Below are 56,964 nucleotides of genomic sequence, written 5' to 3' on the forward strand. Positions count from 1 at the left end.
CCTCAACCCGTCGGACCTGACCGAAAGCGTCGGCCTGTACGCGCAAGGCGATGCCCACGACACGCAGCGCGCCATCGCCGCCGCCACGGCGGCCCAGCCGTTGTGGCAAGCAGCGGGTAGCCAGCGCCGCGCCGATGCGCTGGACCTGATCGGCAGCGAAATCCTTGCTCGCCGCGAAGAGCTCGGCCGCTTGCTGGCTCGTGAGGAAGGCAAGGTGCTGGCCGAAGCCACTGGCGAAGTGGTGCGCGCCGGGCAGATTTTCAAGTTCTTCGCCGGTGAAGCCTTGCGCGTCAGCGGCGAGCATCTGGATTCGGTACGGCCCGGCATCGAAGTCGATGTGCTGCGCCAGCCGGTGGGCGTGGTCGGCATCATCACGCCGTGGAACTTCCCCATCGCCATTCCGGCCTGGAAGATCGCCCCGGCGCTGGCCTATGGCAACGCGGTGGTGTTCAAGCCGGCCGATCTGGTGCCGGGCAGTGGCTGGGCGCTGGCCGAGATCATCAGCCGCGCCGGCCTGCCGCCGGGCACTTTCAATCTGGTGATGGGCCGTGGCAGCGTGATCGGTCAGGCACTGGCCGAGTCACCGGCGGTGCGCGCCATCAGTTTTACCGGCTCGACTGCCACCGGGCAGCGCCTGATGCAAACGGCCGGTTCGCGCTTTGCCCGGCTGCAACTGGAAATGGGCGGCAAGAACCCGCTGGTGGTGCTCGCCGATGCCGACCTGGAGCAGGCTGTGGAATGTGCGGTGCAAGGCGCGTATTTCTCCACCGGCCAGCGCTGCACGGCGTCGTCGCGTTTTATCGTCGAGAAGGCCATTCACGGACGCTTTGTCGAGGCGGTCATCGAACGCCTGAAAAACCTGCGCGTCGGTCATGCCCTGCACCCTGACAGCCAGATCGGCCCGGTGGCGGACATGGCGCAATTCAGCCAGAACCTCGATTACATTGACATCGGCCGCAACGAAGGCGCATCACTGGCCTGGGGCGGCGAGGCGCTCAAGCGCGACACCGAGGGCTATTACATGAGCCCGGCGCTACTGGTCGACGCGCAGTCATCGATGCGCATCGCCCAGGAAGAAATCTTCGGCCCGGTGGCTTGCACGCTGGTCGCCGACAACTACGAACACGCGCTGCACATCGCCAACGACACGCCGTTCGGTCTGTCGGCCGGCCTCTGCACCAGCTCGCTCAAGCACGCCACGCACTTCAAGCGGCATGTGCAGAGCGGCATGGTGATGGTCAACACCGCCACCGCCGGCGTCGATTACCACGTGCCGTTCGGCGGTACCAAGGCTTCCAGTCACGGACCACGGGAACAGGGCCGGCACGCCATCGACTTCTTCACCACGCTGAAAACCGCCTACACCCAGGCCTGAAAACAACAAGAGAGAACATTATGGATTACGACCTGATCATCGTCGGCCTGGGCCCGGTGGGCGTTACCGCCGCCAACCTCGCCGGCACCTGGGGCCTGCGCACGCTGGTGCTGGACAAGAGCGACAGCGTCTACCAGAACCCTCGGGCCATGGGCATGGACCACGAGGCCATGCGCACCTTCGACAACATTGGCCTGGCCGACAGCATCGCCGAGCACGTAATGCCTTATCGCGCCTCGCATTACCTCAATGGCGCGGCGCAGTTGATCAAGCACATCGACGCCGCCAAGCCGCCGTTTCAGCTCGGCTGGGCGCCGAATTATGTGTTCTCGCAGCCGCCGCTGGAGCGCGCCTTGCGCAGCAACCTGCAGCACTGGCCGCACGTCGAGGTGCGCCTCGGTCGCGAGGTGCTCGGTTTTCAGCAGCGCGAAGGCCAGGTCAGCGTCAGTTTCAGCAACCCCGATGGCTCACAAGATACAGCCAGCGCCGCTTACCTGCTGGCCTGCGACGGCGGCACCAGCCCGATCCGCATGCACCTGCAACTGAACATGGAAGACCTGGCGTTCGACGAGCCGTGGCTGGTGGTCGATGTGATGCTCAAGGAAGGGGCCGGCGACAGCTTGCCGGTGACCAACGTGCAGTACTGCGAAACCGGACGGCCGAGCACCTTCGTGGTGGGGCCGGGCCGGCATCGGCGCTGGGAGTTCATGATCAACGACGATGAGTCGCCCACTGAAATCATGCAGCCTGAGTCCATCCAGAAACTGATCGCGCGCTGGCTGCCAGCGGGTGACTACGACATCTGGCGTGCATCGAGCTACCGCTTCCACGCGCTGATTCTGGAACAGTGGAGGATCGACAACCTGTTCTTCCTCGGCGATGCCGCGCACATGACCCCGCCGTTTCTGGCGCAAGGCATGTGCCAGGGCATTCGTGACGCGATGAACCTGATCTGGAAACTGGCGCTGGTCCGCCGTGGCGTGGCGGCGCCCTCGTTGCTCGACACGTATCAGGTCGAACGTGCGCCTCACGTCAAACGCACCACCGAGGTGGCCAAGGAGTTTGGCCAGACCATCTGCGAGCGCGACCCGCTGCGCGCCGCCGAGCGTGACCGGGTACTGCTGGTCAGCCTGGAAAGCACACCTAGCGGCACAATTCGCCAGTCGCTGATTCCGGGACTCAAGGGCGGCTTTATCGACGGCCAGGCGCCGGCAGGCGAGCTGTTCCCGCAGCCACGGGTGACCGACCACAAGGGCCGCGAAGACCTGCTGGACCGTTTTACCGGGCAAAGCCTGCGGCTGGTGATCAGCGAAGGGTTTGCCGCCACCGAGGTGCTGTTGAGTGCATTGCAAGACAGCCTGGCCGGGCAGGACATTCCGGTGAGTGTGGTGCAACTGAGTGCACAGCCATCGAATGCCAATCAGTACCGCGAGCACGATGGCGTGCTGGGTAGCTGGATGGCACGACAGGGTTGTGAGGTACTGCTGGTACGACCGGACCATTACGTGTACGGCGGCGCCAACGACCTTGAACAGGCCGTGCAATTGATTCGCCAGGCATTGGGCCGCTTGCGCGGTTGATCCACCTCAACTCGTAGGAGCGGCTTCAGCCGCGAAGGGCACGACACCGTGTTGCGCCTTTCCCGACTAAAGCGGATCGCCGCCCGGTCGGTCCTACGGGTTCGGCGTGCTGTCCCTTATTGCAACGTCGAATGCTGTTGGCGCAGCACGTCGGTGACGTTTTTCAGGGTGCCGCCGATGTGGTTGCCCAGCATCTGCGTCGAGGCTTCGATGTCGCGGGCCAGTACCGCGTCCATCAACACCTTGTGCTCGTCGCCCTTGTGCCGCTCGACCTTGCGGTGCAAGGCCGAGAAGCGCCGGTAGCGTTCGGCCTGGTCGAACAGCGAGTCGATCAGGCGCAGCAGCATGACCGACGGGCAGGCGGAGAACAGGGCGAAGTGGAAGGCCTTGTGACGCACCGACCAGTCATCGTCCAGCGCCACCGAAATACTGCCCAGGCGTTTTTCGACCACGCCGAGGCGATGGTAGGCGCCCAGCACATCGGCCTCCCAGGCATCGTCGCCATGGCGGATCGCGTCGGCCAGTGCTTCGCATTCGAGCAGGCGACGCAACTGGGTGATCTGCTGGAAGTCCTCGACCGACAGTTTCGCGACGCGAAAACCCTTGTTCTCGACGGCCTCGACGATGCCTTCCTGGGCCAGGCGATTGAGCGCTTCGCGAATCGGTGAGCTGCTCAGGCCGTAGTTCTGCGAGAGCTCGGCCACTTTGAGTTTTTCGCCGGGGGCCAGGTCGCAGCAGATGATCGACTTTTTCATCTGCTGCAAGGCCACCTCGATGAGAGAGCCGCTGTGTGGAGTAAGCATGTCAGTGGGTATCCATGGATGTTGCACGCTTGTCGATTTTATGCACAAAGGAAGATTTGTGCAATTTTTTGACATCATTTAAGCCGGAAATATCCCAACGCCTCACGCAGTTGCCCGGCCAGTTGTTCCAGCTCATGGCTGGCCTGACGCACGCGCACGCTGCGGCCCTGGCCCTGCACCGCCGCTTCCCGCACACAGAGCATGCTGCGGCTGACCTCACCGGCCATGCGGTTCTGTGCATCGGTGGCGCTGGCGATCTGCAGATTCATCTGATGAATGGTCGCGACATCGCTGCTGACGCCACTCAACGCCTGACTCGCCCGTGCCGAATGCTCGCGGGCGCGCAGCGATTCTTCGCCGGCGCGCTCGACCCGGTTCAGCACCGCCTTGCTGTCGTGCTGCAAGGACTGGATCATCCCGGCGATTTCTGCCGCCGACATCTGCGTGCGATTGGCCAGGCTGCGCACCTCGTCGGCGACCACCGAGAACCCCCGGCCCATCTCGCCGGCGCGGGCCGCCTCAATGGCGGCATTGAGGGCCAGCAGGTTGGTCTGCTCGACCAGGCCCTGAATCACTTCCAGCACCCGGCCGATGCTCATGCTGCGCGCATCCAGCGAGCGCATGCCTTGTCCGGCTTCACGCACCTGATCGTCAAGGCCGGTAATCTGTGCCACGGTCGCGCCGACATCGGCACTGCCGGCCTGGCTGCCCTGGCTGGCGGAACCGGCGGCCGCGCAGGCCTGTTCGGTACGGCCGAGCACATCGACCAGGGTGGCCTTCATGCTGTGCATGGCGTCCACCGCCCGCTCGGTTTCATCCACCTGACTTTGTGCGCCCAGGGTCATGTCTTCGGTGACCCGTGCCAGTTCGCTGGACGCTGCGCTCAAGCCCACCGCGCCCTGTTCGATACGGCTGACGATGCCGTGCAAATTCGTGCACATGCGTTTCATGGCCTGCTGCACCAGCCCCAGTTCATCGCGGCGCTCGCCGTCAATGTGCAGGTCCAGGCGCCCGGCGGCGACCTGCTCGACCAAGGCGGCGGTGTCGCGCAACGAGTGAATGATCCGTGAGCGGATGAACCAGGCCGCGACGGCGCCGATCAGCACCACCAGCACGGTCATCACCAGCAGCCAGGCATAGGCATCGCTTTTGAGCTGCAACTGGTGCGCGGCAATCTGTTCGCGCAACTGGCTGGACACGCCAAGCATCTGTTCGGCGATACGGTCCATTTCGCGCTCTGTCTCACGGCTGGCCGCGCCGCTGGCGTGATAGTCCTCGAACGCTGTGCGATAGCGCTCCAGCGACTCCAGCGCCGCATCCAGCAAGGCGCGTTGCTGCGTCTGGGCGCCGCCGGCCAGGGCCTGGGTCGATGAGCGCAGGTCGCTCAGTTGCAGCACCCACTGGTCGTAATGCGCCGGTTGCAGGGTCAGGCTGTAGGCCCATTCGATGTTGCGCAGCGCCAGCAGCTTGCGCATCAGCAGCGTGGCGCTTTCGGTCTGTGCCATGGCCGCCAGCGGGTCAGTGTCTGGCTGCATCAACGATTCGATCACATCCTGCTCGACGCTCTCGAAGCTGAGCCGTACCCGCTCGGCCTCCACGCCCATGCTCTGCTGGGTTTCCAGCACTCGCCCACGCGCCTGGGCCAGGCGCTGGAACTGGGCGCGGTAATCCTGGCTGGCAGCCAGCAGCGCCGCTTGCGCTTCACCCAGGCCGTGCAGTGGCTCGACCATGCTTTGCAGCAGGCGCTGCACCTCCTCCTGATCAGCCTGACGACCGTCCAGGCGATAACTCTTTTCGGCGATACGGGTGGCGAGAATCGCCTCGTGCACGCTGACAATTCTGTGCAGCCGGCCCTGACCTTCGAACACCGCTTGCAGATTGCCGGCAATCGCCGCCGCCAGCAGCACGCTCAGCCCGCACAACAGGCTGAAACCCAAGGCCAGCAAGGTGCCGATGGACAGCGATTGAAACGGTGCAGACATAGATTTCATCTTTTTATTTTTCCTATGGCATTCCAGTGATGGCGCCTTTGGCGGCAAGTCTCGGTTTTTTGCTTGACTTCCCTTCCTCAGGCATCCTATTTTTGTGCACAAAGCATCACAATAAGCAAAAAGAAAATAATAATGCACAAAAATAAAAGCATCATCTGAAGCCACCGTGCTCACAGATGGAACCCCCTGTAACAACAATAAAAATGCAGACGAGGTATCCATGAACATCCAGCAACGCCACCGCGTCACACCGGTTTTCACCCGGCGTACGGTCAACACCCTGAGCGCTGCCATTGCCCTGTGCTCGGCCAACGCCATGGCTTTCACCTTCGATACCGGCATCGACGGGCTCACCACCCGCTGGGACAACACCGTCAAATACAGCAACGCCTGGCGCCTCAACGAGCGCGCCGACAACGTGATGTCTTCGGCGTCCAACCCCAACGTCGACGACGGTGACCGCAACTTCAGCACCGGCCTGATTTCCAACCGCTTCGACCTGCTCTCGGAGCTGGACATCAAGTACAAGGATGTCGGCGCACGCATCAGCGGCGCGGCCTGGTACGACACCGTGTACAACGAGAGCAACGACAACAATTCGCCGGGCACGGCCAACCCGGTGAGCGTTCGCTACAACGAATTCACTCGCAAGACCCGCAACCTGCACGGCCGCGACGGCGAGTTGCTCGACGCCTTTGTCTACGGCGCCACCGATATCGGCTCCACTCGCCTGTCGGCACGCCTGGGTCAGTTCAACCAGATCTACGGCGAGAGCCTGTTCTTCGGCGCCAACGGCATCGCCAACGCGCAAAGCACCGTCGACCTGGTCAAGCTGCAATCGGTGCCCGGCTCGCAGTTCAAGGAAATCCTGCTGCCCACCGAGCAGTTCTCGTTCAACTGGCAACTGACCGACACCGTCAGCGTCGGCGCCTACTACCAGTTCGAATGGAACAAGACCCGCCTGCCCGGCTCCGGCAGCTATTTCAACGTGGGCGACTTTGTGGGTGATGGTGCCGAGAGCGTGTACTTCGCCGGCGGCCGCTTGCTGCGCGGCAGCGACATCAAGGCCCGCGACTCGGGCCAGTTCGGCGGGCAGATCCGCTTTGCACTGGAGGACTGGGAGTTCGGCCTGTACGCGGCGCGTTACCACGACAAGACCCCGGTCTGGTATTTCCGGCCGGGCTTTCTCGGCGGCGACGACAGCTTCATCAACGTCTACCCCGAAGACATCAAGACCTACGGCGCCAGCTTCAGCACCCTGGTGGGTGAGGCCAATATCGCCGGTGAAATCTCGATGCGCGTCGACACGCCGCTGGCCGCCAACGGCGGTGTGGTGGTCACCGGCGACATGACCGCCAACAACAGCAGCCGCGCGCTGTACCCGATCGGCGACTCGCTGCATGCGCAACTGTCGATGGTCAACGTCTACGGCGGCAACGCGCTGTGGGACGGTGCATCGCTGGTCGGTGAAGTGGCGTTCAACCGGCGCCTGAGCGTCAAGCGCAACGCCGAACGCCTGGACCCCAACAGCACCCGCGATGCCTATTCGGTGCGCGCCACTTTTGAGCCGCAGTATTTCCAGGTCTTCCCCGGCGTCGACGTGCAGTTGCCGATCACCGTGGGCTACACCCCTTACGGCCGCTCTTCGGTCACCCCGCAGGCGTTCGCGCCCGAGCACGGCGGCGACTTCACCCTGGCGCTCAAGGCCGATTACCAGAAGCAGTGGTACGCCTCGCTCAGCTACACCAATTTCTTCGGCGACGGCGGCCCCATCGTCGGCCAGGACAACAACTACACCTTCGAGCAAACCCTGAAGGACCGAGACTTCATCGCCTTTTCGATCCAGCGCACTTTCTGATCCACGGAGAACAATAAGATGAAAAGACAAGTTCTGCTGCTCACGGCCCTCGCTGCCAGCCTGATCGCCAGCACCGCCATGGCGGCGGTCTCGCCCGAAGAAGCCGCCAGACTCAAGACCACCCTCACCCCGCTGGGCGCCGAGCGTGCCGGCAACGCCGACGGCAGCATTCCGGCCTGGACCGGCGGGCTGACCAAAGACATCGCCGGCCCCAAGTTCGGCGATGTACCGGCTGACCCTTTCCCCGGTGAAAAACCGCTGGTGCGCATCACCGCCGCCAACGCCAGCCAGTACGCCGGCAAACTCAGCGAAGGCACGCAGGCGCTGTTGCAGAAATACCCCAACAGCTTCTTCATCGACGTTTACCCCACCCACCGCACGGCGGCCGCGCCGCAATGGGTGTATGACAACACCGCCGGCAACGCCAGCAAGTGCCAGCTCACTGAAGCAGGGTTATCGGTGCAGGGCTGCTACGGTGGCATTCCGTTCCCGATTCCGAAAAACGGCAACGAACTGATCTGGAACTCGCTGCTGCGCGTCGAAGCCGAGTCGATCGAAATGGGCTATCGCAACACCATCGGCAACGCCGACGGCTCGCGGACCATGGCCAGCCGGGGCGTCGAGAACTGGCAATACCCGTACTACTACAAAGACGGTAGCGCCGAGAAATGGCCAGGCCAGTACGTGCTGCTGCGCTTTATCACCAACGAGCCGCCGTTCAAGGCCGGCGAATCGCTGGTGACCCACGACAGTATCAACGCCGCCAGCCCCCGTGATGCCTGGCAATACCTGGTCGGCCAGCGCCGCGTACGTCGTGCCCCGACCGTGGGTTACGACACCCCCGACTTTGTCGCCTCCGGCGCCAACTACTTCGATGAAGTGCACGGTTTCATTGGCCACCCGGACCGCTACGAGTGGAAGCTGATCGGCAAGAAAGAAATGTACGTGCCCTACAACACCAACAACTTTCATGCGCAAAAGCCTGAGGATGTGAACACCAAAGACGTGCTCAACCCGGAGAAGATGCGTTGGGAGTTGCACCGTGTCTGGGAAGTCGAGGCCACCGTTGCCCCCGGCAAACGCCATGCCGTGCCCAAGCGGCGCTTCTACATCGACGAAGACAGCTGGACCGTGGCCATGGTCGACGGCTACGACGCGCAGGGCAAACTGTGGCGGGTCAATCAGGTGCTGCCGTTCGTAGTGCCGTCGATCCCGGCCGTGGTGGTCAAGCCGGTGGTCATCTACAACCTGCAAGCCGGCACCTACAGCGTGGTGCAGGGCCTCAATGGCGAGCGCTACTCGGTCGTGCCGCGCAAGCCGGAGAACTTCTTCACCGGCAACGCGGTGGCGTCGGACTCCGCACGCTGACCCAGCCTCAAGGGCGGGCCTGCGCGCCCGCCCCTCGTTCGAGGATTCAACGATGCAACGATTTCCAGTCAGCCTGCTGACGGCATGCCTGTGCCTGCACGCCATGACCGGCAGCGCCAAAGAGGCCCCCGTGCTCACCGAGCCGCTGCAACAACCGGCATTGATCAGTGCCTTGGCGCAACGCTCGCTGATGCTTGATGTAACCCGCGCCGGCAACGCCCTGGTGGCGGTGGGCGAGCGCGGTTTTATCGTGCGCTCCGACGACAACGGCAGTACCTGGCAGCAAGTCGCCGCGCCGGTCAGCGTGACCCTGACCCGGGTGACATTCGCCAGCGCCGAGCAAGGCTGGGCCATCGGTCACGCCGGGGTGATTCTGCACAGCAATGACGGCGGGCGCAGTTGGCAATTGCAACTGGACGGCCGTGAAGCGGCGCGTTTGCTGGTTCAGGCCGCCGAACAAAACCTGACGACCGAACCCGGCGCGGCGGCCGAACGGCGCTTGAACGATGCACGCAATCAGCTCGCCGACGGCCCGGACAAACCGTTTCTGGCCGTGCACTTTTTCGACACGCAACGCGGCCTCGTCGTCGGCGCTTATGGCCTGGCCTTTGCCACACAAGATGGCGGCGCGCACTGGCAGCCGGTCGACCGGCAACTGGACAACCCCGGCGCGCTGCACCTGTACGCCATCCAGGCGCTAGGTGACGCCGTGTTCATTGCCGGCGAGCAAGGCCTGCTGTTGCGCTCAACCGATGGCGGCGCCAGCTTTCAGGCCCTGGATTCACCGGCCAGCGGCACCCTGTTCGGGCTGGTCGCGGCAGGGCCAAAGCGCCTGCTGGCGTTCGGGCTGCGCGGCAAGATTTTTCTGTCCGACGATGCCGGCGACAGCTGGCAAGGCATCGCCAACCCGCAACCGATCACCCTCACCGCCGGCACTCGCCTGAGCGATGGCCGTGTGGTGCTGGTCGACGAGTCCGGCAGGCTGCTGGGCAGTACTGACCCGCTGCAAGGTTTTACCGCCACGCCGCTGGCTGAGCCGGCCTACCTCACCGGCCTCACCGAATTGGCCAACGGCCAGGTGCTGGTCAGCAGCGCGCGCGGCTTGTCGCGGCTGAGCCTTGATTCACAGAGTCCTGATGCCTTGAAGCGGAGCACGCCACGTGAACAGTAACGTCAAACACCCGCCGTCTGGCAGCGACTCCACGATCAGCCTGTTCGACCCGCGTTCCGGCGGCCTGCCCGAGCGGGTGCTGTTTCGCTTTCGCTGGCTGATTGTGCTGCTGTGCCTGCTGGCCAGTGCGCTGCTCGGCTGGCAGGCGCAGCACCTGCGCCTGAGCGCGGCTTTCGAGAGCATGATCCCGGTGGATCATCCGTACATCGAGAACTACTTCAAGTACCGCAGCCAGCTTGGCGAGGGCGGCAATACCTTGCGCATCGCCGTGCGCAGCAACGGCGCCAGCATCTATGACGCGCAGTATCTGGAAACCCTCAAGCAGCTCAACGACGAGTTGTTTCTGCTCGGCGGCGTCGACCGCCCGTACATGAAATCGCTGTGGACGCCGGCCACCCGCTGGATCGGCGTAACCGAAGAAGGCTTCGACGGTGGCCCGGTAATTCCCGAGGATTACAACGGCTCGCCGGCCAGCATCGAACAGGTGCGGCAGAACGTCGAACGCTCCGGCGAGATCGGCCGGCTGGTGGCGCCGAACCTGCGTTCCAGCGTGATCATCGTGCCGTTGCAAGACACCGCCAACGGCCAGGCGCTGGACTATCAGGCGCTGTCGCTGCAACTCGAAGCACTGCGCAGCAAGTACAGCAACGCGCAGGTCGACATTGCGATTACCGGCTTTGCCAAGGTGGTCGGCGACTTGATGGACGGCCTGGCGCTGATGCAGTTGTTTTTCGCCGGCACCCTGCTGATTTGCGCGCTGGTGTTGTACTGGTACACCCGTTGCGTGCGCAGCACCTTGCTGGTGCTGCTGTGTTCGGTGGTCGCGGTGGTCTGGTTGATGGGCCTGCTCGCCGCGCTGGGCTATAGCCTGGACCCGTACTCGATTCTGGTGCCGTTTCTGATCTTCGCCATCGGCCTGTCGCATGGCGCGCAGAAGATGAACGGCATCATGCAGGACATCGGTCGCGGCGCCGACAAACTGACCGCCGCGCGCCTGACCTTCCGCCGCCTGTTCCTCACCGGCGCCATGGCGCTGCTGGCCGATGCGGTGGGCTTTGCGGTGCTGATGATCATCAACATTCCGGTGATCCAGGACCTGGCCGTCACCGCCACCCTCGGCGTGCTGGTGCTGGTGTTGACCAACCTTGTGCTGCTGCCGGTGCTGCTGTCGTACACCGGCGTCAGCAAACAGGCCGCGCAACGCGAGGCCGACGCCGAACAGCGCGCCACCAGCGACGTGCTGAACGAGCGCAATGCGCTGTGGGCGTTTCTCGATCTGTTCACCCGTCCCGGCCGCTGGAGCAACGGCGCCTTGTTGATCGCGGCGGCGCTGGCGGTGGCCGGCTTTGCGGTCAGCTTGCACCTGAAGGTCGGCGACCTCGACCCCGGGGCGCCAGAGCTGCGCCCCGAGTCGCGCTACAACCTGGACAACGCCTTCATGGTCAGCAATTACGCGGCCAGCAGCGACAAGTACGTGGTGATGGTCAAGACCCCGCAGTACTACTGCGCCAACTACGAAACCCTGGTCAAGGTCGATGCCCTGGAAGCACGCTTGCAACAGTTGCCCGGCGTGGTCTCGACCACCTCGTTGGCGGCGCTGAGCAAACAGGCCGCCGCCGGCATGAACGAAGGCAGCCTGACCTGGTACGAGATTCCGCGTAACCAGGGCCTGCTCAACGCGATCATCACCCGCGCACCACGTGAGCTGTTCAACCAGAACTGCGACTTGCTGACCCTCAACGTGTTTCTTGCCGACCATAAGGCCGACACCTTGACGCGTGTGGCCAATACCGTCGAGGCGTTTGCCGCCGCCAACAACAGCGAGACCCTGCAATTCATGTCGGCAGCCGGCAACGCCGGGATCGAGGCGGCGACCAATATTGTGGTCAAGAAATCCAACGTGCAGATGCTGCTGATGGTCTACGCGGCGGTGACGCTGCTGTGCTACATCACCTTCCGCTCGTGGCGCGCGGTGGTGTGCACAGTGCTGCCGCTGATGCTCACTTCGATTCTGTGCGAGGCGTTGATGGTCGGGCTGGGCATTGGCCTGAAGGTCGCCACCTTGCCGGTGATCGCCCTGGGCGTCGGTATTGGCGTGGACTACTCGCTGTACATTCTCAGCGTGACGCTGGCCAACCTGCGCCAGGGCATCGCGCTGTCGCGGGCCTACTACCTGGCGCTGCTGTCGACCGGCAAAGTGGTGGTGCTGACCGGCGTGACCCTGGGCATCGCCGTGGCGACCTGGGCCTTGTCGCCGATCAAGTTCCAGGCCGACATGGGCATTCTGCTGGCCTTCATGTTTATCTGGAACATGCTCGGCGCGCTGATCCTGACACCGGCGCTGGCGCGCTTGCTGCTGACCCGTGAAGAGGGCAACCTGCACCCACGCTAACGAAGCAAGAGGCAACCATGCGTGGTTATTCGATAGAGGCACGCTCACTCAACATTCTCGGGGTTGCCGGGCACAACTATTGGGTACTGCGCGATGAGCACGGCCATGCTCTGGCGCAGTTGCACGGCCTGGCCACCGAGCGACGGACCGGTCAGGCCGTTCCGATCGGTACCAACCAGGCCAGGCATTCACTGCGTGCCTGGCATTACCCGCACGATGCAGCCTATGCCAAGTCAATCGGCGCCCCGGTCAACAGGACCAGTTTCATCCGTGATAATCAGCCGTCATGCACCGTCATCATCGGCGACAAAGATGAAATTCTCGCGCGCTGGAACACTGCCGTAAACGCAGTGTCAGCATTCAATGCGCAAGACCTGAACTACCCCAACTACGGCTTCAACCTCTTGCGTGACACCGTCAACAGTAACTCGGCGTACCGCACCTTTGGCGAGCTGATGAATGTCTCGGTGCCGGGATTTCCCGGCAGATTTGAGCCGGGTATCGGCAACCGCATACTGTCGCCAGAGCGTACTGAAGCACTGCGTTACTGCGCACCCGCCACGCCGCCTCAAACGCCGCGCTCACGCCCACCGTCACGCAGCCGCCTGGGGATAATCACGTTCGTGGCACTATTGCTGGCCCTGCTGTTATTTAAAGGAATAAAGCTCGATGCGTAAATTTTTTGCCCTGGCGCTACTGGTGACCCCTCTGTTCGCGTCGGCTGACTGCACAGAGCATTTGCAGACCTGGGCCAAGACCCTGCAGCCCGGCCTCAAGCTCGACAGCGAACACGCCGTGTGCAAGATCAACCCGGGCAACGCCAGCCAGACCCTGGCCGCCCTGCCCTTTGCCGAGAACGTCGACGCCGATGGCCAGGGCGACTATGGCCTGGGCGTGATCGTTGCCGACACCGCCACCGGCAAGATCATTGCCCGGCACTACCAGCCCGGCGCGATCGTGTCAGACGCCATCTTTTTTGAAAGCCTGGCGCTGGACACGGCACGCTATCAACTCACGCCCACACTGCGCGCGTTTGGCGTGCGCATCAGCCATACGGGGTCCTCTCGGGTCAACCCTTACAGCGGTACGCTGCTGAACCTCTATGTACTCGACGGCCAGACCGTGCGCCCGGTCATGGACAAGCTGGAAGTGAGGGCCAGCAGCGCCGACTGGGACGGCGCGTGCAACGGTGATTTCACCGAGACAGAGCGCACGATTTCGATCGCCGGCAAGAGCAAGAACGGCTTGGCCAGCCTACTGGTCGAGGAAAAGACCGTGCATACCAAAGACGTGGCGAAGGGCGACGATTGCGAAACCGTCGAACGCACGCCTGTCGTCTCCCGCGCCACGCTGGAATACGACGGCCAGCGCTACCCGGTGCCAGCGCAGTTGGCCCGCGCCTGGTAATCACACCGTCAACAACCACAGACTCAGCCCCGGAAACGCGACCAGCAAGACGATGCGCAGCAAGTCCGAGCACAGAAACGGCACGATGCCCTTGGCCGTTTCGCCGTACGGCACGTCCCTGGCGGTGCGGTGCACGATAAACAGGTTCATGCCCAGCGGTGGATGGATCAAGCCGATTTCAACCACCATCAGGGCGAGGATGCCGAACCAGATGGATTTGTCCGACTCGCTCAGGCCGAAGAAATCCAGGCCCATGATCATCGGGTAGAAAATCGGGATGGTCAGCAGGATCATCGCCAGAGAATCCATCACGCAGCCCAGAATCAAATACAGCCCCAGGATGATGATCAGCACCAGCAACGGTGCCAGCCCGCTGGCGATCACCCAGGCAGCCAGTTCGCCGGGCATCTGCGTCAGCGCCAGGCCTGAGTTGAGCAGATCGGCGCCCAGCAGCACGAGAAAGATCATCGCCGAAGTTTCTGCCGTGCCCAGCAGGCTGGCGCGAATGCCGATCCAGCGCATGCCACCTTGCCACACCGCCAGAATCCCGCAGGCCGCCGCACCAATGGACGCCGCTTCCGTGGGGTTGGCCCAGCCGCCATAAATACCGACGATGACCACCAGAAACACGCCGATCACCGGCGAGACGTTAATCAGCGCCTTGACCCGCTCGGCGCCTGAAGCCTTGGGCGACAGGGTGGCCTGGCTCTCACGAGCGACCATGATGCGCAGCACCAGCATGTAGCCAAGAATGGCAATCACTCCAGGCACGATAGCGGCGATGAACAGCTTGGCGATCGATTCCTGGGTCAACACCGCATAAATGATCAACGGCACTGACGGCGGAATCAGAATGCCCAGCGTACCGCCCGCCGCCACCGTCGCCGTGGCCAGCCGCCCGGAATAGTTATGCCGGCGCAGCTCGGGCAACGCTACGTGGCTCATGGTCGCGGCGGTGGCCAGTGACGAACCGCAGATCGCGCCAAAACCTGCGCACGCGCCAATCGCCGACAGGCCCATGCCACCCTTCCAGTGCCCGATGAAGGCCGAGGCACAACGAAAGATCGACCGCGACAGGCCGCCGTGGGTGGCGAACTGACCCATCATCACGAACAGCGGAATCACCGCCAGGTCGTAGTTGGACAGCCGCGAGTACGCCAGGTCGTTGAGGGTGAACAGCAAGCTGGACAGGTCGCCATCGTTGACCGCCCAGAAACATGCCGCACCACCGATCAGCATGGTGATGCCGATGTGCACGCGCAGCAGCAACAGCGCCATGGTGATACCCAGCGCGACCAGCCCCAATCCCAGACCGCTCATGATCCTGCTCCCGACGTGGTCCTGGCTTTGAACCAGACATCCTGAACCCGCGCCAGCGCGCAGATCCCCAACAGCACCAGGCTGGGCACGATACACAGTAGCGCCACCCACAACGGAAACGACAACAGCGTGGTGGTGTCACCGTTTTCATGGTTGTCGAGCATTTGCAGCCCGGTGCGCCACGCCAGAATCCAGGCCACCACACAGCACAGCAGATGCGCCACGCCATCCAGAAACGCGCGCACCCCGGCAGGCAGCCACGAGGTCAGCGCATCGACCTTGATGTGCGTGCCGCGCAGTTCGCACAGCGGCAGAAAGGCGGCAATCGCAATCGAGGCGCCCACCTCGACCAGTTCCATGTCGCCGCGCACCGGCACGGAAAACAGCTTGCGGCCGATGATCGACACCAGCGACATGCCGATCAGCGCCATCAGCAACAGGCCGCCGCCCAGGGCAAACGCCTGGGTGACGTGCCTGAGCAAGCGGCGCAGCGGCCCGTGGTGCGGTTCAACCGCGAATTCGATACTCAGAGATTCCTGCATGGCGATTACTGCGCCACGCCAGACAGGCTACGCACCTGCTGCACCAGTGCCTTGCCATCCAGGCCCTTGGCATCGGCTTCGCTGACCCACTGCTCGACCGCGCTGGCCGAGGCTTTGCGCATGTCGCTGTAGGCAGCGGCCTCGATGCTCACCAGCCCTTGGGCCGGGGTGGCATCGTGGGCGGCATCGGTAGCTTTGTCCCAGGCGGTGGCGAAACGCTCGGACAACACCTTGCCGCTGTTGCGTTCGATGATTGCCTGCACATCGGCCGGCAGGCTGTCGAATTTTTTCTGGTTCATGAGCATGGCCAGCACGGTGTAACCGAACGCCGGCTGCCCGGCCGGGGTGACGCTGTGGAACTGGGTCACTTCATCGAGCTTGGTCGCCGGCACCACCTCCCAGGCGGCCAGCGCGCCATCGACCACGCCCTTGGAAATGGCTTCGGTCATCTGTGCCGGCGGCATGCTCACCGCTGTGGCGCCGAGGCTTTCGACGGTCTTGGCCGCAGTGCGGCTGGAAGCGCGCAGCTTCAGGCCCTTGAGGTCAGCCAGGGTCTGCACCGCCTTGCCACGGGTGTGCAGATTCATACCGCCGTCGCCATGTACAACCAGCACCTTGTAGCCCTTGAAATCGTCCTTGCCGTACTGCTCGTAGAAATTCCAGATGATGTCGTTACCGGCCTTGCCGCCATACGGCAGCACGAACGGCAGCTCCAGCGCTTCGACGCGGGGGAACTTGCCTGGCGAATAAGCCGGCGCGGTCCAGACGATATCGGCTACACCATTGCGCGCCATGTCAGCCAGCTTGGCCGGCGTGCCACCCAGTTGCATCGAGGGGTACAGCTGGCACTTGATGCGGTCGGCAGATTCCTGGCGCAACTGCTCGCACCACGGCTCGATGATGTTGACCTGGGCATTGGAGGTCGAGGGCAGGAAGTGAGCGACCTTGAGGGTGATGGTGTCGGCCTGTGCCGACGCAGTCCCTGCCATGGCCAGGCACAGGGCGGCAATCGTGATGGATTTCATGCGGGTAGCTCCGTTTTGTTTTTGTAGCCATGCGAGCGCAATGGCGGCTGGAAGCGCAATTCATTAACAAATTAAATTTTTATAAAAAATTGTCAACATCCAAGGCACATTACCATTGTTAATAAATTAACCATATGGCTTGATAAGCGCTCATCACGTACCTCCTGGAGATAAAAACAATGATCAGGAATCGACACCCGCTGCCCACACTCGCCTGTCTTTTGGGTACAGCCTGCAGCTTCAGCGGCGCTGTACAGGCCGACTTTTTTGCCGACAGCAAGGCCAGCCTCGAAGCCCGCAACATGTACATGAACCGTGATTTCCGCCAGGGCGGCGCCGCGCAGGCCAAGGCCGAGGAGTGGGCGCAGGGATTCACCGCCCGCCTGGAATCGGGATTCACCGAAGGCACTGTGGGGTTTGGTGTGGATGCCATCGGCCAGTTGGGCCTCAAGCTCGACTCCAGCCGTGACCGTCGCGGGACCGGGCTGTTGCCGTTTGGCGCCAGCAGTCTGGAGCCGGTAGACGACTACAGCGAGCTGGGCCTGACCGCCAAGGTCAGGCTGTCCAAAAGTGTGCTCAAGCTGGGCACACTGCAACCGGCGCTGCCGGTCGCGGCCTACAACGATGTGCGCCTGTTGTCGTCGACCTATTCGGGCGGCCTGCTGACCTCAAAGGAAATCGATGGCCTTACCCTGAACCTCGGGCGTCTGGAGAAGATCAACCTGCGTGATTCGTCGAGCAACGACGAGATGAATTACGCCGGCGTGCAAAGCGCGCATCTGGACCTGTTTGGCGGCAGCTACGCGCTGAACCCGAACCTGACGCTGAGCTACTACTACGCGCAGATGGACAGTATTTATCGCCAGCATTTTGCGGGCCTGACGCACAACGCCAAACTGGCCGAAGACATAACCCTGAAAACCGACCTGCGCTTTTTCGACACCGGCGAAGACGGCGAGCACCGCTATCGCAGCGCCGCCCGGGTTGACGGCGGGCGCATCGACAACCGCTTTTTCAACGGCATGCTGACCCTGGGTGTCGGTGCGCACAAGTTCGGCGTCGGCTACCAGAACCTGTCGGGCGACGGCGATTTCGCCTACCCGGGCCTGGACCCTTACTCGGTGAACCTGGTGACGGTCAACGTCTTCACCAAGGCCGAAACCGACGCCTGGCAAGCGCGCTACGATTACGATTTTGCCGCACTGGGCATTCCCGGCCTGAGCTTCATGAGCCGCTATGTAAACGGCAAAAACATCGAAACGGCGCGGGTCAGCGGCGGCAAGGAATGGGAGCGTGACACCGACCTGGTCTACACCTTCCAGGACGGCACGCTCAAAGGCCTGAACATCCGCCTGCGCAACGCCACCTTCCGCTCCAGCGGCGGCCTGACCACTGATATCGATGAGAATAGGGTGATCGTGGGGTACACGCTGCCGCTGTTCTAACCCACATCACCCTCTTACCCAAGTTCAATGACGCGGTGCGACTGGCTCAAGAACCCGGTCGCTGCCAGTATCGCTGGCCGGGCGCGAGAGCATGGCGGCAATGGCAGCAATCAACGCCAGGCCGCCCATGAAGTAACCAACCGGCAACCAGCCGGCATCCTGCTTGAGCAGTGCGTAGCACAGGGTTGGCGAGAAGCCGGCAATGATAAAGCTCAGTTGCGTGGCAAGCCCCACGCCGGTGTAGCGCACGCGGATGCTGAACATCTCGGCGTAGAACGATGGCCACAACGCGTTCGGCGCGCTGTAGATCACGCCCTTGAGCAGCACAGTGGCGAGGATGATCAGCGCGATATTGCCGGTGGTGATCGACCACATGAACACAAACACCCCGACGCTGCAGGCCAGCGAGCCGATCACGAAGATGCGCTTCTTGCCGATGCGGTCGGCCAGCAGCCCGAACAGCGGCTGGCAGATCAGCGCCGCGACCTGGCTGGCGGCGATGGCCGACAGCATCGAGGCGCGGTCGATGCCCTGGTTATTGGCGCCCCACGACAGGCCGAAGATCATCACCAGCGACGACACCGAGCAGATCAGCGCACAACAGAACACAGTGATGAACGCACGCCATTCCTTGCTGAACATCTCGATCACCGGCGCCTGCTGCGCCTCGGCCTTGGCTGCCTTGTTGGCCAGAAACTCCGGGCTTTCGTCGACGCCATGGCGAATGAACAAGGTAAAGCCGACCAGCACCGCGCTCAGCAGAAAGGGAATGCGCCAGCCCCAGGACAGCAGTTGCTCCTCGGACAGCATCGACAACGGGATGAACACTGAGGTGGCCAGAATCGAGCCCATCGATGCGCCGTTGATCAACCAGCTCGTGTAGAAAGCCTTTTTCTTGCCGGGCGCATGCTCCATGGTCAGCAGGCTGGCACCGACCTGCTCGCCGCCGGCCGACAAGCCTTGCAGCAAGCGGCAGGCCACCAGCAGCCCCGGTGCCCAGGCACCGATGCTGGCGTAGGTCGGCAACAGGCCGATGGTGGTGGTGGCGATGCCCATCAGCAACAGCGTCAGCATCAGCACGTGCTTGCGCCCGAGGCGATCACCCAGATGGCCGAACAGCAACGCGCCGATGGGTCGCGCAATGTAGCCGACACCGAAAGTGGCCAGCGCCGCGAGCGTGCCGGCCATCGGGTCGCTGGACGGGAAGAACAGCGTACTGAACACCAGCGCCGCTGCCGAGCCATAGATAAAAAAGTCGTAGTACTCGACCACGCTGCCCAGAAAGCTGCCAAAGGCCGCCTTACGGGCCATGCGCGGGTCTTTTATGTGTGAAGTCGTCATGGGGTCAACCTGCTTTTCTTGTCTTTATAGGGGTTGTAAAGCGTGTTGCCGGTCAGGTGCCGAACGGTGCCAGTTGGCTGCCACCGCACACATGCATCACCTCGGCGGTGATGAACGCAGCATCGCTGGAGGCCAGGAAAGAAGTGGTGCCGGCGATGTCTTCAGGCGTGGTCAGGCGCTTGAGCGGCGTGCTGGCAATGGAGCCTGCGGCCATGCGTTCAAAGCTCTCAGCATCGCGGCCATCGAGGGTAAAGGCCGACGGCAACAGGCCGGGCGCAATGGCGTTGACCGTGACTCCAAGCGGCGCCAGCTCACGGGCCATCGAGCGGGTCAGACCGACCAGCCCGGCCTTGCACGCTACGTACGCTGGCGGGCCACCGGCGACCCAGCAACGCGAGACCATGTTGATCACTCGCCCGCCGCGCGCCTGTGCCTTCCAGTACGGGGCGACCTTCTGGCACAGCAACGCAGGACCGCGCAGGTTGACCGCCATCATGTGGTCCCACAGCAAAGGATCGAAATCGAAGATCGAGCCGCGATGGTTGACGGCGGCATTGTTGACCACCACATCGATACGCCCGAATGCTGCGCCGGCCTGTTCAACCATCGCGCTGATCGAAGCCTCGTTGCCCAGATCGGCGTGCAGCGCCAGGGCGCGTTGGCCGGGCGCCAGTTGCAGCTCATGGACCAGCGCCTGGGCGGCCTCGAGGTTGAGATCGACGGCAATGATGTCCAGGCCGTCACGGCACAGGCGTGTGCAGATGGCACGCCCCAGCTCACCGGCAGCCCCGGTAATCAGCGCCACGCGGCGTTCAGCGTGAGAAGTGTTCATTGGCACAATGCCTCGTTGTTGTTGTGGTGGTGGTTACGGGCGCGGCAGACGACTCGCTCGACTGCATGTAGTCGCGGATCAGGTCGCGGTTGCGCAGCAGCTTGTCGCGGTCGTCATGGACGCTGGAAAAGTCTTCGATCGACACCCAGTCGGCAAAGCCATTGGCGGCCAGCGTGGCGAGCATGCTGCGCAGCGGCAGCACGCCTTCGTCCGGCGGGCACCAGTTCCATTGCCAGCCAAGGCCTGGGGCCAATGGACGGTAAGCCACGTTCTTGACCTGCACATGGGCCAAGTGCGCGCCCATCAGGTCCAGCGACAGTTGCACGTCTTCGCGACCTTCGATGGCCAGGTTGCCGATGTCGTAAATGATGCCCAGATGGCTGGCCGGATAATGCTCGGCGACGCGCATGGCCAGCGACGGGCTGGAACAGATGGTACGTTGATGCACCTCAAGTGCCAGGCGCACGCCCTGCTTCTCGGCATGCGGCAACAGCCGATCAAGAAAGCGGCGCATGCGCGCATAGGCTTCGGGGTAGCGCTCATCTTCATAGCCTGGCGCCCACAAACGCAGCCGGGCCTGATCGGCAATCGCCGCCAGGTCGATCAGGTGCAAGGCCGCGTCCAGATCACCGACCGTCAGGTACGGGCTCAGGCCGAAAATCTTCAGGCCCAGCGCCTGGCAGTGGCGCTGGATACGCGCGACGGCAATCTGGTCGGGGGCAATGGTGCAACGGTTATTGTGCCGGGCGTCCCAAGGCTGGCGCGGGTCGAGCTGGCCGGTATCGGCGACTCGCCATTCGACGCCCTGATAACCCAGGCGAGCCAGTTCATCGGCCAGCGCTTCGGGGCTGAGGCTGGGCAACGAGGCGCTTGAAGCCCCCAGGCGCGGTGCGGGGTGCGTCATGAGGTTTTCCTTGAAGTTGTTATCGAGTACCTGAGGCGATACTAGGTCAAACCTTGGGTTGATTAAATTGATATAAAATCCGCGTTAATCAACCTGTGGGTTAACCCCTGAAGAGCCCCGCCCTATGAGCCAGTCCCTGATCAACCTTCGTCATCTGCGGGTATTTCTTGCCGTGGTCAGTGCCGGCAGCCTGGCCAGCGCCGCGCAGTTGCTGCACATCACCTTGTCGGCGGTGTCCAAAAGCCTCAAGGAGCTGGAGCAGGAACTCGGCGCACAACTGCTGGTTCGCGGCCGCAAGGGCGTACGCCTGTCAGCGGCCGGCGAGACCTTTCACAAGCATGCGGCGCAAACCCTGGCCAGTTTCGGCCAGGCCATGGACCCGACCCAGATGGCTGCCGAAACCCCGCAACTGCTGCGCATCGGTGCACTGCCCACCGCCGCCGGCTATATGCTGGCGCCGGTGGTTGCACAGATGCGCGAACTCTATCCACACGTGCGGGTGCAGGTATTGTCAGGGGTCTACGACTATCTGGTGGGCAAGTTGCGCACCGATGAAATCGACCTGATCGTCGGCCGCCTGATTGGCCGCGACATGCTCGGCGTGGCGTTCGAGGCGCTCTACGAAGAAGACCTGTTGATGGTGGTGCGCAAGGACCATCCGCTGACAGCACGCGAGCATTTGCGCCTCGATGACCTGCGCCCTTACGTGCTGATCGCCTCGCCGCAAGGCACGCTGGTGCGCATCAGCGTCGATAATTTTCTGCTGTCGCAGAACGCTAGCGGCGGTTTTCAGATCCTTGAATCGGTGAGCGAAACCTTCTCGCGGGTGTATGTGCAAGACCATGACGCGGTGTGGTTCGTGCAACGCGGCGTGGTCGATCTGGATATGCGCCTGGGCATCGTCACGGCCTTGCCATTCGCCAGCCCGCTGCTGCGGGCGCCAGTCGGCCTGACCACGCCGACCGACCGGCCACTGTCCGAAGCGGCAGGGCATTTCACTCGTTTGTTGCGTGCGTGGAGGCAATGATGCTGACGTTAAACATAGGTCCCTTTGCCTTGGGCATGCACCACGCGTTGGTGTTGGCCAGTCTGTTGCTGGCAACTCTGATCGGCTGGTGGGTGGGCCGGCGGCAGGGCTGCAATCCTGAGCGTCAGCTGTTCAGGCTATTGATCGTCGCGCTAGTGGTGGCGCGGCTGGTGTTCGTGGTCCGCTACTTCGAGCATTACCAAGGCCAATTGTGGCGCATCGTCGATATCCGCGATGGCGGTTTCAGCGCAGTGCCCGGTGTGATCGCTGCATTGGCACTGGGCGGTTGGCAGCTATGGCGCAATCCTGTGTTGCGCAAGCCGCTGGGCGTGGCGCTGACCGTGGGTGTACTGGGCTGGGGTGGCGGCAACCTGATCCTGCAGAATCTGCAACGCGCCAACTCACTGCCCGAGGTGACCCTCTACGATCAACACGGCCAGCACGCCGACTGGCATAACCCGCCGGGCAAGCTGCGGGTGGTCAACCTCTGGGCCACTTGGTGTCCGCCGTGCCGACGTGAAATGCCGGTGCTGATGGCGGCTCAGGCCGAGCATGCCGATATCGAGTTTCTGTTCGTCAATCAAGGCGAGACGCCCGACACCGTGCAGCGTTTTCTGAGCAGCCAGTCGTTGAGCCTGCGTAACCTGTTGCTTGATCCTGAGGGCCAGTTGGGCCGCAGCGCTGGCTCTGCCGCACTGCCCACCACCTTGTTCTACGACGCCCAGGGCCGGCAGATCGGCAACCATCTGGGCGAACTGTCGGGTGCCAGTCTGGCCCAGGCGCTTGAGGCGTTGAGGGCGCAAGCCAGCCCATAAGTGATCGGGTTCAAATCCACTGATCGTTCACGGCGGTGCGCTCACCGCCTTCATCACCGGTATTGAACACACCGCGAGGTTCGATCAGCATCATCTTCACCTCCTGCTCGGCCCAGGGTTTGTGCTCTACGCCTTTGGGCACCACGTACAACTCGCCGCTGTTCAACAGCACGTGGCCATCGCGAAAATCGATGCGCAGCGTGCCGTCGAGCACCAGAAAGGCTTCGTCGGTGTCGGCGTGAGAATGCCAGATGAAATCACCCTGGATACGCACGACCTTGAACTGGTAGTCGTTCATTTCGGCAATCACTTTGGGTGTCCACTGTTCGTTGAACAGCGACAGTTTGTGCATGAGGTTGATCGACTGGCTCACGGGGCGAAACTCCTGCTGGATGAAGTATCGCCAGCCTAACCAACCGGCCGGATTCGGCTCTTGTACGATCGTGCAGCTTCAGCGTGATTGCTGCAGGCGCAGCCAACGCGCCGGCGACAAGCCGTGGCAGGCAATGAAGTGGCGGGTCATATGGCTCTGATCGAAGAAGCCGGCGGCCAGTGCAGCATCAACCAGAGTAAAGCCTGACCGGAGCAATTGCCGGCACACATCCAGGCGCCGCAAGGTCACGTAGCGATAAGGGCTGGTGCCGTACAACGCGCGAAAATCCCGCGACAGGCTCCAGCGTTCACGGCCGCTGATCTGCTCCAGTTCTTCAAGGGTCACGCTGGCGCCCTGGCGGCTGTGGATGTATTCCCGGGCACGCTCGGCGGCACGGTAATCGAAACTGCGCCGGGCCCTGGGTTTTCCACCCACGGCTTGCAGCGCCTGGGCCAGATCGAACAACGCGTCCTGTTCCTGCAAGGCCTCCAGCGGGCAATCCATGGCCTGCATGAATACGTCGCAGGCCCGGTACAGACGAACATCGGTGCTCAACGCACCCTTGATGAACGGCAACGGCTGACCGCCCAGAATCTGCTGGATCAGCACCGGCTCGACGTAAATCATCCGGTAGCGAAACCCCACCTCGGTGCCGGCCATGCCGTCGTGCAGTTCATCGGGGTGCAGCACCAGCGTGCCGCCCGGAAGGCTATGGCGCAGGGTTTTCTGGTACTCGAAACTCTGCACACCGGCCAGGGTGCGGCCGATGGCGTAGGTGTCATGCCGGTGCGGGTCGTAGCCATGGCCACTGAAAAACGCCTCGATACGCTCGATGCGTGTGGGTGACTCGCCGTGTTGCACCCAGTCATGTGCGCTCATGGTTGCGAGCCGCCTTTACCGGTTCTATTTGAGGTACGAACGCAGCAGCGTCGCAATCTGGTCGATCTCGGTCTGACGCTGTTCGGTGCTCAGCTCGGCATCACCCAGGTGGTCGCGAATATGCCCTTCCATGACCTCGGCCATCAAGCCATTGACCGCGCCACGAATGGCCGCGATCTGCTGAAGAATCGCCACGCAGTCCTTTTCTTGTTCCAGTGCGGTTTCCAGAGCTGTGGCCTGCCCCCTGATCTTGCGCACGCGGGTCAGCAGTTGTTTCTTGCCCTTTACGGTATGAGCCATTATCTTTCCTCTAAACTATACTGGGGTACAGTATAAAACCCCATCATCTGGAGCATGTCGCCATGACCACTCATCGCCCGGAACACTACCTGCATTCCCACCAGTTTCATCAGCCCAATCTGTCAGCCGAGCGCAAAACGCGGATCGCAGTATGGGTCACGGCGGTGATGATGCTCGTGGAAATCGTGGGCGGTTGGCAATTCAATTCGATGGCCTTGCTCGCCGATGGCTGGCACATGAGCTCTCATACCCTGGCGCTGGGCCTGTCATTGTTCGCTTATGCGGCGGCTCGGCGTCTGGCCGATGATCGGCGCTTTACCTTTGGCACCTGGAAGATCGAGATTCTGGGCGGCTACTCCAGCGCCATTTTGCTACTGGGCGTGGCCGGGCTGATGGTGTTCCAGTCCATCGAGCGGCTGTTGTCACCGGGGCCGATTCGCTATGACGAAGCCATTGCTATCGCCGTCGTCGGGCTGGCCGTGAACCTGCTGTGCGCCTGGTTGTTGCGCGATAAACATGGCCACGGCCACGATCATGATCACCACCACGGACACCATCACGACCTCAACCTGCGCTCGGCTTATCTGCATGTGCTGGCCGATGCTGCGACTTCAGTGCTGGCAATCATTGCCCTGCTGGCGGGCAAGTTCTGGGGGGCCGGCTGGCTTGACCCGGTGATGGGCCTGGTCGGCGCGATACTGGTGGGGGTATGGGCCAAGGGCTTGCTGCGCGACACCAGCCGCGTGTTGCTGGACGCAGAAATGGACGCACCGGTGGTTCAGGAAGTACGCGATGTAATCGCACAATTAGCGATACAGGCAGAGATTACCGACCTGCATGTCTGGCGGGTCAGCAAGGACCAGTACGCCTGCGTACTGACCCTGGCCACCCATGCAGCGCTGGATGCCGACAGCGTGCGGCAGGCATTGTCGATCCATGAAGAACTCGCGCACGTGACCGTGGAAATCAATCGGCTCCAGGCGTGAATCAAACCTTGACGCCGCTCACGCTCACTTTCCACACCCTCTCTTCTTGTTGCCGGCACTCAATACTGACCGGCAAAAAGCGTTCGATCACGCTGATATTGCTTTGCAGGTGCTCGCTCACATGGGTCGTGGTAAAGCTGCCGGCGCCGGCCAGGGCCATGGGCAGCAGCAACTGGTCAGCCAGGTGTTCGGCCACTGCGGCCGTGCTGGCCAGCCAGGGCCGGGCGGCATCGGCCAGGTAATCGGCGACCCTTTCTGCGCGCAGGCCGGAGTGACCAAAGGCAATGAACAGCTCGCTCAGGTGCTCGCACACGACTTCCAGCATCAGCGCATTGCCGGGGCCGCATTCAGGGTCGAGCACCTGCCAGTGCAGCTCTTCAGGTTGCAGGTTCAGGCGCTTGGCGATACGGCTCAATTCGCGCTCGGCCACATGCCCCGGTACGCCGGCGAGCACGGCAGTCGCCCGGCGGCTCAATCGCGCGCCGCGCTCGCACAGGTGCAGAGGTTGCAAGGCAGAAGGCTCGACAAGCGCGAGCAGCTCACCGCCGCCGGCGGGCACGAAACCATGGCGCAGCAGTTGCAGCTCGACCCTGGCGCCCATGCGTTGCAGCGGCGGCAGGAACACCCGCTGCAGAAAGTCCGCCGGCGGCGCCAGCGGGTTATGGGTGCCGCCGCTGACGCTGACGCGACTGGGCTCAGGGGCATGCAACAAGGACGGCAGCAGAGTTTGCAGCACCAGGCTGCAACTGCCGGCGGTGCCGATGCTGAAGCGGTAATCGCCGCCGCGAATCGGACCCGGTTTAAAGCTGATGCATTGCGAATGCATCTGTGCGCCTTCGACCGTCGCGCCGCACAGTTCAGCGGCGGCCAGCACGCAGGTCAGGTGCTGACGCAGCAGGCCAGGCCGGCTGCGGCTTGCACGGATGTTGGTGATTTGCAGCGCCTGGCCGGTCACCATCGACAGGCTCAGGGCGCTACGCAACACCTGCCCGCCGCCGATGCTGCCGTCCAGTTCAATGACGTCCATTTTCATTTTTTTCACATCGAATGTTTTTTGTATTGGCACCACGCGGTGCCCTGTCAGGAATACTGCGCCACGGTGTCGCGCAGGTACTGGTTGAGCAGCGCGCTGTCTTCACAGGTGCGCGGCAAGCTCGGCACTTCGCGATCTAGCTCAGCGTTGATGAACGCATGCAGCAGCGGTCGACGTGGGCCGTAAGTGGCTTCGTCGGCGTTGCGTTTCAGCGCCAGCAGTTCATCGATTTCTGCCAGCAACGGCGGGTCATCCAGCGTGGCCAGCAACGCGTCAAAGGTCATCGGCGGCCGGCCCCGGCCCTGGTCGATCCAGCGCACCGCCAGCAAGGGCCGTAGCACATAGAAGTATTTCTTGAAGCGCACGCTTTCATCTTGCAGGTAGCCGCGAAAATTCTTGCGCGCCATCGACAGGTAATGATTACGCGCTGCCGGCGGGCTGTAGAACGCCTCGGCCAGTTCACGCAGGCCTGCCGTGGCGGCCGCCTCCTGGTGATACACCAGCGGTGAGTCCAGCCACTCCAGCAGCGTCGGGTTGGACTTGCGCAACAACCCCAGGGTCTTGCGCAATTCCCAGCCACTGACGTCCAGTTCGTCGTCCAGAGGCCGCTCGATCACGTCGCGCGGGGTGTCGACCTGCACGAACCACTCGGGCTTTTCGACGTAGACGAAACGCACGTCATAGTCGCTGTCGGTCGAGGCAAAGCCCCAGGCACGGCTGCCCGACTCACAGGCATACAGCACCGTGACGTTGTGCTCGCGCTCTATGCGTTGTAATTCTTGCAGCACCCGCTCGCGCATGGCGCTGCTGAGCGGGTGAGCCTCTGTGCGTTCCATTGTCCTTCTCCTTCTTCAACCTTTCACACACACCACCTGACGCAGGGTATGCAGCACTTCCACCAGTTCGCGCTGGGCATCCATGACTTGATCGATGTCCTTGTAGGCCATCGGAATCTCATCTATGACATCAGCATCCTTGCGGCATTCGACATGCGCGGTCGCACGAATCTGGTCTTCGACGGTGAACAGCTTCTTGGCCTTGGTGCGGCTCATGGTGCGTCCGGCGCCATGGCTGCACGAGCTGAACGCCTCTTCGTTACCCAGGCCGCGAACGATAAAACTCTTGGCGCCCATGGAGCCTGGAATGATGCCCAGTTCGCCCTTCTTCGCCGACACCGCGCCTTTGCGGGTGATCAGCACGTCCTCACCGAAGTGCCGCTCTTTCTGCACATAGTTGTGGTGGCAGTTCACCGCCTCCAGCGCCACCTCGAACGGCTTGCTGATGATCTGCCGGGCGGCCTGAACCACCGCCCGCATCATCAGTTCACGGTTCTGGCGGGCAAAATCCTGCGCCCAGCCAACGGCTTCCACGTAGTCATCGAAGTGCTGGCTGCCCTCTTCGAAGTACGCCAGATCGCGGTCCGGCAGGTTGGCGATGTGCTGACGCATATCGTCCTGGGCCAGGTGGATGAACAGGTTGCCGATGGCATTGCCCACCCCGCGCGAACCGCTGTGCAACATGAACCAGACCCGGTTGGCTTCATCCAGGCAGACTTCGACGAAGTGGTTACCGCCGCCCAGGGTTCCCAGGTGTTTGCGGTTGTTGGTGTTGCTCAGTTTCGGGTACTTGTCGGTGATGCGTTTGAAGCGTGTCGACAAGGCGCCCCAGGCGTCATCGGCCTGCTGCGGGACGTCTTCCCATGAACCTTTATCGCGACCGCCACGGGTCACGGTGCGCCCGTGCGGTACGGCCTTTTCGATCGCGCTGCGCAGCCCGCTGAGGTTGTCCGGCAGGTCGCTGGCGGTCAGCGACGTACGCGCCGCGATCATGCCGCAACCGATGTCGACCCCCACCGCTGCCGGGATAATTGCACCCACGGTGGGGATCACGCTGCCGATGGTCGAGCCTTTACCCAAGTGCACATCGGGCATCACCGCCAGGTGCTTGAAGATGAACGGCATCTTTGCGGTGTTCATCAACTGCTCGCGCGCTTCGCTTTCGACCGGAACGCCCTGGGTCCACATCTTGATGGGTTTACCGTTGGCGACTTCCAGCAATTGCCAGGTTTTCTCTTGCATGATTTCACTTCTTTTTTCTGGCCGATCACTCGGCATTTATTCCATATCCCTGGGCGACAATCGTCGGTGAAACAGTGCATTGTGCTCTACCGCTGAGCTACAGCCTGACGGCTGACGGGACTCGAACCCGCGACATCAATAGTCTGTAGTTCCACCTGCATTCGCCGGGGCAAACTCGCTAATAGGTGGCACGACAAGGTTCGGTGACTGGTAAGGACATTAGATGTACAGCCACCTGCATTCGTGCCTTTCACAGCCGCTGACAAGAATTGACGAGACGTCTTGGAATGTAGTCCCGTCGGCATTCAGCGCCGGTGAATCAAAACTCTAAAGCCTCAATGGCCTGTACCCAGTGGCCAGCGCCGTAGCGCCCGCTGATGAACTGCTCGATCACATCGAACACTGCATCGCTGAAGCCGCCGACGTTGAGGATGTCCTCGCGGTCTGCCGCCTGGGTGGTCGCGCCGGGTTGCATGTCGATGCACACCAACCGTGCCTGCGGGTTACGCCGCTTGATCCGCTCCCACTGCAACATGGTCTCGGTGGCACCATAGCGCCGTGCGTCGATCCATGATTCGTTGTCCGACACCAGTATCACCGTGTCGACCTTGTCGCCGGCATCGGCCAGCCGCGCCAGTGGCGCCGAGCAGTTGGTGCCGCCACCACCGATGGCGGCCAGCTTCTGCGCATTGCTCATCACGCTGTCGCGAGGGTTGAGCTTTATGTCCACGACACTGCGCTCAAACGGCATCACCCGTGCCTCGGGCTGCTTGCGCAACACCGCAGCGGCCACCAATGCCGCCACATCGATGCAGCGCACCGTCGTGGTCGCACCTTCGCGGTAACCGGTCACCGGGTTGTGCATCGAGCCGGACACATCCGGGCAAACCACTACTACACCCGGCAACACCGGCACATTGCTCAGCGACAACTCCAGCGCATCCTGCAAGGCGTTACGCACGCTTTGCGGCACCGCTTCACCGGCCATTCGGTACGCCGCCAGCAACTGGTACGGGTACACCCGCGCCTTGGCGACTGCCGCAGGATCTGCCAATCGTGTGGCCACAAACGGCGTGAAGCCCGGCACCTGAAACACGCCATTGCGCGCCAGGGTATTAAGGTTCATACGCAGCGCCTGCCAGCCCATGTTGCCCGCCAGCCGCGCCCATTGCTCGGCATCCAGTGTCTCGTTACTCAGCAACTGAAACGGCACCGCCGGTATGGCTGTACTCGCCCCACTGCGAAACGCCAGCAGCTCGCGGGTCAACTCAGGCAGCGCCTCAACATCCACCGGCTTGCCGATCAGCCAGGCGAAGAACGCTTCGCGCCAGGTTTCGACCGGCTTGGGGTGAACCATCTTCACCACATCCGCCAGCGACGGCTGGTTACCCACCGAAGCCTGCAACAACTGGTACTCGGTGGCGCTGTTCAACCACTCTTGCACCAGACGCTTGGGCTGCGAACCCAGAGACTTACGCCCGGTCACACCACTGCGCAGGATCTGCACAAAGGTGCGCAGCATCTTGCCGCTGTCGATCACCTGACCGAACAGAGCCGGCACCAGTGCCGAACGCTGCGCCACCAGAGCGGCCAACAGCAGCGCCGGCATGTCTTTCATATGGCCCTTGCGACGGGCATACAGAGCGGCCTTGGCCACGTAACGGCTGTCCAGTTCACCGACCAGTCGCAGTGCGCTGTCGAGCTGCGTCTGGGCAGAGGCGTAAAACGTCTGGTTCAGGCAGCCGGTGACTGCCAGTTGCGCCAGCTGATGCCGGGCACTGTAGGCATAGGCCGGGGCCTTGGCCGCATTGTGCGTGTCGCTGTCGGGCAGTGTTGCCGGGTGACTGTTGAACAGTTTGACGTTGGCCATCTTGGCATCTCGCTCTGTTTATCCTGTGTTGCCAGAGATATTGCAGCCGACGTGCCAGATTTGTTTTTCACGACAAATAAATTTTTAACTTATTGATTTAAAAGCATTTTACTTTTTGCCTGGATTTTATGACCTGCTCGGCGAGACAAGGGCACTCTTAAAAACCTATCCTTTGTTATCAGAATTTATCTTCAGGTATCAGCATGTCAGCCAAGCAAACCGTTGCCATAGGTTTTGTCGGCGCCACCCTCGACCGGGTCGGCAAGGGCGCCGCGCGCTGGAGTCACTGGCGACCTAGCATCAGCCTGTGCCAGCAGCCGGATGTGCTGATTCATCGCCTGGAGTTGATTCACAGCGTGGATGCCCGTGACGTCAGCCTGGCCCAGCGGGTGTCCGACGACATTCGCCAGGTGTCGCCGGAAACCGAAGTGCGCCTGCACCCCATGCTGCTGAAAAACCCCTGGGACTTTCAGGAGGTGTACGGCGCGTTGCACGACTTCGCGACCGCCTACGCCTTCGACACCGAGCGCGAGGACTATCTGGTACACATCACCACCGGCACTCACGTGGCGCAGATTTGCTGGTTTCTGCTGACCGAGGCGCGCTACCTGCCGGCGCGGCTGATCCAGACCTCGCCGGCCCGCCGCCTGGGCGATGAGCAACTGGCCGTCGGCAAGCACAGCATCATCGACCTCGACCTGTCGTGCTACGACCACATCGCCTCGCGCTTTGCCGACAAGCGCCTGCAAGGTCTGGCGTTTCTCAAGTCCGGCATTGCCACGCGCAACGCCGCGTTCAACCGCTCCATCGAACAGATCGAGCGCGTCGCCGTACGCTCCACCGCGCCGATGCTGCTGATCGGCCCGACCGGCGCGGGCAAGTCGTTTCTGGCACGGCGTATCTATGAACTCAAGCGCAGCCGGCATCAGGTGCAGGGCCGTTTCGTCGAGGTGAACTGTGCGACCCTGCGTGGCGACGGCGCCATGTCGGCGCTGTTCGGCCATATCAAGGGCGCCTTCACCGGCGCACAGAACGCGCGCGATGGCCTGCTGCGCGCCGCCGACGGCGGCATGCTGTTTCTCGACGAAATCGGCGAACTGGGCGCCGACGAACAGGCGATGCTGCTCAAGGCCATCGAAGAAAAACGCTTCTTCCCGATGGGCGCAGACAAGGAAGTCGAAAGCGACTTTCTGATCATCGCCGGCACCCACCGCGACCTGCGCGAGCGCGTCGCCCAAGGCTTGTTTCGTGAAGACCTTTATGCGCGGATCAACCTGTGGACCTTCAGCCTGCCGGGCCTCAATGGCCGCCGCGAAGACATCGAACCGAACATCGATTTCGAGCTGGAACGCCACGCCCGCGAACAAGGCCGCCTGGTGCGCTTCAACCTTGAAGCACGGCGCCGCTACCTGGATTTCGCCTGCGCCAGCGAAGCCGCCTGGTTGGGTAACTTCCGCGAACTGTCGGCCTCGATCACACGCATGGCCACGCTGGCCGATAGCGGGCGCATCGATGAAGATCAGGTCGAAGAAGAAATACAGCGCCTGCGCTATGCCTGGGGGCTGAGCCAAGAGCAGGACGACCTGCAACCGCTGCTTGAAGAGGGACTGGAACTGGACCTGTTTGACCGCCTGCAACTGGCGGCGGTGATCGACGTGTGCCGTCAGGCCGACAGCCTGTCCGATGCCGGGCGCAAACTGTTCGGGGTTTCGCGTCAGGGTAAAGCCAACCCCAATGACGCGGATCGGCTGCGCAAATACCTGACGCGGTTCGGGGTGGACTGGAAGAAGATTCGAGGGTGATTCGTTTGGCGGGCGTATAGGTAGATGATGGCCTTCGCGGCTAAGGCCGCTCTCATCAAAAATAAAATAACTTATTGATTTTATTTAATTTAAAAAGCACCACTTGTAGGAGGCAGCGGGCGGCGATCCGTCTCTGCTGGCGATTGAGCGCGAAGCGCTCACAGAAATTTCTGAAACGCTGACATTTTACGACTGCTAGCGCAGCCGATCGCGAGCAGAGCTCCCTCCTACAGGTCCCATGTTTGCTGCGCGACAGCGCGGCGCCAAGGCGGCGGGTAATCTCCTACGGCCCTATGTTTACTGGGCTATCTGAAGGTTATCCAGCGGCACCCAACCTGCGGCGCCATCCAATGGTCGATGGCACCACACCCAACCATTGAGCTGCCGGTCACCCACCAGATGATCGCCTGCATCTACATCCAGTTCCTGGGCACTGTAGTCCTCCAGCGCTTGTACATTTTTCTCATCCAGCCAGTGAATCAGTTGCTTGGGCACCCATCCTCCTGTTTGCGCAGTGTCGACGCAGTAGTACCAGTCTTCCCAACCCTCGGGGCCTTGGTATTTTTCGCCGGCGACCAGCCTGTCGCCCCGCCTGAAACTGAGCGGCTCGCCTGTTTCGCAGCGATGGGATTTGATGACCCGGTAATTCATGACTGCATTCCTTGCGTTGATTTAAAGCGCCCAAAGCACTGTAATAGATTCGGCCAACCCAAACCCCACTGGAGCCTCACATGGCCCCCACTCTCGACATCCGCCGTTACCGAGGCGATCACCCTCGGCACCAGCACGCCTTTACACAACTGGTGTTGCCCATCAGCGGGCGCATGGAAATCGATGTGGAAGGCCGCGGCGCTCGCCTCGATGCCGGCACGGCTGCGCTGGTTGCACCCGGTGCGGCGCATGCGCAGCTGGCGGAGCCCGGCAGTCGTTTTCTGGTCCTCGATTGCCCGTCGACCTGGCTGCAGGAACAGGCGCTGCACAGTCTGGCGCAGCGCATTTATGTGCCGATCTCACCGGCCACTCGCCGCCTGATCGAGTTCGCCGAACTGGTCGGCCAGGAAGCTTTGGCCAATAGCGCAGGCCAACTCGCACCCTTGCTGCTGTCGTCGATATCCAGTGGTCCGGTGGCAGCACCCAACGGTATACAGCCGTTGCTGACGCAATTGCAGGCCAACCCTGCAGCAGTCTGGAGCAACGAAGCCATGGCACGGATTGCCGGCATGAGCCTGAGCCAGTTGCACCTGCGCTTTCGGCAGTTGTTCGATGAAACCCCGCAAGCCTGGCTGGCCAGAGTGCGCATGCACAAAGCGCAGCAGTGGCTGGCAGACAGCCGTTTGCCGATAGCCGAAATCGCCTTGCGCAGCGGCTTCTCCGATCAAGCGGCGCTGACCCGCGCCATGAGCCGCCTGTGCGGCACCACACCGGCGGCTTATCGCAAGAGCCTGGGTAAAAAAACCGGGACTTTCGAACAATAAAACCGATCGCCGACCGCTCAGACTCACCGCTTTGGATTTGCACAGCGGTGATGTGATGTTGGCTAATCGGGTACTTCTCAAGGGCATTGCTTTCGGGGTTGGCGCCGGCCTGTGCTGGGGCGTGATTTTTCTTGGCCCCAAGCTCACGCCGGGGCTTTCGGGCGCGCAGTTCGCGGTGTTGCGCTTTCTTTGCTATGGGCTGATTTCGGCGATAGTGCTGGCGCCACGCTGGCGAACGGCATGCGCCAATCTGCGTCGCGAAGACTGGGTCTCGCTGTTCTGGCTCAGCCTGATCGGCAACCTGCTGTATTACTCGCTGGTCGGCAGCGGCGTGCAACTGGCCGGCGTCGCCACCACGTCGTTAATCGTCGGACTGATTCCGGTACTGGTGGCGCTGGCCGGGCGCAAGGATGCCAATGCCGTCTCAATGCTACGACTTGCACCGTCCCTGTGCTGTGCCACCGCCGGTGCCGTGCTGATCAGCCTGCATGCGTTGCAAACCGGCAGCCACAGCGAACAATCGGCAAATATTGGTTGGGGCCTGCTGTGCGCAGTCGGGGCCTTGATCAGCTGGAGCTGGTTCGCGGTCAGCAATGCCCGCCGCTTGAGCGTCATGACCGGCGTCTCGGCCAGCGACTGGGCGCTGCTGGCCGGCGTCATGACCGGTGCGCAGTCGCTGGTGCTGGCCGTACCGTTGCTGGGGCCGGCACTGAGTACTCATGACAGCCACACCTGGCTGCAATTTCTGCTGGTCGCCGGTGGCGTGGCGCTGCTGGCCTCGGTGATTGGCGGCGCCCTGTGGAATCAGGCCAGCCGCCTGCTGCCGCTGGCGCTCAGCGGGCAAGTGCTGGTGATCGAAACGCTTGCTGCGCTGCTGCTGGGCTTTGTCTGGGAAGGCCGCTGGCCCGAGGCTGTCGAGTGGATGGCTATCGGACTGCTGGTGATCGGCGTGGTGTGGTGCCTGCATTGTCATCAGCAACGCCCGCCAGAAACTTAGTTTTTGCAGGCATTGCTCAATGAGGCAATACACGGCGACACGAACAAGTTGCCGCGATAGGCGCCCGCCAGGGTTTTGGCCGCGACGATTACCCACATGACAGCCAGCATCACCACCAGCACCACACCGACGACATTAAAGAACACGAGGTGCAGCATGGCGCCCAACTTGAGGGTAGTCACGGCGTAGACCCCAAGCGGGAACGTGAATCCCCACCAGCCGAGGTTGAATGGGATACCTGCCCTGAAGTAACGCACAGTGATCAGCAGCGCGAGTACCATCCACCACAACCCCAGCCCCCAGAACAGCACACCGGCGATCAGGCCAATACCCTCGGCAACGGCACCGATGCTGGCCATTGCATGAGCGGCGAAAATCGCAGGGGCATCATTACCCAGCACTAACATTCCCAAAGCGCCGGTGCCAATCGGCCCCAACGACAGCCAGCTTGATGCCGCCATGCTTTCATGAGGCAGCTTGTGCAGTGCCATGCGCAACAACAGGATCACCAGGATGCTCAAGGCGACGGGCACCGAATATGCCCACAGCACGTAGCTGGTAATGAGCAGGGTAAACTGTGCAGTCGCATCCGCCAGATGCGGCGCGAGCAGCCCACCACTGACAGCAGCGACTTCGGCTGCAACGACGGGCAACAGCCATACGGCCGTCATCTGATCGATGCTGTGCTGTTGGCGAGTAAACATCATGAAGGGGATCAGCACCCCGCATGCCAGCGCCATGGCAACGTCAATCCACCACAGCACTTCAGCGACAATAATAACCGTGTCGCCCCACCGCGGCAGGCCATACAGGAGAAGGCCGTTGATGATAGTTGCCAGTCCCATGGGGATGGTGCCGAAAAACATCGACACGGTGGAGTGGCCGAAGATCTGTTTTGCCTCATCAAAGAACAGCACCCAACGGCTCGCATACATAAGCGAAAACAGGCAAAACAGCGCGATATTGAAAAACCACAAAGCTTCACCCAGCGCTTTGGGCCATTGCGCAGAAAACGGTAACTGACCCAACGCCAGCGCCAAAATACCGGTGCCCATCGTGGCCGCAAACCAGTTGGGGGTGAATTGCCGGATCGCTTCCCGTGGATTGGACAAGGCTGCCAATGGATAGCGCCCTCCCATGATCGCTGCGAGTCGTGTCTCACTCATTCTTTGCGCTCCCGACTTGGTATTCACTCGATGTATATGCAGAGAGTTTAGTGGGCCTGGCATAGCGACAAAAACGGATAATATAGGTCTTCCTTACCTATAAATAAGGTAGATATTTTGAAGCTCAGCCTGCGTCAACTGCAAATTTTCTGCGCTATCGCGCAGCATGGCAGCACCACGAGCGCGGCCGTTGCGGTTTCACTGTCGCAATCGGCCACCAGCGCGGCATTGAATGAACTGGAAAACGCATTGGATACCCGCCTGTTCGACCGCGCAGGCAAACGATTAGTGCTGAACGACAACGGCCTGACATTACTGCCTCAGGCCAGGAGGATGCTGGAAAATGCACAACAGATAGAAACCAGTTTCCTTGCCGGTAATACCGAGCTGAAAACACGTTTGCGGGTAGGGTGCAGTACAACCATCGGCAACTATGTTCTACCGTTGATCCTGGGAGAATTACACCCATCGGCACCGCAGTTGCGCGTCGATGTCGACATGGCCAACAGCATGACAATCGCCAGAAAGGTCGCTGACTTCGAGATCGATCTCGGGCTGATCGAAGGACCGTGCCACCTGCCGGAACTGATTGCCGAGCCTTGGCTTGTAGACGAGTTGCTCATTGTTGCAGGCCACCAGCATGCTTTGGCACAACAGCAGTCGGTCACGCTTGATGACCTTCATGGCGCGCACTGGCTGCTGCGCGAGCCAGGCTCTGGCACCCGTGAAGAAGTGCAGCAGTTGCTCCTGCGTCACTTGCACGACCTTGCGCAGATCAGCCAGATCGGTAGCTCTGAGGCCATCAAACATACTCTCGCACAAGGCATCGGGATCAGTTGCCTGTCTCGATGGGTTGTCGGCGACCTGCTGGCGTCAAAAGACCTGGTTGAACTGCCACACACCTTGCCTGTTCTGACGCGACGTTTCTTTCTGATCCGGCACCGCGACAAATTCATCTCTCCTGCACTCGAGCGATTCCGGGAAAGTTGCAGCCTGTTCGAAAGCCGTCGTTTGACTCAGCCGGGAAGACTGCAGAGATAGGTGATGAGGTGGCCGACAAAAAAGCCAGGGGCATTTTTTCTACGCAACGGCAAGAGAACTGTCTGCTGATCGTCTACTGTTGAGTTTCTTGCTGTGTCGAATAGCGAGTGAGCCTTCTAACAATTTTAAAAAAACAAAGGAAATACGTATGTTTAAAAAAATGCTCCTCACCGCTGCTGTTGCCGCCTGCTGCCTGTCGGGCATGGCGTTTGCCGACGCGCCAGCCAAAGTAGCCGAAACAGACAAGGGCAAAGTGCTCGTCGACAGCAAGGGAATGACCCTTTACACCTTCACTAAAGATACCTCGGGCAAGTCAGTCTGCAACGGGCCCTGCGCTGCAAACTGGCCGCCCCTGTCTGCCACGGCGGACGCCAAGGCGGATCATGACTATTCCGTCATCACCCGAGATGACGGCGCCAGGCAATGGGCCTACAAAGGAATGCCGCTTTATGGCTGGGCTAAAGACACCAAGCCAGGCGACACCACCGGTGACGGCGTCAATCAGGTTTGGCAGGTGGCCAAGCCGTAACGCCAAGCCATTGAATCGGCGCCTCATACACACCTGAAAAAACTGGCTAGTCTCAGTTCAAAGCCCTGTGCCATCAACCGCACAGGTATGGACCCCCTTGTTGTTTCAGGCAGTGAATAAGGACGTTCGAATGAACAGGCTCGTGTCGATATTGCTGGTGGCAAGCCTTGCGCTGGGCGGTTGTGCGGCGCGTCTGACATCCAGCGGGACGCCGCCCCCGGCAATCAGCGCCGCAGCCAAAGCCAATCTGGTGGTGACCTTTATGGGCACCCAACGGGTTGAAGCCAATACAGACTGGTACCTGGTCAAAGGCACCTGGTCGCAAGCACTGGCCAGCGATGCAGCCGCAGCCGGCTATCGCACGACGTTTCTGGCCGGCACGCCGCAGACGCAAGTACGCGACGGGCTGATGGTGGTGATCCGGGTCGAAAACTTTCGCTACCTGACCGGCGCTGCCCGGGCGGCGGGCAGCTTTGCCATCGGCAATGCCTGGGTCAATGCGCAGGTCGACTATCAGGACCTGCGCACCGGCCGGTTGCTCGGCTCACGCCAGTACGACACGAAATCGAAGGGCTGGCAGATGTGGTTCTCGGCCATGACCGACAAGCAGCTCAAGGCCATTGCCCGGCAGATGGTGAAGGACATTGCCCAAGCCAGATAGCCTTCTTTCTACAAGGCCGCCTGAAAGATGCCCTCGATCTGCTGTTGATCCGCCGGGCGCGGATTGGTCAGGCCGCAGGCGTCTTTCAGGGCATTGGCAGCCAGGGCCGGAATATCAACTTCCTTGACACCCAGCTGGGTCAAGCCCGCTGGAATATCGACACTGGCCGCCAACCGGCTGATCGCCTCGATGGCCGCCTGAGCGCCGGCTTCGGGGTCCAGGCCGCGAATATTGGCACCCATGGCATGGGCGACGTCGGTCAGCCGGGCCGCGCTGACGCTGGCATTGAAGCGCTGCACATGGGGCAGCAAGACGGCGTTGCAGACGCCATGTGGCAGGTCGTAAAAGCCGCCCAACTGGTGCGCCATGGCGTGCACATAACCCAAGGACGCGTTGTTGAACGCCATGCCGGCCAGAAACTGCGCGTAGGCCATGCTTTCCCGGGCTTGCAGGTCATCGCCATGCTCGACGGCGCGTTGCAGGTTGCCGGCGATCAGGCTGATGGCCTTGAGCGCGCAGGCATCGGTGATCGGTGTGGCGGCGGTGGATACATAGGCTTCGATGGCATGGGTCAAGGCATCCATGCCGGTGGCGGCGGTCAGCGAGCGCGGCATGCCGGCCATCATTTGCGGGTCGTTGACCGACAGAATCGGCGTGACATTGCGGTCGATGATCGCCATTTTCACGTGCCGTGCAGGATCAGTGATGATGCAGAAGCGGGTCATCTCGCTGGCGGTGCCGGCCGTGGTGTTGATGGCGATCAGCGGCAGTTGCGGGTTCTGCGAGCGGTCAACGCCTTCATAGTCACTGATGTGCCCGCCGTTGCTGGCGCACAGGGCAATCCCTTTGGCGCAGTCATGCGGTGAACCGCCGCCGAGTGAAATGACGAAGTCGCACTGCTGCTCTTTTAACCGGGCCAGGCCCTGCTCGACGTTATCAATGGTCGGGTTGGGCCGGGCGCCGTCGAAGATGACCGAATCGATGCCCTGCTCGACCAGCAAGCCTGCCACCCGACTGGCCACGCCGGCCTTGGCAAGCCCGGCATCGGTGACGATCAGGGCCTTGAGAAAGCCGTATTTACGGATGGCCTGCATGGCTTCGTCGAGGCAACCGCTGCCGATCATATTGACTGCAGGAATGAAAAATGTGCTGCTCATGGCGGATTCTCCTGTTAGCAAGCCCCAGCATCGACCTGGCAGCGGCCAACGATATTGACCCAGCGCAACGAAACCAGCTCTGCATCGACATAACCCGACCAACTGTACGGCTCAATCGCTGCCTATCTGTGAAGGAAAAAACCGGCGGTCTATGGCTAGATGCCTGCCTGGCTACCCACTACAGAAAACTGGCGTCACTTATGTCCTCTCGTGAAAATACCGGCATGGCTCTGGGCCTGCTGGGCGTGATTATCTTCAGCCTGACCTTGCCGATGACGCGCATCGTGGTTCAGGAAATCCATCCACTGCTCAACGGCATGGGCCGCGCCCTGCTGGCGGCGATTCCGGCGGCGCTGTTATTGCTGTGGCGCCGCGAAAAATGGCCGACTCGCGCACAACTCAAGGGCCTGGCGCTGGTGGTGCTGGGCGTGATCGTCGGTTTTCCGGTGCTGTCGGCCTGGGCCATGCAGAGCTTGCCGGCGTCGCATGGCGCGCTGGTCAACGGTATTCAGCCACTGTTCGTGGCGATTTATGCCGCCTGGCTGTCTCACGAGCGCCCATCACGAGCCTTCTGGGGCTGCGCGGCATTGGGCAGCGCGCTGGTGCTCGGTTATGCGCTAATCAACGGCGCGGGCAGTATTCAGGTGGGCGACCTATGGATGCTCGGCGCCATCGCGGTCGGGGCGCTCGGGTATGCCGAAGGTGGCCGGTTGGCCAAAGAGATGGGCGGCTGGCAGGTGATCTGCTGGGCACTGGTGCTGTCTTTCCCGCTGCTGCTGGGGCCGGTGGCCTGGCTGGCCAGCCAGCATCAAGGGGCGATTTCGTCACAGGCCTGGTGGGCATTCGGCTATGTAACGCTGTTTTCGCAGTTCCTGGGCTTCTTTGCCTGGTACTCGGGGCTGGCGATGGGCGGCATCTCGCGGGTCAGCCAGATCCAGTTGTTGCAGATTTTCTTCACCATCGCCCTGTCGGCACTGCTGTTCGGTGAACGCGTCGAGCCGATCACCTGGATCTTTGCCGTTGCGGTGATCGGCACGGTGATTCTGGGGCGCAAGACCACCGTGGTTGCGCCCAAGCCTGCGATCAGTTAATCAGGCCGTCAGCACGCAGCAGGGTTTCGAGGCACTGTTCGCTGATGGCGTAGAACGCCTTCAGCTCGGCAATACGTGCCAGCAGACGCGCAGGATCCACGGGTTCTGCGCGCTTCACCGCCAGGATCATCTTGTTCTTGTTGGTATGCTCCAGTGAAATAAACTCGAATACTTTGGTCTCGTAGCCGCACACCTCAAGCAACAGGGCGCGCAAGCTGTCGGTGACCATTTCGGCCTGCTGCCCCATGTGCAGGCCGTATTGCAGCATCGGCTGCAACAGGCCAGGGCTCTGGATCTGCTGGCGAATCTGTTTGTGGCAGCACGGCGAGCACATGATGATTGCCGCACCCGAACGGATCCCGGTGTGGATCGCGTAATCGGTGGCGATATCGCAGGCATGCAGGGCGATCATCACGTCCAGCTCACTGGGCGCGACGCTGCGCACATCGCCGCAGCGAAACACCAGGCCTGGGTGTTCAAGCTGCGCGGCGGCGTTGTTGCACAAGGTCACCATGTCTTCGCGCAGCTCTACGCCAGTCACCTCGCCCAGGGCCTGCAAGGTGTTGCGCAGATAGTCGTGTATGGCGAAAGTCAGATAGCCCTTGCCCGAGCCGAAGTCGGCGACCCGGACCGGCTGTTCCAGGCTGAGCGGTGAACTGCTCAAGGCATGCGAAAACACTTCGATGAACTTGTTGATCTGCTTCCATTTGCGCGACATGGCCGGGATCAGCTCATGCTGGCGATTGGTCACGCCCAGGTCGACAAGAAACGGTCGGGTCAGCTCCAGATAGCGTTTTTTCTCGCGATCATGCCCGGCCGACGGCGCTTCACGCGATTGCTGCGCCGTGTGCCGGGACAGGTTGGCCTTGCCCTTTTTGCTGAACTCCAGTTGCGCTTCATCGCTGAGCGTCAGCAGGTGCGCATTGCGAAACGAGCCCGGTAACAGTTCGCCAATCAGCGCCTGCGCCTCGCGCAGCGCATGGTTTTTGGTGATGTCGCGGGTCTTGTAGCGGTAGACGAACGACAGGCAGGCCTGGTCCTTGATCGTCACCGGGGTGATGATGATGCGCTGCAGATCGGCCTCAACCCCCACATGGCGGGCCAGCACCAGTTTGACCAGGGCGTTCTGCGTCAGGCAGTCGTCCAGCAAACTGAGGAAACGGGCACGCGGCTCGGTAGCGGATGAAGGAATAGAAGCAGTGGCAGACATCGAAAACGCCTCGGGCGGCTGGGCAGATCAGGAAGCCGGGCATTTTAACGGCAGCGCCGCCAGAAGTCCGCTTTGTCTGCCTGCCAAATGAGTCGCTAGCCCAGGACTACCAGACGATTGGTCAATTCGTTGCGGCTGCGGGTCACCGGAATATGGTCGGCCAGCAGCTCGCCGCAGGCATGAATGCAGCCCAGAAACCCTTGCAGGTTCTGACCGTTGCGCAGTTGCTGGGTAAAGATATCGACCATGGCTTTGAAGGTCTCATCGTGCAAACGACTGGAAATGCCCTGATCGACCAGAATCTCGACGTAACGCTCGGCTGCACTGACGAAAATCAGAATGCCGTTGCTGCCGGGGGTGGTGTGCAGGTTCTGTTCAAGAAAATGCCGGCGCGCCAGATTACCGGCCCGCCAGCGACGTACCGACGACGGCACCAACTGACTGGTGACGCGGGTGATACGGCACAGCGACGCGACCAGCACGAACGTCGCCAGTTGAGTCAGCAGCAATTGATTGGCGCTCAAGCCGTCGGTGACATAACTGACGATGCCAGGTAGCAGCAAGCCCATGACGCCCGCCCAGACCAGTGGTACGTAGGCGTAGTCATCGGAGCGTGCGGTCAATACGGTGACCAGGTCGGCATCGGTACGGCGTTCGACGCGGCTGATCGCTTCGGCGACCAGCCGCTGTTCGTCTTCACTGAGTAAAGCCATGGGTGCCTCGTGTCCAATTCTTGTTTTACCAGTTGCCGGAAGCACCGCCACCGCCAAAGCCCTTGCCGCTGTCACGAATGAGGCGGCAGCCCGAAGGGTCGAGCTTGGTCCCGCCGCAGCCGACCTTGCTGCGCAGGCGCCGGCCCAGGTTGGTCATCGCCAGCACCGCCATGAACAACGCCACACAGGCCAGCAACAGCAGCAGCAACGACCACACAATGCTGCCCGACTGCCCGACATAGGTGCTGTCGGGGAAGGGATCGGGGTCGTCCGGTACATGCCCGCCCAGGACGGCGACCATGGCCTGGGCACCGCGCTCGATGCCCGTGGCGAAATTACCCTCACGAAACTCCGGGGTGATCAGCATATTGATGATCATCGAAGCCTGGGCCTCGTTGAGGCGGTTTTTCAACCCGGTGCCGATCTCGATGCGCACCTTGCGGTTATCACGGGCAACGATCAGCAGTGCGCCATTATCAGGCCCTTTGCGGCCCACATCCCAGGCCTTGCCCAGCCGCACGCTGTAATCCTCGATGGTTGTGCCTTGCAGGTCGACCAGCGTCACCACCACGATCTGCTCGCCGGTGGCCTGTTCGTGCTCGCCGAGCATGTTCGACAGGCGCACAGTCGTGGGGTTGTCGAGCATCTGGGCGGCATCGACCACGCTGCCGGTCATGGGTGGAAACAATAAAGCAGGCTCATCGGCCCGTGCCATCGTGCTGCCCAGGCACAGCAATAGCCAGGACAGCATCATGTGTAGAGCAACCTTCAAATCTTCACCTGCCAGACCTTGCCAATCCGTAACCGGTAGAGAGTAACCCATTGGCCATCGGGCCTTCCATGCTGCGGGTACTGGGTGTCACTGCAACGCTGTGCATGCATCCGGGAGTGTCTCCTGTCGTATTTTTGCAGCGCCTGCAAATCGCTGCCTTAGCCAAATCGCAAGTTCCCCGGCATAATCCGGCGCCAATGTCGGAGTATCGGTTAAAACGCGCTGCATCTGAGCGATATGATGCAACAAAACGTCCAGCGACTACCCTGTGCTCTGTCCTGACAATACCGCCAAAGGTTCAAACCCTAAAATATGGTGGCCGGCATTTAACGCAAGTTGCTGGCAAACGCCTTGAGAAATCACTCATGAACAAGTTGTGCTTAACAGGTTTTCTGGTCGTTATGGCCAGCCACTCGGCGCTGGCCGCAACGCCAGCCAGTACGCAGCAAACGCCACTGCAAGCCAAGAATGCCTTCATCGCCAACCTGATGAAACAAATGACCCTCGATGAAAAGATCGGCCAGTTGCGCCTGATCAGCATCAGCAGGGAAATGCCACAGCCCATGATTCTCAAGGAAATTGCCGCCGGTCGGATTGGCAGTACCTTCAACTCCATTACACGCTCGGAAAACCGCCCTCTGCAAGAGGCCGCAGTCGCCAAAAGCCGTCTGAAAATTCCGATGTTCTTTGCCTATGACGTGGTCCACGGCCACCGTACGATTTTCCCGATCAGCCTGGGCATGGCCGCCAGCTGGGACATCGACGCGATTGCCCTGAGCGGCCGCATCTCAGCCAAAGAGGCCGCCGCCGACGGCATCGACATGACCTTCGCGCCGATGGTCGACATCTCCCGCGACCCGCGCTGGGGCCGTAGCTCCGAGGGTTTCGGTGAAGACACGTACCTGGTGTCGCGCATTTCCGAGACCATGGTCCGCGCCTTCCAGGGCAACAGCCCCGCCGAACAGGCGAGCATCATGGCCGCCGTCAAGCATTTCGCCCTGTATGGCGCGGTCGAAGGCGGTCGCGACTACAACACCGTCGACATGAGCCCGACGCGCATGCATCAGGATTACCTGCCGCCCTATCGCGCCGGTATCGATGCCGGCGCAGGCGGTGTGATGGTCGCGCTGAACTCGATCAATGGTGTGCCTTCGACCTCCAATACCTGGCTGATGCAGGATTTGCTGCGCAAGGAATGGGGCTTCAAGGGCGTCACCATCAGCGACCACGGCGCCATCGGCGAACTGATCCAGCACGGTGTGGCCAAGGACGAGCGCGAAGCGGCCAAGCTGTCGATCAAGGCCGGCGTCGACCTGAGCATGAACGATGTGGCTTACGGTAAATACCTGCCAGAGCTGGTCAAGGCCGGTGAAGTGTCGGTCAAGGAGATCGACAATGCAGTGCGCGAAGTGCTGGGTGCCAAATACGACATGGGCCTGTTCGCCGACCCGTACAAGCGCATCGGCGTGGCCAGCGAGGACCCGGCCGATACCTATTCCGACGACCGCCTGCACCGTGCCGAAGCGCGTGATGTAGCGCGCAAGACGCTGGTCCTGCTGAAAAACCAGAACGATACCCTGCCGCTGCACAAGCAAGGCACCATCGCCGTCATCGGCGGCCTGGCGCAAAGCAAGCTGGACATGCTCGGCAGCTGGTCGGCCGCCGGACGCCCCAATCAGTCGGTGACGATTTATGAAGGCCTGACCCAGGCCGTCGGCGACAAGGCGAAGCTGGTTTACGCCCGCGGCGCCAACGTCAGCGACAAAGACAACGTGCTGACCTACCTGAACTTCATCGAAAAAGAAGTCGACGTAGACCCGCGTCCGGCTCAGGAAATGATCGACGAAGCGGTCCAGGTCGCCCAACAGGCTGACGTGATCGTGGCCGTGGTCGGCGAATCGCGCGGCATGTCGCACGAATCGGCGAGCCGCAGCAGCCTGGACATCCCCGGCAAGCAACGCGACCTGATCAAGGCCCTGAAAGCCACCGGCAAGCCGCTGGTGCTGGTACTGATGAACGGCCGCCCACTGACGCTGGGCGATGAGCTGGAACAGGCCGACGCCGTGCTGGAAACCTGGTTTGCGGGCACCGAAGGCGGCAATGCCGTGGCCGATGTGCTGTTCGGCGACTACAACCCGTCGGGCAAGCTGCCGATGACGTTCCCGCGCTCGATCGGCCAGCTGCCGAGCTACTATGCACACCTGAACACCGGCCGCCCTTATACCCCGGGCAAGCCAGGCAACTACACCTCGCAGTACTTCGAGGAAACCAACGGCCCGCTGTTCCCGTTCGGTTACGGCCTGAGCTACACCCGCTTCGATGTGTCGGACATCAGCCTGTCTGACGACAAACTGACCCGCCAGGGCAAGCTGACCGCCAGTGTCACCGTGAAGAACACCGGCAAGGTTGCCGGCGCCACCGTGGTGCAGTTGTACCTGCGCGATGTTGCCGCCTCGATCAGCCGCCCGGTCAAGGAGCTCAAGGGTTTCGAGAAAGTCAGCCTGGAGCCCGGTCAGGAGAAGGTCGTGACCTTTACCCTGAGCGAGAACGACCTGAAATTCTTCAACCCGGCGCTCAAGTACGCCGCTGAAGCCGGCGAGTTCAAAGTGATGATCGGCCTGGACTCGGCTGACGTAAAAGAAGCCCGTTTCAATCTGTTGTAAAGCGGTTGGCGGCGCCGGGGCAGGCACTGTGTGCGCCCCGGCGCCAGTATTCAGACTGCCGGCAGCCCTTCAATGACCCTTACACAACGCACCCTGCGGTTGTTTGTCTATGTTCTGGTCATTGTCACCGGTGCAGCGATTTGCGCCGGGCTGGCCATGCGTCAGGCGCAACAGCATGTGCTGAGCGAAGACGCCAGGCGCGCCAGCGACCGGCTCGCCTTGTATGCCAATACCCTGCACACCCTGATCGAACGTTATCGTGCCCTGCCGGCGGTTCTGGCGCTGGACACAGAGATTCGCGATGCGGTGCGCGGTCCGTTGAGCGAGCAGGCTCAGGCTTCGCTCAATCGCAAACTCGAAAGCATCAACGGTGCGGCGCACTCCTCGACCCTGGAACTGATGGACCGCCATGGCCTGGCGGTGGGCGCCAGCAACTGGCGCAGTGCCAAGAGCTATGTTGGCAACAACTATGGCTTTCGCCCCTATTTTCTGCAAACCCGCGCCAAGGGCACGGGGCGTTTTTATGCGGTAGGCGTGACCACCGGCATCCCCGGCTATTTCTTGTCCAGTGCGGTACTTGATAACAACGGCGAGTTCATGGGGGCCATGGTCGTCAAGCTGGAGTTTCCGACCCTTGAAAGGGAATGGGCGCAGGACGAAGACCTGCTGATGGTCAGCGATGCCAAGGGCATCGTATTTCTCGCCAATCGCCCGGACTGGCGCTACCGCGAACTTAAATCGATTTCCGTCGAAGATCGCGCCGAACTGCTGAGCACCCGTCAATACGACAAAAAGCCCCTCTCGCCGCTGCGCAGCCGGGTGTTGCAAAGCTTTGGCCCCAACAGCCATCTGAGCCGCGTCGAAGCCCCCGAAGGCAGTGCCGATTACCTGTGGCAATCACGGGCGATGGTCGACGAAAACTGGACCCTGCACCTGCTGCGCAAACCGGAGTCTGCCAACGAAGACATCCGCAACGCCGGCCTGGCCGCCGCCGGTATCTGGCTGGCGCTGGTGTTCCTCGCCCTGTTTCTGTCACAACGCTTGCGCATCGCACGCTTGCGCGAACACAGCCGCAATGAGCTTGAACGCCTGGTCCAGGCGCGCACCCGCGACCTGCGCACCGCACAGGAAGGACTGGTGCAATCGACCAAGCTGGCCGCTTTAGGGCAAATGTCAGCCGCGCTGGCGCATGAAATCAACCAGCCGTTGACCGCCCAGCGCATGCAACTGGCAACGCTGCGCCTGTTGCTCGATCAGGGGCGAATAGAAGATGCAAGCAAGGCGCTGACCTTGCTAGACCAGCAATTGACCCGCATGGCGGCATTGACCGGCCACCTGAAAACCTTTGCCCGCAAGAGTCCCGACGGGCTGCGCGAGCGCCTGGACCTGGCCACGGTGGTCGATCAGGCGCTGTTGTTGCTCGACACCCGGCTGCGTGAAGAGCAGATCGAATGCGTGCTGCATCTGGCGCGGCCGGCCTGGGTGCGTGGTGATGCCATTCGTCTGGAGCAGGTGTTGATCAATCTGTTGCGCAACGCCCTGGACGCCATGCGCGATCAGCCGCGCAAGCGCCTTGAGGTGCGCATCGACGCACAGGATGAACAGTGGCAACTGAGTGTGATCGACACGGGCAGCGGCATTGCCGACGAGCATTTGCCGTGCATCTTCGACCCGTTTTTCACTACCAAGCCGGTGGGCGACGGGCTGGGCCTGGGACTGGCGGTGTCCTATGCGATCATCCAGGATCTGGGCGGGCAACTGCATGCGCATAATCACGCCGACGGTGCGGTGTTCAGCTTTAGCCTGACCAATGATTTTCTGGAGTCCGAAACATGACCTTGAATTCGGTCATCGTGGTCGATGACGAGGCCGCCATTCGTCAGGCCATCGAACCCTGGCTGACCCTCTCAGGCTTTGACGTGCAACTGCACAGCCGCGCCGAAGAATGCCTGGCGCAGTTGCCCGAGCATTTTCCCGGCGTGATCATCAGCGATGTGCGCATGCCCGGCATGGGCGGCCTGGCATTGTTGGCGCAGGTGCAGGCGCGCGACAAGGATTTGCCGGTGATTCTGCTGACCGGGCATGGCGACGTGCCGATGGCGGTCGAAGCCATGCGCGAAGGCGCGTACGACTTTCTGGAGAAACCCTTCAGCCCGCAAGCGCTGCTCGACACCCTGCGCCGTGCCCTGGAAAAACGTCAGCTGATACTGGAAAACCGTCGTCTGCATGAACAGGCCGATGCGCGCACCCGGCTGGAGGCGACGTTGCTGGGGGTTTCGCTCAGCCTGCAAACCCTGCGCCGCCAGGTGCTGGAGTTGGCAGACATGCCGGTCAATGTGTTGATTCGCGGCGAAACCGGCAGCGGCAAAGAGCTGGTTGCACGCTGCCTGCATGACTTCGGTCCACGCGCCGACAAGCCGTTCGTGGCCCTGAACTGCGCCGCGATTCCCGAGCAATTGTTCGAGGCTGAACTGTTCGGCCATGAAAGCGGTGCGTTTACCGGCGCCCAAGGCAAGCGCATCGGCCGGCTGGAATACGCCGACGGCGGCACGGTGTTTCTCGACGAAATAGAAAGCATGCCGCTGGCCCAGCAGGCCAAGCTGCTGCGTGTGCTGCAGGACCGGCAACTGCAACGCCTGGGCTCCAATCACAGCATCAAGGTCGATGTGCGCATCATCGCCGCCACCAAACCCGACCTGCTCGACGAGGCCCGTGCCGGGCGCTTTCGCGAAGACCTGGCGTATCGGCTGAACGTTGCCGAGCTGCGCCTGCCGGCGTTGCGTGAGCGCCGCGAGGACATCGCCTTGCTGTTCAAGCACTTCACGCAGACGGCCGCCGAACGCCTGGGCCGCCCGGCACCGATACCCAGCGGTGCGCAATTGGGTCAGTTGCTCAGCCATGACTGGCCAGGCAATGTGCGTGAACTGGCCAATGCGGCCGAACGCGAAGTGTTAGGCCTCAGCCAGGCAACCCGTGAACCTGCGGGGCAATCGCTGGCCGATCAACAGGAAGCGTTCGAAGCCCAGTGCCTGCGTGCCGCGCTGACCCGGCACAAGGGCGATATCAAGGCGGTACTGATTGAATTGCAGCTGCCGCGCCGAACCCTGAACGAGAAAATGCAGCGCCATGGCCTGGTACGTGAAAGCTTCCTGAACTGAGGCTGGCCCTCCGGTCACCGGCACTCGCCAGACGCAAAGCATAGTGACATTATGCGCCCGCAAAATGTGCGCTTCATGGAACCAGACCTGGGGTTTAGCTTGCCGTGACCATTTCCCCGACCGTGCCCGGCAAAGGCACAGAAGCAGCTTTTTTTGTGAGCCTGCATGACTGGTCCAGCCATGTGCTGGGCAACCGCGAACACTGGCCGGCGCCGTTGTGCGGCGCCTTGAACCTGATGTTCGCCTCGCCTGCCTGCATGCTGCTGGTCTGGGGCCCGCAACACATCCTGTTTGCCAACGATGCCTGTTGCGCAGCGCTGGGTTTGCCGGCACACCGAGTACAAGGCCAGCCCGCCGCTTCGCTGACCGGTTTGCCGTGGGCCACGCTGCGTCCGTTTATCGAGCAGGCACTGGCCGGGCAGCGCTCGCAGTGCGAGTCCATGCCCGTGCTGCGAGAGCAGGCTGAAACCCGCTGGTGGGCACTGTCCTGCTCTCCCCTGCACGATTCATTGCTGGCCAGCGACAGCCAGATCGAAGGTGCGCTGTGCGTGATCCACGACCAGGAAGGCCTGCGGGCGCTTAACGACTCGCTTGAACAACGGGTTATAGAACGCACCCGCGACCGTGACCGGATCTGGCAGATGTCGACCGACCTGATGCTGGTGGCGCATTTCGACGGCATCATTCATGCGCTCAACCCGGCCTGGAGCAGCGTGATGGGCTGGGACGAGCAACAATTGCTGGGCACCGACTTCATGCATCTGGTGCACCCCGATGACGTCGAACCGACCCGCGACGCCATGACACGACTGGCACACGGCTTGAGAATTGCCGACTTCAAGAACCGCTACCGCCATGCCAATGGCTCGTATCGCACCATCGCCTGGGCCGCCGTGCCCGACCAGCAGTTCGCGCATGCCGTGGGCCGCGACATTCAGGAGCAAGTAGAAGCCAGCGAAGCGTTGCGGGTCTCCGAAGAATCGTTGCGTCAGGCGCAGAAGCTGGAAGCCATCGGCCAGTTGACCGGCGGCGTAGCCCATGACTTCAATAACCTGCTGACGGTGATCAAGTCGTGCACCGACCTGCTGAAGCCTGCGGACCTGCCCGAAGCCAAGCGGGCAAAGTATGTACAGGCCATTTCCAGCACTGTTGACCGCGCCGCGCGCCTGACCGGCCAGCTACTGGCTTTTGCGCGGCGCCAGGCCTTGCAGCCGCAAGTGTTCGACATCAATGAAAGCGTGTCGCGCATCGGCGAAATGATGGACATCCTGACCGGCTCACGCATTCAGGTGAATATCGAGTTACCCGCCGAACCTTGCCATATCTACGCCGATGGCAGCCAGTTCGACACTGCGCTGATCAATATGGTGGTCAATGCACGGGATGCCATGGCCGGTGTCGGCCATTTGAGTATTCGTGTCGAGCGTGTCGATCGTTCGATGGCGGCGCCATTGCCGACACTGACGCAGGGCGATTATGTGTCCGTCGCCCTGACCGACACCGGTTCGGGCATCGCCGCCGACAAACTGGGGATAATTTTCGAGCCGTTCTATACCACCAAAGCCATCGGCGAAGGCACCGGCCTTGGGTTGTCGCAGGTATTCGGCTTTGCCAAGCAATCGGGTGGCGAAGTCGCCGTGTACAGCCAACTGGGCAGCGGCAGCCGCTTTACCCTGTACCTGCCCAGCGCCGCCGAGCCGCCAGCATTGCCTGCACAGACCGCGCAGCCTGCGGCGTCGATGGCAGCCGGGCTCAGGGTCTTGATGGTCGAAGACAATGCAGAGATCGGTACCTACACCTCGGCGATGCTTGAACAAAGCGGCTTTGAGGTCTCCTGGGTACCCGCTGCCGAAGAGGCCCTGCAACTGCTGCGGCGCGATGCGCAGTGTTTTGATGTGGTGTTTTCCGATATCGCGATGCCCGGCATGAGCGGCATTGAGCTGTATGCCGAGATTGAAGCCGCCTGGCCTGGGCTGCCGGTGATTCTCACCACTGGCTACAGCACTGAGTTTGCCGATTTCAGCCGAGGTGAATCCCAGCGTTTCAAGCTGCTGCAAAAGCCCTACCGCATCGAGGATCTGTGCGCACATTTGCACGCCAGCGTTCGGCAACACCACGGTTGAGGCGCATCGATAGGCAATAATCCGCCTACCCTGATCAGGCGAATAAGCGGATTATTGCTTATCCAGCCCAGACAAACCTGTCTATTCCGGGCCTTCAGGGCCTGGCACAAGTCCTGCTATGTCATGCCTATGGGTCGCAGTCACGCGGCCCTTACTAACAACAATGACCTGGCAAGGATCAAGATGGCTATTCCCACCTCTACTGAGTCGGCGGGCACCTCCGCCACCCCGAAAACCACTTCCTCGCGCTTGAAATCGATTTTCAGCGGCTCGGTCGGCAACATGGTCGAGTGGTACGATTGGTATGTCTACGCGGCCTTCTCGCTGTATTTCGCCAAAGCGTTCTTCCCCAAAGGCGACACCACCGCACAGCTGCTCAACACTGCCGCGATCTTCGCCGTCGGTTTTCTGATGCGCCCTATCGGTGGCTGGCTGATGGGCCTGTATGCCGACTACAAGGGCCGCAAGGCGGCGCTGATGGCCTCGGTGATTCTGATGTGCTTCGGCTCGCTGGTCATTGCCCTGACGCCGGGCTATGAAACCATCGGTATCGGCGCGCCGATCCTGCTGATCTTCGCCCGCCTGCTGCAGGGCCTGTCGGTGGGTGGCGAATACGGCACCTCGGCCACCTACCTCAGCGAAATGGCCACCAAGGAGCGTCGCGGCTTCTTCTCCAGCTTCCAGTACGTGACCCTGATTTCCGGGCAGCTCATCGCCCTGGGCGTGCTGATCGTTCTGCAAAATGTCCTGACCACCGAAGAGCTGTATGCCTGGGGCTGGCGCATTCCGTTCGTGATCGGCGCCCTGTGCGCAGTGGTCGCGCTGTACCTGCGCCGCGGCATGGAAGAAACCGAGTCGTTCACCAGGAAGAAGAAAGAAAAGGCCAAGGAAAGCCTGATGCGCACGCTGATGCGCCACCCCAAGGAACTGATGACCGTGGTCGGCCTGACCATGGGCGGCACCCTGGCGTTCTATACCTACACCACCTACATGCAGAAGTACCTGGTCAACACGGTGGGCATGAGTATCAGTGACTCGACCACCATCTCGGCCGCCACCCTGTTCCTGTTCATGCTGCTGCAACCGGTGATTGGTGCGCTGTCCGACAAGATCGGCCGACGTCCGATCCTGATTGCCTTCGGCGTGCTGGGGACGCTGTTCACGGTGCCGATCCTGACGACCCTGCACACCATCCAGAGCTGGTGGGGCGCGTTCTTCCTGATCATGGGCGCGCTGATCATCGTCAGCGGCTATACCTCGATCAACGCGGTGGTCAAGGCCGAGCTGTTCCCTACCGAGATCCGCGCACTGGGCGTCGGCCTGCCGTATGCCCTGACCGTTTCGCTGTTTGGTGGCACGGCTGAATACATCGCGCTGTGGTTCAAGAGCGTTGGCATGGAAACCGGCTACTACTGGTATGTCACTGCCTGTATCGCCTGTTCGCTGCTGGTGTACGTGTTCATGAAGGACACACGCAAGCACTCGCGCATCGAAACCGACTGACCTCGCGTCACGGTGATACACAGGGGCAGCCCACATTCGTGGCCTGCCCCTTTTTTCATTCAGTACCCAGCCGTTACCCGGCTCATGACGGTGCACGAAAAAGACCTGCCCCCCTTGCCCTAGAGCCTATAGAAGACGATTTTAATTTTGTCAAGGGGCTTTATTTCACGATATTTCCGCAAATGCACCGCCAGTGCCCATTTTTGCCTGCACGGCCCGAAAACCGGGCGTTGCGGCCAACTATCATTTTCAGCAATGTTCGCTAGCAACCCTATTAACTTCTTAATAATCATCAGCGGCGTAGCATGGCCTCCATACCGGGACAACAACCCCGACCTGACTTCCCGACTCTGGAGACACTCTCATGAAAAAGACTACTGCATTCGCCGGCCTGATCTTCTCTGTCCTGGCTTCCAGCGCCTTCGCCCTGCCAGCCACTGACGCCACTCAACAAGCTATCAGCGCTGACTACATCGCTGCCGATGGTTCCGACAATGTCGGCCCTAACCGCCAGCCAGTGATCGACACCCACCGTGACGACCAGGGCCTGGCCGCTGACGGTGCTGATCGTGTCGGTGCCAACCGCCTGACTTCCGATGGCGCTGACCACGTAGGTGCCAACCGCCTGGCCGCTGACGGTGCTGATCGTGTCGGTGCCAACCGCCTGACCTCCGATGGCGCTGACCACGTAGGTGCCAACCGCCTGGCTGCTGACGGTGCTGATCGTGTCGGTGCCAACCGCCTGATCTGATCCGATGATTTACGTTGTGCTCTTGCTCCTTGATGCTCCCCTTCAATGCCGATCAGTCCCCGCTGACCGGCATTTTTTTATGTCTCGTTTCAGCCATCTCACCACACCGATTGCCACAACCCGCCTGCGCCAGCACTATGTAGCTCAACAAAAAACCTGTTGCCAGGAAGCGCGCCATGTCAGATGACATCTACTCCTACGAACCGTCAAAGGGCCACGGCCTGCCGCATGATCCGTTCAACGCTATTGTCGGCCCGCGCCCTATCGGCTGGATCTCCTCTCAGGATGCCCACGGTGTACTGAACCTGGCCCCCTACAGTTTTTTCAATGCCTTCAACTATGTGCCACCGATCATTGGTTTCTCCAGCGTCGGTCGCAAGGACAGTCTCAATAACATCGAGCAGACCGGCGAGTTCGTCTGGAACCTGGCGACCCGCTCACTGGCCGAGGCCATGAACCAGAGTTGCGCGCCCGTGCCTGCCGAGGTCGACGAATTTCAATTGGCCGGACTGACACCACAGGCCTCACAGAAAGTGGCAGTGCCAAGGGTGAAAGAAACGCCGGTAGCATTCGAATGCAAGGTGACCCAGATCGTGCAGCTCAAGCGCGCCGATCAGGAACTGGTGCCGAGCTGGCTGATTCTGGGTGAAGTGGTGGCCGTGCACATCGCCACCTGGCTGCTCAAGGACGGTGTCTACGACACCGCCGCCGCCGAGCCGATTCTGCGCGGCGGCGGTCCTGCCGATTATTTCCAGCTGGGGCCGGAAGCACTGTTCAAAATGCGCCGCCCCAACGCCTGAGCCGGCTTACGAAAGCGGGCGCCACACCAGCTCGGCGTCGGCATCGACGTCGAGCAACCGCTCAAGTTCGTCCACAGCGGCCTGGTCAGCCTCATCGGCGGTTTTGAAGGTCTGGCCGCTCAGCACGGCATGAAAACGCGGCGCCCCGCCGCCTTCCAGCGCCTTGACGGCAATCGCTGCCTGATAAACGCCCTGCGCTGGGATCACCGCCGAGACGGCTTCAAAATGTGCGAATGCCTTGCGGGCCATGCGGTTTGCTCCTGTTGTGAATATCGACCCAGGATTTTAAAGCCGTATAGATAGCCTTGTGCCAATTTTCTTGGCAGGGCAAGACTTTGTCCTACACTTCAAGTAGCTCTTTTCAATACTCCATCGGTAGATGCAAGGGGTGCGTAATGAGAGTTACAACAAGAAAATGCCTGGCCGCACTGGGCCTGATTAGCGTTGTCGCCCTGTATGCAGCAGGCGCCTGGCGTATCGAGCAGATCCGTGAGGCCCCACGCGCCGCAGCCTGTTTCTTTGGCCACTGCTCACCAGCCAATGCTTCTCTGGCCGCCTTGCGATGACGCTCAGACTATCGATTAGCAAGCTAACGGACTAAACTGACCGGCATTACCGCCCGCCCGTGATCGGGACCATTGCCTTCAGGTTTTGCCGTGACCCGCTCCAGCCCGCCCTCGCCTGCAATCGGCAGTATTTTGTTCGCCCTGATGATGGCGACCTTTCTCAGTGCACTCGACCAGACCATCGTCGCCGTGTCGCTGCCGGCCATTTCTGCACAATTGAAAGAGGTCGACCTGCTGGCCTGGGTGATTTCCGGCTATATGGTCGCCATGACGGTCGCCGTGCCGATCTACGGCAAGCTTGGCGATCTGTATGGTCGGCGACGGCTGATGCTGATTGGCCTGAGCCTGTTCACGTTCGCCTCGCTGCTGTGCGGCCTGGCACACAGCATGGAACAACTGGTACTGGCGCGGGTGCTGCAAGGCATTGGTGCCGGCGGCATGGTTTCGGTCAGTCAGGCCATTATCGGCGACATTATCCCGCCTCGCGAACGGGGTCGTTATCAAGGCTATTTCAGCAGCATGTATGCCTTGGCCAGCGTCGCCGGCCCTGTATTGGGCGGGGTCATGACCGAATACTGGTCGTGGCGCTGGGTGTTTCTGGTCAATCTGCCGCTGGGCCTCGTCGCGTTGGTCGTTGCCCACCGCACACTTAAAGGCCTGCCTGTTCCGCAGCGCAAACCGGTCATCGATTACCTGGGCACGATGCTGATGATCGTCGGCCTCAGCGCCTTGTTACTGGGAATCACCGAGATCGGTCAGGGCCACGGCCTTGCCGATCGCCAGGTACAAATTCTGCTGGGCGTCGCCGTGCTGGCCCTGGTGAGCTTTATTGCTTATGAACGCCGTGCGGTTGAACCGGTGCTGCCGATGCACCTGTTTGCCAGTCGCAGCGCGGTGTTGTGCTGGTTGACTGTGTTCTTTGCCAGCTTTCAGTCCATTTCACTGACCGTGCTGATGCCGTTGCGTTACCAGACGCTGACCGGTGCGGGCGCCGACAGTGCGGCCCTGCATCTATTACCGCTGGCCATGGGCATGCCGATGGGGGCTTATTGCGCCGGCAAGCGTGCGTCATTGACCGGGCGCTACCAACCCTTGATTCTCGGCGGCGCGCTGTTGCTGCCGCTGGCCATTCTGGGCATCGCTTTCACCGCACCGCAGCAGGTGCTGGTCACCGGCCTGTTTATGGTGCTGACCGGCATTGCCACGGGCATGCTGTTCCCCACCGCCCTGGTCGGCGGGCAGAATGCCGTGCAGGCACGTGACATCGGTGTGGCGACCAGCACCAGCAACCTGTTTCGCTCGCTGGGCGGTGCGATGGGTGTGGCGCTGATGTCGGCTTTATTACTGGCCATGCTGCAAACCACCGGTATTGGCGCGCTGGGTGCAGGTGCCTTGGGTGGCGAGGGTCACTCGGGCAATGCCTTGCTCGCCAGTCTCGATGCAACCCATGGGCCGGCACTTGAAGCGCTGCGCGCCGAATTGGCGCAAACCTTTCGCCATCTGCTGCTGGTCAGCGTCGGCATCGCCCTGCTAGGGCTTGGTGTGGCCCTGGCGATGCCGAATACGCTGCTGCGCGGGCGTTAACCCTGATGCTTATCCATGAACCACTGTGTGCGTTCAGGCTTGATCCCCTCGAAAGCGGGCATGATTTCGCCCTCGCAAAACCGGCGCCGTGAACCGGCCCGAGCGTTACTGAACCAGTAACCACTTTGCGGGCAGGCATCGCCTGCATTGACCGGCGGCAAGGGCTTGTCGTCGAAACGCGCATACCAGCGGGCGGTGCTTTCCTGAGTGAACCCCTTGCCGGTCGGCAAATAAGGGTGCAGGCAACCGGTGTCTTGCAAGCGCACCGGGCCAATCAGCCGATTGACCTGCACATACGCCTTGGGCGCAGGCAACTTCACATCGCCCAGTTCCGGCACCTGGCCTGCGCGAATCAACAGACCACCGTCGTAAGCCTGAAACAGCACATCGCTCCAATCGCTCGATCGCGCCCGCAAGGCATCATTGCCGCCCAGGCGTTTGACGAATGACTGCCCCAACACCGTGTACCAATTGACGCCCTTGATGT

The 56,964-nt window shown here is 61.6% G+C and carries 50 protein-coding genes (1 of these 50 running past the window's edge); 27 read left to right on the top strand and 23 right to left on the bottom strand.

Features of this window, described 5'->3' with window-relative positions; translation table 11 throughout:
• Both ACYP2A_RS29965 and ACYP2A_RS29970 read left to right on the top strand, forming a co-directional pair.
• Positions 1-1,375, top strand: a 1,375-nt coding sequence (locus ACYP2A_RS29965; RefSeq protein WP_459749538.1) for an aldehyde dehydrogenase family protein, incomplete at its 5' end; no start/stop codon positions are given.
• A 20-nt stretch (positions 1,376-1,395) separates the two neighbouring features.
• Complete coding sequence (locus ACYP2A_RS29970) at positions 1,396-2,955, top strand: bifunctional 3-(3-hydroxy-phenyl)propionate/3-hydroxycinnamic acid hydroxylase (RefSeq protein ID WP_459749539.1); 1,560 nt, start codon at positions 1,396-1,398, stop codon at positions 2,953-2,955.
• A 116-nt stretch (positions 2,956-3,071) separates the two neighbouring features.
• On the opposite strand, the gene ACYP2A_RS29975 is transcribed toward ACYP2A_RS29970, so the two are convergent.
• Complete coding sequence (locus ACYP2A_RS29975; protein WP_459749540.1) at positions 3,072-3,758, bottom strand: GntR family transcriptional regulator; 687 nt, start codon at positions 3,756-3,758, stop codon at positions 3,072-3,074.
• 74 nt (positions 3,759-3,832) lie between these two features.
• A complete protein-coding gene (locus ACYP2A_RS29980; protein ID WP_459749541.1) occupies positions 3,833-5,740 on the bottom strand; it encodes a methyl-accepting chemotaxis protein in 1,908 nt (635 codons plus the stop codon).
• A 229-nt stretch (positions 5,741-5,969) separates the two neighbouring features.
• Between ACYP2A_RS29980 and ACYP2A_RS29985 the strand changes: the two genes are divergently transcribed.
• The 6 genes from ACYP2A_RS29985 to ACYP2A_RS30010 are packed head-to-tail and all read left to right on the top strand — an operon-like array spanning position 5,970 to position 13,945.
• Positions 5,970-7,607 carry a DUF1302 domain-containing protein gene (locus ACYP2A_RS29985; RefSeq protein ID WP_459749542.1) on the top strand — a complete coding sequence of 546 codons (1,638 nt, stop codon included), beginning with the start codon at positions 5,970-5,972 and terminating at the stop codon, positions 7,605-7,607.
• Positions 7,608-7,625: 18 nt separating this feature from the next.
• Positions 7,626-8,975: a DUF1329 domain-containing protein gene (locus tag ACYP2A_RS29990; RefSeq protein ID WP_459749543.1), complete on the top strand. Its 1,350-nt coding sequence runs from the start codon at positions 7,626-7,628 to the stop codon at positions 8,973-8,975.
• 52 nt (positions 8,976-9,027) lie between these two features.
• Complete coding sequence (locus ACYP2A_RS29995; RefSeq protein WP_459749544.1) at positions 9,028-10,146, top strand: YCF48-related protein; 1,119 nt, start codon at positions 9,028-9,030, stop codon at positions 10,144-10,146.
• Positions 10,136-12,538 carry an efflux RND transporter permease subunit gene (locus ACYP2A_RS30000; RefSeq protein ID WP_459749545.1) on the top strand — a complete coding sequence of 801 codons (2,403 nt, stop codon included), beginning with the start codon at positions 10,136-10,138 and terminating at the stop codon, positions 12,536-12,538. Before ACYP2A_RS29995 ends, ACYP2A_RS30000 begins: the two co-directional genes overlap by 11 nt.
• A gap of 17 nt (positions 12,539-12,555) precedes the next feature.
• The gene (locus ACYP2A_RS30005; RefSeq protein ID WP_459749546.1) at positions 12,556-13,215 is read left to right on the top strand and encodes a hypothetical protein; all 660 of its coding nucleotides are present in this window, start codon (positions 12,556-12,558) and stop codon (positions 13,213-13,215) included.
• On the top strand, positions 13,208-13,945 hold the full coding sequence (locus ACYP2A_RS30010) for a PA3715 family protein (RefSeq protein WP_459749547.1): 738 nt from the start codon (positions 13,208-13,210) through the stop codon (positions 13,943-13,945). Before ACYP2A_RS30005 ends, ACYP2A_RS30010 begins: the two co-directional genes overlap by 8 nt.
• Here the strand turns inward: ACYP2A_RS30010 and ACYP2A_RS30015 are convergent, their stop codons facing one another.
• From ACYP2A_RS30015 to ACYP2A_RS30025, 3 genes are read right to left on the bottom strand one after another with little or no spacing between them, the layout of a single operon-like run.
• Entirely contained in the window at positions 13,946-15,265 is a 1,320-nt protein-coding gene (locus ACYP2A_RS30015; protein ID WP_459749548.1) for a TRAP transporter large permease, read from the bottom strand.
• Positions 15,262-15,807 (bottom strand): TRAP transporter small permease, encoded by a 546-nt coding sequence (locus ACYP2A_RS30020; protein WP_459749549.1) that lies wholly within the window; start codon positions 15,805-15,807, stop codon positions 15,262-15,264. Before ACYP2A_RS30020 ends, ACYP2A_RS30015 begins: the two co-directional genes overlap by 4 nt.
• A 5-nt stretch (positions 15,808-15,812) precedes the next feature.
• Complete coding sequence (locus ACYP2A_RS30025; RefSeq protein ID WP_459749550.1) at positions 15,813-16,832, bottom strand: TRAP transporter substrate-binding protein; 1,020 nt, start codon at positions 16,830-16,832, stop codon at positions 15,813-15,815.
• 179 nt (positions 16,833-17,011) lie between these two features.
• On the opposite strand from ACYP2A_RS30025, the gene ACYP2A_RS30030 reads away from it, so the two are divergent.
• Positions 17,012-18,277, top strand: a complete 1,266-nt coding sequence (locus tag ACYP2A_RS30030) for an OprD family porin (protein ID WP_459749551.1) — start codon at positions 17,012-17,014, stop codon at positions 18,275-18,277.
• A 24-nt stretch (positions 18,278-18,301) separates the two neighbouring features.
• Here the strand turns inward: ACYP2A_RS30030 and ACYP2A_RS30035 are convergent, their stop codons facing one another.
• The 3 genes from ACYP2A_RS30035 to ACYP2A_RS30045 are packed head-to-tail and all read right to left on the bottom strand — an operon-like array spanning position 18,302 to position 21,354.
• Positions 18,302-19,618 carry an MFS transporter gene (locus ACYP2A_RS30035; RefSeq protein ID WP_459749552.1) on the bottom strand — a complete coding sequence of 439 codons (1,317 nt, stop codon included), beginning with the start codon at positions 19,616-19,618 and terminating at the stop codon, positions 18,302-18,304.
• A gap of 52 nt (positions 19,619-19,670) precedes the next feature.
• Positions 19,671-20,450, bottom strand: a complete 780-nt coding sequence (locus ACYP2A_RS30040; protein WP_459749553.1) for an SDR family NAD(P)-dependent oxidoreductase — start codon at positions 20,448-20,450, stop codon at positions 19,671-19,673.
• Positions 20,431-21,354, bottom strand: a complete 924-nt coding sequence (locus ACYP2A_RS30045) for a sugar phosphate isomerase/epimerase family protein (RefSeq protein ID WP_459749554.1) — start codon at positions 21,352-21,354, stop codon at positions 20,431-20,433. The genes ACYP2A_RS30040 and ACYP2A_RS30045 overlap by 20 nt, the downstream gene beginning before the upstream one ends.
• Positions 21,355-21,478: 124 nt before the next feature.
• Here ACYP2A_RS30045 and ACYP2A_RS30050 point away from each other — a divergent pair, with 124 nt between their 5' ends.
• A complete protein-coding gene (locus tag ACYP2A_RS30050) occupies positions 21,479-22,381 on the top strand; it encodes a LysR substrate-binding domain-containing protein (protein WP_459749555.1) in 903 nt (300 codons plus the stop codon).
• Positions 22,381-23,196: a TlpA family protein disulfide reductase gene (locus ACYP2A_RS30055; RefSeq protein ID WP_459749556.1), complete on the top strand. Its 816-nt coding sequence runs from the start codon at positions 22,381-22,383 to the stop codon at positions 23,194-23,196. Before ACYP2A_RS30050 ends, ACYP2A_RS30055 begins: the two co-directional genes overlap by 1 nt.
• A gap of 10 nt (positions 23,197-23,206) precedes the next feature.
• Here ACYP2A_RS30055 and ACYP2A_RS30060 read toward each other — a convergent pair whose 3' ends face one another.
• The 3 genes from ACYP2A_RS30060 to ACYP2A_RS30070 all read right to left on the bottom strand — a co-directional run bounded on the left by ACYP2A_RS30060 (position 23,207) and on the right by ACYP2A_RS30070 (position 24,748).
• Positions 23,207-23,548 carry a cupin domain-containing protein gene (locus ACYP2A_RS30060; protein WP_459749843.1) on the bottom strand — a complete coding sequence of 114 codons (342 nt, stop codon included), beginning with the start codon at positions 23,546-23,548 and terminating at the stop codon, positions 23,207-23,209.
• 99 nt (positions 23,549-23,647) lie between these two features.
• Positions 23,648-24,448, bottom strand: coding sequence for an AraC family transcriptional regulator (locus ACYP2A_RS30065; protein WP_459749557.1), 801 nt, complete (start codon positions 24,446-24,448; stop codon positions 23,648-23,650).
• Between the two features lie 24 nt (positions 24,449-24,472).
• Positions 24,473-24,748 carry a metal/formaldehyde-sensitive transcriptional repressor gene (locus tag ACYP2A_RS30070; protein ID WP_459749558.1) on the bottom strand — a complete coding sequence of 92 codons (276 nt, stop codon included), beginning with the start codon at positions 24,746-24,748 and terminating at the stop codon, positions 24,473-24,475.
• A 62-nt stretch (positions 24,749-24,810) separates the two neighbouring features.
• Between ACYP2A_RS30070 and dmeF the strand changes: the two genes are divergently transcribed.
• Positions 24,811-25,734 carry a CDF family Co(II)/Ni(II) efflux transporter DmeF gene (gene dmeF, locus ACYP2A_RS30075; protein ID WP_459749559.1) on the top strand — a complete coding sequence of 308 codons (924 nt, stop codon included), beginning with the start codon at positions 24,811-24,813 and terminating at the stop codon, positions 25,732-25,734.
• 1 nt (position 25,735) lies between these two features.
• On the opposite strand, the gene rtcA is transcribed toward dmeF, so the two are convergent.
• The 4 genes from rtcA to ACYP2A_RS30095 form a co-directional block, all read right to left on the bottom strand.
• Positions 25,736-26,767 carry an RNA 3'-terminal phosphate cyclase gene (gene rtcA, locus ACYP2A_RS30080; RefSeq protein WP_459749560.1) on the bottom strand — a complete coding sequence of 344 codons (1,032 nt, stop codon included), beginning with the start codon at positions 26,765-26,767 and terminating at the stop codon, positions 25,736-25,738.
• 47 nt (positions 26,768-26,814) lie between these two features.
• On the bottom strand, positions 26,815-27,603 hold the full coding sequence (locus ACYP2A_RS30085) for a nucleotidyltransferase domain-containing protein (protein ID WP_459749561.1): 789 nt from the start codon (positions 27,601-27,603) through the stop codon (positions 26,815-26,817).
• A 15-nt stretch (positions 27,604-27,618) separates the two neighbouring features.
• Complete coding sequence (locus tag ACYP2A_RS30090) at positions 27,619-28,845, bottom strand: RtcB family protein (protein ID WP_459749562.1); 1,227 nt, start codon at positions 28,843-28,845, stop codon at positions 27,619-27,621.
• A gap of 319 nt (positions 28,846-29,164) precedes the next feature.
• The gene (locus ACYP2A_RS30095) at positions 29,165-30,715 is read right to left on the bottom strand and encodes an RNA-binding protein (protein ID WP_459749563.1); all 1,551 of its coding nucleotides are present in this window, start codon (positions 30,713-30,715) and stop codon (positions 29,165-29,167) included.
• Positions 30,716-30,918: 203 nt separating this feature from the next.
• Here ACYP2A_RS30095 and rtcR point away from each other — a divergent pair, with 203 nt between their 5' ends.
• A complete protein-coding gene (rtcR, locus tag ACYP2A_RS30100) occupies positions 30,919-32,517 on the top strand; it encodes an RNA repair transcriptional activator RtcR (protein WP_459749564.1) in 1,599 nt (532 codons plus the stop codon).
• Between the two features lie 297 nt (positions 32,518-32,814).
• On the opposite strand, the gene ACYP2A_RS30105 is transcribed toward rtcR, so the two are convergent.
• The gene (locus ACYP2A_RS30105; protein ID WP_459749565.1) at positions 32,815-33,168 is read right to left on the bottom strand and encodes an SH3 domain-containing protein; all 354 of its coding nucleotides are present in this window, start codon (positions 33,166-33,168) and stop codon (positions 32,815-32,817) included.
• 80 nt (positions 33,169-33,248) lie between these two features.
• Between ACYP2A_RS30105 and ACYP2A_RS30110 the strand changes: the two genes are divergently transcribed.
• Together ACYP2A_RS30110 and ACYP2A_RS30115 are read left to right on the top strand one after the other, a co-directional pair.
• Positions 33,249-33,992, top strand: a complete 744-nt coding sequence (locus tag ACYP2A_RS30110; RefSeq protein ID WP_459749566.1) for a helix-turn-helix transcriptional regulator — start codon at positions 33,249-33,251, stop codon at positions 33,990-33,992.
• A 55-nt stretch (positions 33,993-34,047) separates the two neighbouring features.
• Entirely contained in the window at positions 34,048-34,989 is a 942-nt protein-coding gene (locus ACYP2A_RS30115; RefSeq protein WP_459749567.1) for a DMT family transporter, read from the top strand.
• Here ACYP2A_RS30115 and ACYP2A_RS30120 read toward each other — a convergent pair.
• Positions 34,986-36,155: a TDT family transporter gene (locus tag ACYP2A_RS30120; RefSeq protein WP_459749568.1), complete on the bottom strand. Its 1,170-nt coding sequence runs from the start codon at positions 36,153-36,155 to the stop codon at positions 34,986-34,988. The two genes, ACYP2A_RS30115 and ACYP2A_RS30120, sit on opposite strands and share 4 nt — an antisense overlap.
• Before the next feature lie 117 nt (positions 36,156-36,272).
• Between ACYP2A_RS30120 and ACYP2A_RS30125 the strand changes: the two genes are divergently transcribed.
• From ACYP2A_RS30125 to ACYP2A_RS30135, 3 genes are all read left to right on the top strand, one after another.
• A complete protein-coding gene (locus tag ACYP2A_RS30125) occupies positions 36,273-37,196 on the top strand; it encodes a LysR family transcriptional regulator (protein WP_459749569.1) in 924 nt (307 codons plus the stop codon).
• A gap of 148 nt (positions 37,197-37,344) precedes the next feature.
• Entirely contained in the window at positions 37,345-37,725 is a 381-nt protein-coding gene (locus tag ACYP2A_RS30130; RefSeq protein ID WP_459749570.1) for a COG4315 family predicted lipoprotein, read from the top strand.
• Between the two features lie 130 nt (positions 37,726-37,855).
• A complete protein-coding gene (locus ACYP2A_RS30135; RefSeq protein ID WP_459749571.1) occupies positions 37,856-38,386 on the top strand; it encodes a hypothetical protein in 531 nt (176 codons plus the stop codon).
• An 8-nt stretch (positions 38,387-38,394) separates the two neighbouring features.
• Here the strand turns inward: ACYP2A_RS30135 and yiaY are convergent, their stop codons facing one another.
• Positions 38,395-39,543 (bottom strand): L-threonine dehydrogenase, encoded by a 1,149-nt coding sequence (gene yiaY / locus ACYP2A_RS30140; protein ID WP_459749572.1) that lies wholly within the window; start codon positions 39,541-39,543, stop codon positions 38,395-38,397.
• 200 nt (positions 39,544-39,743) lie between these two features.
• Here yiaY and ACYP2A_RS30145 point away from each other — a divergent pair, with 200 nt between their 5' ends.
• Positions 39,744-40,634: a DMT family transporter gene (locus ACYP2A_RS30145; protein WP_459749573.1), complete on the top strand. Its 891-nt coding sequence runs from the start codon at positions 39,744-39,746 to the stop codon at positions 40,632-40,634.
• On the opposite strand, the gene ACYP2A_RS30150 is transcribed toward ACYP2A_RS30145, so the two are convergent.
• The 3 genes from ACYP2A_RS30150 to ACYP2A_RS30160 form a co-directional block, all read right to left on the bottom strand.
• A complete protein-coding gene (locus ACYP2A_RS30150; RefSeq protein ID WP_459749574.1) occupies positions 40,627-41,844 on the bottom strand; it encodes a class I SAM-dependent methyltransferase in 1,218 nt (405 codons plus the stop codon). The two genes, ACYP2A_RS30145 and ACYP2A_RS30150, sit on opposite strands and share 8 nt — an antisense overlap.
• Before the next feature lie 95 nt (positions 41,845-41,939).
• Complete coding sequence (locus tag ACYP2A_RS30155) at positions 41,940-42,557, bottom strand: TPM domain-containing protein (protein ID WP_459749575.1); 618 nt, start codon at positions 42,555-42,557, stop codon at positions 41,940-41,942.
• A gap of 25 nt (positions 42,558-42,582) precedes the next feature.
• Entirely contained in the window at positions 42,583-43,308 is a 726-nt protein-coding gene (locus tag ACYP2A_RS30160) for a TPM domain-containing protein (protein ID WP_459749844.1), read from the bottom strand.
• A 386-nt stretch (positions 43,309-43,694) separates the two neighbouring features.
• Between ACYP2A_RS30160 and bglX the strand changes: the two genes are divergently transcribed.
• The 7 genes from bglX to ACYP2A_RS30195 all read left to right on the top strand — a co-directional run bounded on the left by bglX (position 43,695) and on the right by ACYP2A_RS30195 (position 54,327).
• Positions 43,695-45,992, top strand: coding sequence for a beta-glucosidase BglX (gene bglX / locus ACYP2A_RS30165; protein ID WP_459749576.1), 2,298 nt, complete (start codon positions 43,695-43,697; stop codon positions 45,990-45,992).
• Between the two features lie 72 nt (positions 45,993-46,064).
• The gene (locus ACYP2A_RS30170; RefSeq protein ID WP_459749577.1) at positions 46,065-47,828 is read left to right on the top strand and encodes a sensor histidine kinase; all 1,764 of its coding nucleotides are present in this window, start codon (positions 46,065-46,067) and stop codon (positions 47,826-47,828) included.
• Positions 47,825-49,150, top strand: coding sequence for a sigma-54-dependent transcriptional regulator (locus tag ACYP2A_RS30175; protein WP_459749578.1), 1,326 nt, complete (start codon positions 47,825-47,827; stop codon positions 49,148-49,150). The genes ACYP2A_RS30170 and ACYP2A_RS30175 overlap by 4 nt, the downstream gene beginning before the upstream one ends.
• Positions 49,151-49,386: 236 nt before the next feature.
• A complete protein-coding gene (locus ACYP2A_RS30180; RefSeq protein ID WP_459749845.1) occupies positions 49,387-51,273 on the top strand; it encodes a hybrid sensor histidine kinase/response regulator in 1,887 nt (628 codons plus the stop codon).
• A 183-nt stretch (positions 51,274-51,456) separates the two neighbouring features.
• Positions 51,457-52,776 carry an MFS transporter gene (locus ACYP2A_RS30185; RefSeq protein ID WP_459749579.1) on the top strand — a complete coding sequence of 440 codons (1,320 nt, stop codon included), beginning with the start codon at positions 51,457-51,459 and terminating at the stop codon, positions 52,774-52,776.
• A 364-nt stretch (positions 52,777-53,140) separates the two neighbouring features.
• The gene (locus ACYP2A_RS30190; RefSeq protein ID WP_459749580.1) at positions 53,141-53,527 is read left to right on the top strand and encodes a hypothetical protein; all 387 of its coding nucleotides are present in this window, start codon (positions 53,141-53,143) and stop codon (positions 53,525-53,527) included.
• Positions 53,528-53,703: 176 nt separating this feature from the next.
• Positions 53,704-54,327: a flavin reductase family protein gene (locus tag ACYP2A_RS30195; RefSeq protein ID WP_459749581.1), complete on the top strand. Its 624-nt coding sequence runs from the start codon at positions 53,704-53,706 to the stop codon at positions 54,325-54,327.
• Positions 54,328-54,333: 6 nt separating this feature from the next.
• On the opposite strand, the gene ACYP2A_RS30200 is transcribed toward ACYP2A_RS30195, so the two are convergent.
• The gene (locus tag ACYP2A_RS30200; protein WP_459749582.1) at positions 54,334-54,576 is read right to left on the bottom strand and encodes a hypothetical protein; all 243 of its coding nucleotides are present in this window, start codon (positions 54,574-54,576) and stop codon (positions 54,334-54,336) included.
• A 407-nt stretch (positions 54,577-54,983) separates the two neighbouring features.
• Between ACYP2A_RS30200 and ACYP2A_RS30205 the strand changes: the two genes are divergently transcribed.
• Positions 54,984-56,477, top strand: a complete 1,494-nt coding sequence (locus tag ACYP2A_RS30205) for an MDR family MFS transporter (RefSeq protein ID WP_459749583.1) — start codon at positions 54,984-54,986, stop codon at positions 56,475-56,477.
• On the opposite strand, the gene ACYP2A_RS30210 is transcribed toward ACYP2A_RS30205, so the two are convergent.
• A protein-coding gene (locus ACYP2A_RS30210; RefSeq protein WP_459749584.1) for a DUF3396 domain-containing protein crosses the window boundary here: on the bottom strand, positions 56,474-56,964 show its 3' portion. It continues 580 nt past the right edge of the window; the window shows 491 of its 1,071 coding nt (coding positions 581-1,071); its start codon lies beyond the right edge, outside the window — the gene reads right to left on this strand; it ends in the stop codon at positions 56,474-56,476. The two genes, ACYP2A_RS30205 and ACYP2A_RS30210, sit on opposite strands and share 4 nt — an antisense overlap.

The organism is Pseudomonas sp. 3A(2025) (genome assembly GCF_054589175.1).

What these genes read in the sequence shown, in the direction of transcription:
- ACYP2A_RS29970 (WP_459749539.1), top strand. Translation starts at nt 1,396, where the DNA reads ATGGATTACGACCTGATCATCGTCGGCCTGGGCCCGGTGGGCGTTACC.
- ACYP2A_RS29975 (WP_459749540.1), bottom strand. Translation starts at nt 3,758, where the DNA reads ATGCTTACTCCACACAGCGGCTCTCTCATCGAGGTGGCCTTGCAGCAG.
- ACYP2A_RS29980 (WP_459749541.1), bottom strand. Translation starts at nt 5,740, where the DNA reads ATGTCTGCACCGTTTCAATCGCTGTCCATCGGCACCTTGCTGGCCTTG.
- ACYP2A_RS29985 (WP_459749542.1), top strand. Translation starts at nt 5,970, where the DNA reads ATGAACATCCAGCAACGCCACCGCGTCACACCGGTTTTCACCCGGCGT.
- ACYP2A_RS29990 (WP_459749543.1), top strand. Translation starts at nt 7,626, where the DNA reads ATGAAAAGACAAGTTCTGCTGCTCACGGCCCTCGCTGCCAGCCTGATC.
- ACYP2A_RS29995 (WP_459749544.1), top strand. Translation starts at nt 9,028, where the DNA reads ATGCAACGATTTCCAGTCAGCCTGCTGACGGCATGCCTGTGCCTGCAC.
- ACYP2A_RS30005 (WP_459749546.1), top strand. Translation starts at nt 12,556, where the DNA reads ATGCGTGGTTATTCGATAGAGGCACGCTCACTCAACATTCTCGGGGTT.
- ACYP2A_RS30010 (WP_459749547.1), top strand. Translation starts at nt 13,208, where the DNA reads ATGCGTAAATTTTTTGCCCTGGCGCTACTGGTGACCCCTCTGTTCGCG.
- ACYP2A_RS30015 (WP_459749548.1), bottom strand. Translation starts at nt 15,265, where the DNA reads ATGAGCGGTCTGGGATTGGGGCTGGTCGCGCTGGGTATCACCATGGCG.
- ACYP2A_RS30020 (WP_459749549.1), bottom strand. Translation starts at nt 15,807, where the DNA reads ATGCAGGAATCTCTGAGTATCGAATTCGCGGTTGAACCGCACCACGGG.
- ACYP2A_RS30025 (WP_459749550.1), bottom strand. Translation starts at nt 16,832, where the DNA reads ATGAAATCCATCACGATTGCCGCCCTGTGCCTGGCCATGGCAGGGACT.
- ACYP2A_RS30030 (WP_459749551.1), top strand. Translation starts at nt 17,012, where the DNA reads ATGATCAGGAATCGACACCCGCTGCCCACACTCGCCTGTCTTTTGGGT.
- ACYP2A_RS30035 (WP_459749552.1), bottom strand. Translation starts at nt 19,618, where the DNA reads ATGACGACTTCACACATAAAAGACCCGCGCATGGCCCGTAAGGCGGCC.
- ACYP2A_RS30040 (WP_459749553.1), bottom strand. Translation starts at nt 20,450, where the DNA reads ATGAACACTTCTCACGCTGAACGCCGCGTGGCGCTGATTACCGGGGCT.
- ACYP2A_RS30045 (WP_459749554.1), bottom strand. Translation starts at nt 21,354, where the DNA reads ATGACGCACCCCGCACCGCGCCTGGGGGCTTCAAGCGCCTCGTTGCCC.
- ACYP2A_RS30050 (WP_459749555.1), top strand. Translation starts at nt 21,479, where the DNA reads ATGAGCCAGTCCCTGATCAACCTTCGTCATCTGCGGGTATTTCTTGCC.
- ACYP2A_RS30055 (WP_459749556.1), top strand. Translation starts at nt 22,381, where the DNA reads ATGCTGACGTTAAACATAGGTCCCTTTGCCTTGGGCATGCACCACGCG.
- ACYP2A_RS30060 (WP_459749843.1), bottom strand. Translation starts at nt 23,548, where the DNA reads ATGCACAAACTGTCGCTGTTCAACGAACAGTGGACACCCAAAGTGATT.
- ACYP2A_RS30065 (WP_459749557.1), bottom strand. Translation starts at nt 24,448, where the DNA reads ATGAGCGCACATGACTGGGTGCAACACGGCGAGTCACCCACACGCATC.
- ACYP2A_RS30070 (WP_459749558.1), bottom strand. Translation starts at nt 24,748, where the DNA reads ATGGCTCATACCGTAAAGGGCAAGAAACAACTGCTGACCCGCGTGCGC.
- dmeF (WP_459749559.1), top strand. Translation starts at nt 24,811, where the DNA reads ATGACCACTCATCGCCCGGAACACTACCTGCATTCCCACCAGTTTCAT.
- rtcA (WP_459749560.1), bottom strand. Translation starts at nt 26,767, where the DNA reads ATGAAAATGGACGTCATTGAACTGGACGGCAGCATCGGCGGCGGGCAG.
- ACYP2A_RS30085 (WP_459749561.1), bottom strand. Translation starts at nt 27,603, where the DNA reads ATGGAACGCACAGAGGCTCACCCGCTCAGCAGCGCCATGCGCGAGCGG.
- ACYP2A_RS30090 (WP_459749562.1), bottom strand. Translation starts at nt 28,845, where the DNA reads ATGCAAGAGAAAACCTGGCAATTGCTGGAAGTCGCCAACGGTAAACCC.
- ACYP2A_RS30095 (WP_459749563.1), bottom strand. Translation starts at nt 30,715, where the DNA reads ATGGCCAACGTCAAACTGTTCAACAGTCACCCGGCAACACTGCCCGAC.
- rtcR (WP_459749564.1), top strand. Translation starts at nt 30,919, where the DNA reads ATGTCAGCCAAGCAAACCGTTGCCATAGGTTTTGTCGGCGCCACCCTC.
- ACYP2A_RS30105 (WP_459749565.1), bottom strand. Translation starts at nt 33,168, where the DNA reads ATGAATTACCGGGTCATCAAATCCCATCGCTGCGAAACAGGCGAGCCG.
- ACYP2A_RS30110 (WP_459749566.1), top strand. Translation starts at nt 33,249, where the DNA reads ATGGCCCCCACTCTCGACATCCGCCGTTACCGAGGCGATCACCCTCGG.
- ACYP2A_RS30115 (WP_459749567.1), top strand. Translation starts at nt 34,048, where the DNA reads ATGTTGGCTAATCGGGTACTTCTCAAGGGCATTGCTTTCGGGGTTGGC.
- ACYP2A_RS30120 (WP_459749568.1), bottom strand. Translation starts at nt 36,155, where the DNA reads ATGAGTGAGACACGACTCGCAGCGATCATGGGAGGGCGCTATCCATTG.
- ACYP2A_RS30130 (WP_459749570.1), top strand. Translation starts at nt 37,345, where the DNA reads ATGTTTAAAAAAATGCTCCTCACCGCTGCTGTTGCCGCCTGCTGCCTG.
- ACYP2A_RS30135 (WP_459749571.1), top strand. Translation starts at nt 37,856, where the DNA reads ATGAACAGGCTCGTGTCGATATTGCTGGTGGCAAGCCTTGCGCTGGGC.
- yiaY (WP_459749572.1), bottom strand. Translation starts at nt 39,543, where the DNA reads ATGAGCAGCACATTTTTCATTCCTGCAGTCAATATGATCGGCAGCGGT.
- ACYP2A_RS30145 (WP_459749573.1), top strand. Translation starts at nt 39,744, where the DNA reads ATGTCCTCTCGTGAAAATACCGGCATGGCTCTGGGCCTGCTGGGCGTG.
- ACYP2A_RS30150 (WP_459749574.1), bottom strand. Translation starts at nt 41,844, where the DNA reads ATGTCTGCCACTGCTTCTATTCCTTCATCCGCTACCGAGCCGCGTGCC.
- ACYP2A_RS30155 (WP_459749575.1), bottom strand. Translation starts at nt 42,557, where the DNA reads ATGGCTTTACTCAGTGAAGACGAACAGCGGCTGGTCGCCGAAGCGATC.
- ACYP2A_RS30160 (WP_459749844.1), bottom strand. Translation starts at nt 43,308, where the DNA reads ATGCTGTCCTGGCTATTGCTGTGCCTGGGCAGCACGATGGCACGGGCC.
- bglX (WP_459749576.1), top strand. Translation starts at nt 43,695, where the DNA reads ATGAACAAGTTGTGCTTAACAGGTTTTCTGGTCGTTATGGCCAGCCAC.
- ACYP2A_RS30170 (WP_459749577.1), top strand. Translation starts at nt 46,065, where the DNA reads ATGACCCTTACACAACGCACCCTGCGGTTGTTTGTCTATGTTCTGGTC.
- ACYP2A_RS30175 (WP_459749578.1), top strand. Translation starts at nt 47,825, where the DNA reads ATGACCTTGAATTCGGTCATCGTGGTCGATGACGAGGCCGCCATTCGT.
- ACYP2A_RS30180 (WP_459749845.1), top strand. Translation starts at nt 49,387, where the DNA reads ATGTTCGCCTCGCCTGCCTGCATGCTGCTGGTCTGGGGCCCGCAACAC.
- ACYP2A_RS30185 (WP_459749579.1), top strand. Translation starts at nt 51,457, where the DNA reads ATGGCTATTCCCACCTCTACTGAGTCGGCGGGCACCTCCGCCACCCCG.
- ACYP2A_RS30190 (WP_459749580.1), top strand. Translation starts at nt 53,141, where the DNA reads ATGAAAAAGACTACTGCATTCGCCGGCCTGATCTTCTCTGTCCTGGCT.
- ACYP2A_RS30195 (WP_459749581.1), top strand. Translation starts at nt 53,704, where the DNA reads ATGTCAGATGACATCTACTCCTACGAACCGTCAAAGGGCCACGGCCTG.
- ACYP2A_RS30200 (WP_459749582.1), bottom strand. Translation starts at nt 54,576, where the DNA reads ATGGCCCGCAAGGCATTCGCACATTTTGAAGCCGTCTCGGCGGTGATC.